Origin of the sequence: Marinitoga sp. 1197 (assembly GCF_001021165.1) — a bacterium.
Classification (GTDB): Bacteria; Thermotogota; Thermotogae; order Petrotogales; family Petrotogaceae; genus Marinitoga.
The window spans coordinates 1-57,671 of sequence record NZ_AZAY01000025.1; the positions used below are offsets into that span (position 1 = coordinate 1).

A 57,671-nucleotide genomic window follows, 5' to 3' on the forward strand; every position below is an offset into this window, starting at 1 on the left:
AAAATACCTCTCTGCTTGATTTAGCAAAGAGGTTTGTCTTCAATCTGAACTCCCTTTAAAAGGGAGTTTTAAATTTTAATGATATTTAAATATTATAGGATTAATATTTCTATAATTTTCCATAGCATTTTCAGAATCGTCAAAATCTGAATAAATAATCTTTTCGTTTTCGATATCATAAATATAATAATAATATTTTGATAATTCAGGATTGGAATTGGAACTATTAAGATATAATATACTTATATTCAAATAATTATCTATTTTATTTACTATTAAAAAACTTGGAGTTTCACTACTTGTTTCATCATAATTTATATTGATAGTTTTATATTGCGATAACTTATTGTTTTCAAAAGAATAGATCTTTATTTTTTTGTCATCCACTGTATATAAATTTTTCCCATCAAAAGAATAAAATCTTGTAAAATTATTATTAGATGCTGTAAAATCAACAGAAATTATATCGTTTTCAGAAAAAGAATCTGTTATTTCAAAATAATATGTTTTTGAACCATCATTTATAATATATTTATTATTATATTTTGCAAAATTCATAATATACGGAGAATTTGATATCTTCACTTTTTTATTTTCTATAATATCAAAGTTCGAATCTAAAAACTGAACATATATTCCGCCATCATCATTATTTCCACCAAAGTAAATTACATAATAATTTTCACCACTTTTTCCGAAATTAGCACTCTGTGCCCCCAACATTAAATTATAATTTTTAATTTTTATCGGTTGTTCAGGGTTTTTTAAGTCGTAAATATATAATGATGCATAAGGAGTCATATTTTCAAATTGTATTCCACCAACAATAAGTTTTTCATCAACATTTCTAATGAATATTATTAAATATGGTAAATTCCCAAGTTTCCCGATTACATTAATTTTTCCAAATTTATCTATTTTTAGTATATTGATTTCAGAAGACATTATACTAAAATTATTATTTGACAAATATATATATTCATTATTATATATATTTTCAGATAATCCTAATGCAAGTAGGCTAAAAGGGTCTATATTTAAATTTTCAAGTTCTTTTTCATCATTTATATAAATTTTATTATCTTTTATTCTATGATCAAAGTTTTTCACAATTCCATTATTTATACTAATAAAATCATTTAAACTTATCATTGATACATTTTCAGAATTTTCACTTTTAACAGGAATACTTTTTGTTGTTTCTTTAGGCATTACTTTATACTGAACATTTCCAGCAAATGGATTTGTATCTTCAAATTTTAATCCTTTCACTTCACCTTTAAAAATATAATCTTTATCACTTTCTTTTTTAGAATATATTTGATATATTGTATTTTCATCACCCTTCCAAGTTATTAAAACTTTACCTGTTTCAGGATAATACTCAGAGACTACATCTTTTAAAATTATATCATTTTCATCAACTTTCTCACTTTTATTTATACTTTTGTCAACTCTCATACATCCAACAAACAAAAATACCACTACCAGAAAAATTATAAAACTTAGTTTCTTCATAATCTACCTCCCCATTTATTTTTTGCATGATTATTTTATCATTAATAAAATAAACTATCAAGTAAAATTTTATTTATAAATATTATAATATTTTTTAAAAACACCAATTTTATGAAAATAATTTGGAATATTCAAAAAGTCAAATTTATTTAGATGAGCTTAATGCCATTTCGAAAAAATAATTGTAAATTCTTCTTTGAGAATGAATTAAATTTTTCTTTCTATTACAGTAATCAAATTGTAACTTTAAATTTTCCACCTTCTCACATTTTGTTCAATATAATTCATGAAAAAATAGGTTTTTTATAGTATACTAAACTTGTATATCCTTATGTTAATTCATTAAATATAGAATAGACCAAGCTCAAGTACAGATTGTAGCGAATAGAAAAGCTATAATCTGCAATTGTTTTGTTTTTAAAATGAAAATTTTTAATCCTCACCGGAGGTGTACACATGTTTGACAATCTTCAAAAAAAGCTTTCGAAAGCGTTTAAGTCGTTAAAAGGGCAGGGTAAATTATCAGAAAAAAATATCAAAGATGCTGTTAGAGCAGTAAAAATGTCTTTATTAGAAGCTGATGTTAATTATAAAGTTGTTAAGGAATTTATAGAAAAGGTTAGAGAAAAGGCGCTTGGAAAAGAAGTTTTAGAAAGTTTAACACCTGATCAGGAATTTATTAGAATAGTTAGAGACGAATTAATAGAATTAATGGGTGGAAATGAAAAAACGAAATTAAATATTTCTAAAAGACCCGGATATATAATGTTGGTAGGTCTTCAGGGAAGCGGTAAAACTACTCATGCAGCAAAATTGGCAAAGTATTTTAAAAAACAAGGAAAAGCTCCTTTGTTAGTTGCGGCAGATACATATAGACCAGCGGCAATTGATCAACTTGTTCAATTAGGGGAACAAATAGGAGTTCCAGTTTTTACAGGTGATAGAAAAAATGCTGTAAATATAGTAAAGGAAGCAATGGATTATGCAGAAAAATTGGTGCATGATATAGTTATTTTAGATACTGCTGGTAGATTACATATAGATGATCAAATGATGAAAGAACTTGAGGAAATAAAAAGAATAGCACAACCAGAAGAAATTCTTATGGTTGTTGATGCAATGATAGGCCAGGATGCAGTAAATTCTGCGAAAGAATTTAATAATAGGCTGGAATTAGATGGGTTCATAGTTACAAAACTTGATGGTGATGCACGTGGTGGTGTAATAATTTCAATTAGACAAATTACTCAAAAACCCATTAAATTTGTAGGTATTGGTGAAAAAGTTGATGATCTTGAGTTATTTTATCCTGAAAGATACGCAAGTAGAATTTTGGGTATGGGAGATGTGTTATCCCTTATTGAAAAAGTTGAGAGTGAAATAGATAAAGAAAAGGCAGAAGAATCTGCTAATAAGTTTTTAGAAGGTAAATTTGATTTTAACGACTTTTTAGAGCAAATACAGCAAATTAGAAAATTAGGACCACTGTCTAAAATACTAGAAATGATACCTGGTGTTCCAAAAGATGGAATAGATGTAAACAAAAGTGAAGCAGAATTGAAAAAAATAGAAGCTATAATTAATTCGATGACAAGAGAGGAAAGGCGAAAGCCGAGAATATTAAATTATTCAAGAAAACAAAGGATTTCAAAAGGTAGTGGAACGACATTGCAGGATATAAATAAATTGATAAAATCATACGAGCAAATGAAAAAAATGATGAAACAGGTAAAGAAAATGAAAAATAAAAAGTCTTTATTCGGAAAAATGCCATTTGGATTTTAATAAGAATATTAAATATAAACTAAAATTCTTAGGAGGTGTATTATTAGTATGGTAAAAATAAGATTAAACAGAATGGGAAGAAGGCATAGACCCTTTTATAGGATTGTGGTTGTTGATTCAAGAGAAAAAAGAAGTGGGAAGTATATAGAATCATTGGGCTTTTATGATCCGCTAAGAGAAAATGACACTTTTCAAGTAAATGTTGAAAAAGCAGTTGAATGGATTTTAAAAGGCGCTCAACCTACTGATACAGCAAGAGATATTTTATCAAAAGCTGGAGTTATGAAAAGAGTTCATGAAATAAAATTTGAAAAGAAAGCGTAATGCCAGGAGGCATGTAAATGAAGAAATTATTAGAAAATATAATTAAAGGAATTGTTAAAAATCCAGAGTTAGTAAATATAGTGGAATATAAAAATGATAATGAAATAGTTTTTGAAATCCATGTAGATCCACATGATGTGGGACAAATTATTGGAAAAGATGGGAGAACTATAAAGTCTATAAATACTCTATTAACAGCAGCTAAGAAAGATGAAAGTACTAAATTTCTTTTAAAGGTAATAAGGTGATAAAATGAAGAGGTTAGACGACCTCTTGAAGGATAAGATAGCTATTGGAAAAATTTCCAATACACACGGTTTGAATGGAGAACTTAAACTTTTTCCTTATACTAGTGAGCAAAGAATTTTTGAAAATTTAAGTGATGTTTTGCTTTATAACTCAAAAACAAAACGTTTCTTATATGCAAAATTGGAATCAATAAGAAAAGCAAATAAGGTCTATATTGTGAAAATTTACGGTGTTGAAAATATATCTTCTGCTCAAAGATATAAAGATTTTATAATCTATATTTCTGAGAAAGATTTGCCAGATCTTGAAGAAACAGAATTTTATTATTTTCAATTGTTAAATAAAAAAGTTTTTTATGATGATGGTGCATATATTGGAAAAATAATTGATATTTTAGAAACCGGTGCAAATGATGTGATAGTCATTGAAAATGAAATAAATAAATTTGAAAAAGAAGAAATTCTTTATCCATTAATAAAAGAGAATGTGGTTAAATTCGATAAAAATGCTGATGATATTATTGTAAAAAGATTGGAATGGTATAATGATGATATCGAAGATAGAGATTGATGTCGTTACAATATTTCCTGAAATGTTTGAAGTCATAACAAAATTTGGGGTATTATCCAGAGCAATTAAAGAAAAAATTATATTGTTTAATGCACATAATTTGAGAGACTATACAAAAGATAAACACCGAGTTACAGATTTATATGCATATGGCGGTGGCCCAGGGATGGTTATGAAGGTAGAACCTTTTTATGGATTTTATGATGAGTATTTGAAAGAGAAAGGGAAAAAGCCATATGTGATATTAACATCACCACAGGGGAAAAAATTCAATTCATCAGATGCAGAAAGGCTTGCAAAAAAAGAAAATTTAGTATTTTTTTGCGGAAGATATGAAGGTATTGATGAACGAGTTATGAAGCTTGTTGATGAAGAGTTTTCTATAGGTGATTTTGTTGTTACAGGTGGAGAATTGCCTGCTATGTTAATGATAGATGCAATATCAAGATTTGTTCCTGGAGTAGTGGGAGATATTAATAGTGTAAAAAATGACTCATTTTATAATCAATTATTGGATCATCCACATTATACCAAGCCAAGAGAATTTAAAGGAATGAAGGTTCCGGATGTTTTATTAAGTGGAAATCATAAAAAGATAGATGAGTATCGTAGGAGAGAAAGTATAATGCGAACAATTTTAAAACGTCCGGATTTATTTATTAAACATGAGTTAGATGAATTTGATAAAAAGGTGATTGTTAATATAATCAGGGAGCTGATTTTAGATGAGAAATAATGTTTATATAGCATTGATACACTACCCAATATTAGGAAGAGAAGGGCAAATTATTTCAACTGCAATAACAAATTTGGATATTCATGATATTGCTCGTTCATCAAGAACATATAATATCAAGAATTATTATATAGTTTCTAATCTTCCAGCCCAGCAGCAAATAGTAAAAAATGTTTTAAAATATTGGACAGAAGGTTTTGGGAAAGAGTATAATCCAAATAGATATGATGCGTTGTCTATTGCAAAATTAAAACCGTATCTGGAAGATGTTATTGAAGATATTGAGAAAAATGAAGGGAAAAAACCGAAGTTAATATTTACTTCTGCGAAAATCAGAGAAAGAACTCTGAGTTTTTCGGAAATTAATAAAATTATTGTTGAAAATGATGAACCACATTTAATTTTATTTGGAACAGGTTGGGGAATGCCAGAAGAAATAAGGGAAATTTGTGATTATGAATTAGAACCTATTAGAGGAAATGCGCAATTTAACCATTTATCAGTTAGAGCTGCGGTTGCGATTGCGTTGGATAGGCTTTTTGGAGAAAATTAATTAATATAAAATATTCTCAAGGAGGGTTTAACATGGATCAATATATTAGAGCCATTGAAAAAGAATATATACGAGAAGATATTCCAGAATTCAGACCTGGTGATACAGTAAAAGTATATGTAAAGGTTGTTGAAGGTGGTAGAGAAAGAGTACAGGCCTATGAAGGTATTGTTATAAAAATAAGAGGTGGCGGATTAGGAAAAACATTTACAGTTAGAAGAATTGGTGCAAATGGTATAGGAGTAGAAAGAATATTCCCATTGCACTCACCATCGATTGAAAAAATACAGGTTGTAAGAAAAGGTAAAGTAAGAAGAGCAAAACTTTACTACTTAAGAAATATTAGAGGTAAGATTAAGATTAAGGAGAGAAGGGACTGAGCTTGAGTCTTAAATCTAAAATAAAAAAAGAAACGTATGAATGGGTTAATGCTCTTGTTTATGCGGTGATTTTTGGAACAATAATAAGATTATTTGTTTTTGAAACAATGATGGTTCCAACACCTTCTATGGTACCAACCATACAGGTGTTGGATCGTTTGTTTATCGAAAAAATAACATATGATTATAGCAAGCCAAAATTAGGCGATATTATAGTCTTTTGGACACCTTTTGTTGACAAAAGTGCTCAAAAGCAACTTGGTGCATTTGATAAATTTATGGATTTATTTGCTCCAAAGAAATTTGATGGTCATGTGAAGTATGTAAAAAGATTAGTTGGTGTTCCTGGAGATACATTAGAATTAGTGCCAGATAGTAAAATATGGGAAAAATTAAAATCAGATAAAGATTTTACACCACCATATTGGTTAAAGAAAATCATAGATTATTATAATGGTGTGGAAAATGTTCCATCAAGTGTAAAAAATTCTGTAGCTCAATTATATGTAAATGGTAAGATACCAGAAGGATTTGAAAATAGATATTATTATATTGATGGGATTTTTGCTTCAAAAGACTATTATAAATTTATGGCATATCCAGAAAAATATAGTAGCGATATATATAGAGCTTATAGCGAAATAAGAAAACCTATGTTTGACCTTGGTGCTTTTAGATATTACAACAAAACACTGGATTATACAAAATATTATGAATCTGTTTTATCTAAGTTGGATTTAAATAAAGTTTTTGTTGAAGAAAAAGGCAGAGTAAAAATTAATCTTCCTGATGGATTTTATTTTTTCATGGGAGATAATACAACTGAAAGTTTTGATAGCAGATATTTTGGAATAGTTCCAGAAGAAAATATAATAGGAAGACCTTTTTTAAGAATATGGCCGTATAATAGATTTGGATCTGTAAAATAACCAAAAACCGCCCAACAAAATTGGGCGGTTTAATATTGGCGGAGACGGTGGGACTCGAACCCACACGGGGCGTCAACCCCATCGGTTTTCAAGACCGACGCCTTAGCCAATTAGGCTACGTCTCCGAGAAGTATTATACCACATTAGGAGGTACTTGTCAATGAAATTTTTATTGAGACTTTTTAAAGAATATGAAATTTCTTTGAACGAAAATTCATATAATAAGATGAAAAAGTTTATTGATTTAATAATAAATTACCCTGTTAATCTTACTGCAATAAAAGATTTCGAGATAGCTTTTAAATCCCTAATTTTAGATAGTATATACCCTTTTGTTAAATTTGCTAAATTAAAAGATAATTATAAATTTTTAGATATTGGAACAGGAGGTGGAATTCCAGGTATTCCATTATCAATAGTGTATCCAAAAATTAATTTTACACTTTTGGATAGTATAGAAAAGAAAATAAAAGGCGTAAAATTTTTTATAAACGAATTGGATTTAGAAAACGCTAATGCTATAAGTGAAAGAGTAGAAATTTTTTCAAAGAATAATTTATCTTCTTTTGATTATATTACAGCTAAAGCAGTTTCAAGAAGTGATGTTTTATTAGAATATGCTGCACCGTTATTAAAAACAGATGGACTTTTATTTTTGTATAAAGGTCCAACATATATATCTGAAGAAAGAAAATATTTAATAAAAGCTGCTGAAAAAATATATTTTGATATTGTAGAGGAACATTATTACAGACTTTTTGAAAAAGATAGAGTATTTATTATATTGAAAAAAACGGGGGAAACTCCGTCTACTTTTCCAAGAAAAATTGGTATGGCGCTAAAAAAACCTTTGGGAGGTATTTGATGATAAGGCTTATTATCGATACATATCATATGGGTTCATGGAATATGGCATGTGACCTTTCTATTGCTAAACATGTAGGAAAGGGAATACAACCAACAACGATAAGATTATATGGTTGGACATTACCAACTTTATCGCTTGGAAGGTTTCAAAAAATAGAGGATATAGATATAGATTATTTGAGAAATAACAATATAGATATTGTCAGAAGGCCAACAGGCGGAAGAGCAGTTTTACATAATAAAGAAATAACATATCTTTTTTCAGCGGCTACCAAACATCCGTTGCTTCCGGATAATGTAGTTGGAAGCTATAAAGTAATTGCTGAAGCTTTGAGGAAAAGTTTAGAAATTTTGAAAATACATTGTGATGTTGAAAAAAATAAAAACAAGCATCTTAATACTCCAGCATGTTATGATGCACCATCTATATATGAAATTACAGTTGATAAAAAAAAGTTTATCGGTAGTGCACAATATAGAAATGAAAATTATATTTTACAACATGGTTCTATACCATTAAGTTTTCCATTGAGAAATTATGTAAATTCATTTAAATTATCTCAGGAAAAGAAAGAAAAATTATATAATCACCTGGAAAAAAAAGTCATTGATATAAAAAGTATTTTAAATAAAGAAATTTCTTTTGAAGAGTTAGCTGAAGCATTAAAATACGGTTTTGGAAAGGAATTTAATGAAGATGTATTTATTGGTGAACTTTCACAATCTGAATATGACCTTACAAAAAAACTTGTAAAAAAATTTGAAATTGATATCGATACACTTTAGGGATGGAGACCATCCCTAATTTTATTTAGTTTTTCTATTTTAATATAAAATGCTTTTTTTGTTAAACAATAATGTTAGTAATAGTAACATTAATGATTTATCATTTTTTCAATATTATAAAATTGTAGGGAGGGAGAGACATGAAAGTTACTGATTTAATTAGAAAAGCTGCTAAAAAATTAGAGACTCCATTTTTAGTATTGGATATAGAACAGGTTAAAAAAAATTATTTAAGATTAAAAGATTCAATGAAAAATGTGGAAATATTTTATGCAGTTAAAGCAAATTCTCATATTGAAATATTAAAAGTTTTAAGGGATTTAGGGTCTTCTTTTGATGTTGCATCAGTTGGAGAAATTAATAAATTATTATCTCTTGGAATATCGCCAAAAAAAATGAGTTTTGGAAATCCAATAAAAAAAGAAAAAGATATAGCTTATGCATGGGAAGTTGGAATTGAATATTTTTCTGTTGATAGTGAAATGGAGGTAGAAAAGGTTGCAAGAAATGCTCCGGGCTCAAAAGTATACGCAAGGATTGCAACAAGTTCTTCTGATAGTGATTGGCCATTGTCCGGAAAGTTTGGAACGGATATAGATCATGTTATTTCTATTTTAAATTGGGCAAATAGACATGGATTAAAGCCCTTTGGAGTAAGTTTTCATGTTGGTTCTCAATCTTATAATAAATATAAATGGCAAGAAGCTATTTTAGAGTCGAGTGTTGTTTTTAATAAACTTTTGAAAAATGGAATTGAATTAAAAATGCTAAATTTAGGTGGAGGAATACCTGTTAAACATACAAAACCAATTCCAACAGTTGAAGAAATTGGAGAGGTTGTTGAAGACTCCATAAGGGAATATTTATGGAAACACAAGAATTTAATGATAGTTTCTGAACCAGGAAGGTCTATGGTGGGAGATGCAGGAATTTTAGTTTCAAGAGTTATATTAAAAAGCAGAAAAGGAAGTAAAAAATGGATATATTTAGATGTTGGTGTGTTTCATGGATTGATGGAAACTATAGAAAATTTTCAGTATGAAATTCAGGTTGAAGGTAAAAATCATGGTAATAAAGATGTTTTTACAATAGCAGGGCCAACATGTGATAGTGTGGACACAATTTATGAGGATACATTATTGCCATCAGATATTGATTATAATGATATTGTTTATTTTATAAATTCAGGTGCATATACAGTTGAATATTCTTCATATTTTAATGGTATAGAACCTCCAAAAGTTTATACACTTGATGAATTAAAGGAAATTTTAAAAGATTGAGGAATTATATAATAAAATTTTATCGAAGTTATAAATATAAAATTTGCAAGTATTGATCTCGTTCAGACGATCATTTACTTATCTGATAAAATTATAATAAAAAACTTTGGAGTCAATTATTAGGTACAAAATATTTCTCAAAATAATATATCGTTCAAGCGGTGAAATTTCTAATCTTCAAAATTTTTCATTCTCGCCGGTCGCTCAGACTCGCATCCATGCTCGGCTTTGCTCAAAATCACATCCATGTGATTTTGACCGGCAACATTCAAAATTTTTTCAGGAAATTTCAAGCTTTCTCTCATATTATTTTTTGAAATATTTTGTTATTAGTTCTAAAAAAATATGATAGTCATAAAAATTATTTATAATTGTTTGTAAATTTTATGTATTATAAATTATATATGATTAATAATAATAACGAATTATAATCTGAGAAAAGGCTTGAAAATTCCCGAGTTAAATATTTGCGTGAGCTGTCAAAAAAACAGGACGTTTTTTTGAGCGAAACCATTGCATGGATGCAATGTTTGAGCGACAGCGGTAAGCAAATATTTAATGAGGATTAAGAATTTTCACCGCCTGGCCGAAGATTGTGATTCGTTATTATTATTTCCTATTTATTCCGATAAAATTATAATTACTTGAAAAAACATTTGAATTTGAAATTGTTTATTCTGTAATATACCTCTGATATAATAACAAAAAGAGGTGATTTTATGGTCAGAAAAGACGCGTATTTATTATTGCGTGAATTTGATAAAAAGCATTATATTCCACAAAAATCTTTTGATTATTTTACTAAAATTTATTCAAATCAGGATATGGCGTTATTAAAAAATCTTGTATGGGGAACTATAAGGAATCTTGTGAAAATAGACTTTTATTTAAAAAAACTGATTAAAAATTATAAAAATATTCCACCTGCTTCTAAATGGATATTGAGATTAGGGGCATATCAAATTCTAAATGGTTTTAAGCCTTATGTTGCTGTAAATGAAACGGTTAAAGTTGCGAAAAATAGAAAGGTTAGAGGATTGGTTAATGCTACGCTTAAAAATCTTATGAGGAAAAAAGATGATTATATTTTGCCTCCATGGATAGAATTTTCAATTCCAAAATGGATATATGACTATATGAACGAACACTTTCCGGAAGATTATGTCAACGCATTCTTGAAAAAAAGTTATTCAATTAATCCACTTACCTTAAGGACAAATACATTAAAAATTTCTCGAGATGATCTTATAAAAAATTTATCAGAATACTCCATTAAACCAACAATTCATTCTCCTTTTGGAGTTATTATTGAAAATCCAAAATTTCCAATTGAAAGTACAAAAGAATATTTAAAGGGTTATTTTTATATTCAGCATGAAAGTTCTCAAATTATTCCATTAATTTTAAACCCTCATCCAGGTGAAGCTGTCCTGGACATGTGTGCGGCTCCTGGAGGAAAGACAACAGAACTGGCACAGTTGATGGATAATAAAGGAAAGATTGTAGCTTTAGATATCGATATTGATAGGCTGGAACTTATTGAAGCAAATATTCAAAGATTGGGAATTAATATAATTAAAACAAAATTAATATCCGGCATTGAATATAATGAAGAAAAATATGATAAAATACTTATTGATGCACCGTGTTCTTCTTTAGGGACGGCTTCAATTCATCCCGAAGTCTTTCATAGAATTACAAATAAAGATTTTATTAAATATTCAGATGTTCAGATAAAATTATTGGAAAATGCTATTAGTAACTTGATTAAAAACAATGGAGAAATTGTATATTCTACATGTACAATTTCGATAGAAGAGAATACGAAAATTATGAAATATATATTCGAAAAGTTTTCGAATATAAGCTTTGAAGAAATTGATTTGAATAAATATAATATAAAAAATTATTATGATGGTTTTGGATATTATTTTTATCCTGATGATACATTAATACCATTTTATGTGGCAAAAATTAAAATAAAAGAAAGGGGTTAAACATGAAAGTTGCGATAATAACCACCGGTGGAACTATTGCTATGGTTCATGACCCTTTATTGGGGGTAATACCTTCTGAAGAAAGAAATAAACATTTAAACGAAATCCCTGAATTAAAAAAGATTGCTGAAACTGAATTAATTGAATTTACCAATATACCAAGTCCGCATATGACACCAAAAATTATGTTTGAACTTTCAAAATTTATAAAAAAAGTTATTTCTCGCAAAGATATTAATGGTGTTGTTATAACTCATGGAACTGATACTCTTGAAGAAACCGCATATTTTTTAGATTTAGTTTTGAATGAAAGGAAACCTGTTGTATTAACAGCTGCTATGAGAAATTGGAATGAACCAAGTACAGATGGACCAGCGAATTTAATTTCTTCTGTGCGAGTCGCATCATCTAAAAAAGCTATGAATAAAGGAGTTCTTGTGTGTTTAAATGACGAAATTCATTCTGCCAGAGAAGTAACAAAAACTTATACAAGTAATGTGGCAACCTTTGACTCTCCAGGGTATGGGCCTCTGGGTATTGTTGACGAAGATGCTGTAATATTTTATAGAGAATCACTTTTAAGAATGCATATTGATGCCAATGATGTGGAGGATAAAGTTGCTTTAATTAAAACGTATACAGGTGATGATGGAGCAATTTTGAAAGTTTTACCTGATCTTGAGTTTAAAGGAGTAGTTATTGAAGGTTTTGGAAGAGGAAATGTTCCTCCAAAAGTTGCTGATAAAATAGAATGGCTGGTTAAGGAAAAAAAGATACCTGTTATTGTTGTTTCAAGATGTTTTAAAGGAAGAGTTTTAGGCGTATATGGGTATCATGGTGGAGGAGCTGATTTGAAAAATAAAGGCGCAATACTCGGAAATGAAGTTTCAGGACAAAAAGCAAGAATAAAATTGACAGTAGCTCTTGGGGTTACGAACGAAATTGAAGAATTAAGAAAATATTTTGAACTTAATGGAGTTGATTAAAATGAAATTAAGCCCTAATTTAAAAGGTGCTTTATTTTCTGCGGTTTATTTTATAATATTTATAAGTATAGCGTTCATTTCAAGAGATGTTTTTGCAATTATAATCTTTACTATAGGTTTTGTTCTGGCTATAAATCTTATAGCCAAGGGATTGAATCGTTTGAAAATTCCAATGAAAATTGCAAATATTATAGCGCTTATTAGTTCTTTATTCTTTTTATATTTATTACTTGTGTTGTTAATACCAACAGTAATTAAAGAAATTAGCAATTTTGTCGTTTTTTTAAATGACTTTTTTCAAAAAGCGCAATGGAAAGTATTGTTGCAAAATCAACCAGAAAATATTGTTGATAATATAGAAAATTTTATGAATTCACTACAACCTAAGTTAATAGAGTTATTATCTAATTTTATTGAATTGATTCCAACATATGGTCAAAGAGCTTTCACTTTTTTGTTTTTCTTAACTATCGGAACTATATATTTTAGTTTTTATTTTGAGTCATTTAAAGAAAAATTACAGTATCTTTATCCGAAATCTTTGAGAAAAACAGCAAATGAGTTTTACAATGAAACGTTTAATCAGATTGAACATTATGTTGTTGCTACGCTATTAGCTTCAGCCTTTGTTGGTGTTTCAGCCTTTTTAGCAATGTCTTTTTTAGGGATTAAATATCAGTTATTACTGAGTTTTTGGGCAGCTGTTACAAATTTTATTCCTGTTATAGGCGTTGTTTTAGAATTTATTCCTATGATTATAGTCGGAGTTTCAAGTGGATTAACAACTATGTTATTATTTTTGCTTATAATGTCTGTTATACATGGTATAGCATTTATTATATTTATTTCAATAATGAAAGATTATGGTCGAATTAATCCAGTTATTACTATTTTTTCATTATTAATATTGGGTTCAATTATAAGCCTAACAGGGGCCTTAATTGCTGTACCGACAGCTATGATAATAAAGGTTTTCTGGCAAATTTATATAAAACCAGAACTTGAAAGGGGTTAAAATGAAAAAAACTTTTGTTTCTTTTTTTCTAGTGTTATCGATTATACTTTTTTCTATTTCTATTGAAGATATTAAAAATCTTTCAAAAATGCCAGATACTTTAAATCAAGCATGGGGTGAGTTCATTAAATATATTGCAGAAAACCCTGATGACCCTGCTATTGGTGTGCTTGGAGAGGTTTTATCTGCAAAAAAGTATTTTTATAAAAATTATAAAAATGCTCCATTTTTTGAAGCACTAATTCAAGAAAATTTTAATAAATTTTGTGGTTCTTTAGGTTTATACAATAACATATTAAATGAAGATGAAACGGGATTAATTCTAAAAATTTTTCCACAAATACCTTTAATTGTTAAAAGAACTTTAGAAACAGGGATTATGGAGTTAAATTCTTATAAGAATTTATATAAATTAGAAGGTCTTGAGAAATATATAACCCCTTTTTCTTATGAGGGTTTTTTACAAATTCTGGTTGATAAATCAATAAAATCCCCAGTTTTTTTAGATAAAGATATGGAAAACTTTATAGTTAAATTTGTTCCAAAGTCTAAAATTCGGGATATTAACAATATATTGAATAATTCAACATATTTTTTAGACGAAAACAATTATATGGGAGCATTTAAACTATTGAGTTTTTTGAAAGAACAGGGGGTAATAAGCGCAAATGAATTGCAAACATATTCATTATTAAAAAAATATTTTGATTTAAAAACAAAAATAGGGGAACTGTCTTCTAATATATATATAATTTCACCAGAAGAATTGTTAGATTTTACATTAAATGTTTTAGATATAGTCGATCAAACGGTAAATTTGAATATAGAAAAAAATACATTATATACATTATTAGAAGGAGTTATCAAAACCATACGTATAAGAATTGAAAGTTCAAATAAGATAATATTTAAAAATATTCCTGATAAATTAGATGATTTAATTGAAAAATCACCGTCTGATATAAGTAAAGAACTCGCAAGTTTGAAAAAAATAATATTAAATTCAACTTTACAAAATACAAAAGATCAAAAGACATCAGATATTTCCACTTCGAGTAAGGCGACATCTGCTGAAAAGAGAGAAAGTAAAGGTTTTATTATTTATCCAGCTATAGTTATTATTTTAATAATATTGCTTGTATTATATATTCCCTATAATGTTGTTTCATATAAAAGTGTTGAATTTTATATGAATTTGAAAATGTATAAAGTTGCATTAAAAGTGGTTGAAAAACTATTGATTAAAAATCCAGATGATTATAAAGCTTATATATTAATGGCCCGAATCTTAGAAGAGTTAAATGAAATAGATAAAGCAATGATTGCTTATAAAACAGCACATAACAAAAGAAAAAATCATGATTTAAAATAGTAATCCAAAATCAGATGGATAAAAAATCCGGTAGTTAAAGATAAAGCAATGAATAAAGTTTTATAATCAACAGAATAATAATTTGAAGTTTTAAGAAAATATAATATTATTCCGGTCAAAATTCCAGTAAATGGGCTATGCCATTTTCCTCTATGTTTAGTAATATGATTGAATAAAATACCGAAAATCCATCCAAGTATAATTCCTATTATAATATATATTGTTTTTATTAAATAAATATTTATTGAAAGAAAGGAAAGAAAATTATAATATTTTTCTATCTTGAATATAGAATAAATTCCTGCTCCAATTAACAATATTCTGAATACTCTGTTTATCAACGACATATTATGGTCGACATCGGGCAAATCTGAACCTAATACAAAGAAAAAAAATGCTGTTAAAATTAATGTATCGTTTTGATAAAAATCAATGTTAAAAAAATTCATAATTGCTGAATATAATAAAAAATAAACTGGATAAAATAAAATTCCTGTTATTATATGTGTTTTAAAATTTGGCATACATTATTCTCCTTTCAGGTGGTGATATTTTGAATATATTAGGTATAGATGCTTCCAATAAAGGTGTTTTGATTGTATTGAAAAAAGATGATTCTATATATTATAAAGAAAATTTCGAAAAAAATTCTGGCAGTTATATTATTTCAATGATAAATTCAGTTTTAAAAGAAAATTATATATGCACAGATGATATAGATTTATTTGGTTGTACAATAGGGCCAGGATCATTTACAGGTATAAGAATCTCAATAGCATCAATACAGGGATTACTCTTCAGGAAAAAGAAAAAGGTTGTTCCTCTTATTTCAACAGATTTGCTGTATAGTAGTTATAATACGAATAACAATTCATCTCAACAGATAGCAATTTTAAAAAGAGCTCGTGTCGATGCTGCGTATGTAAATATATTTGAAAATAATAAAAGTACTTTTGGACCAGAACTTGTTCATGTGGATGATTTAACGGTTCTATTGAAAAAAGATACAATTTTATTAGGTGAAGAGAGTTTATATTTCAAAGAAAAATTAAATCTGGATAACCGGGTAGAAATTGCGAATATATCTCCTGAATCTTTTGTAAATTATATTGAAAAAAACAGAGAATTATCAGTCTTACCAGAAGATCTTAAAGTTTTGTATCTTCAAAAACCACTTGCAGTTGAAAATTTTGAAAAAAAGAATAATGTAAATATAAATAAAGATATTTATAACTAAAAATAATTATAATATCTAATTAAAAATAGCCCTGAGGGCTATTTTTTTTCAAATAATTTCTTTACCTGGGAAATATCTTTAACCTTTGTAGCTGAAATATTTTCTTCTATAATACTTTTGTATACTTCTTCCCTATATATTTTGAAATCTTTTGGACCTTCAAATCCCAATTTTATAACCGATCCTTCGATGGATAAAACCTTTAACTTTAAAATTTTATCTTCTATCATTATAGTAATACCTTCATTATTTTTTCTTGATAAGACTAACATAATCATGCACCCCTTTCATTATCAGGTGCTTGTTTTTTGATAATTTCATTGCTTCTTTCTATTTCTTCTTTTACATTATGTTTTAGATGATATAGTTCGTTATCCAAAATAATTTGAATACCTTTGTTGTTTACTTTAGATATTACTATAGGTGCTTTTAGATTTACGGTAATATTATCAGGGTCTCCATGAGGAATTGTCATTATTGAAAAGATTTTAACATCTTCTGGATTATTTATATTTAAATATTCGACTAAGTCTTTTGATAATTCAAATGAATAATCCGCTCTAACCAATATTGGATCTATTATAGGGAAGGTTATATCAGGATTTTCCAATGAAATTAACCATTGTATAGGAAATGTATCCTTTGAAAAATAAACATAGAACGCCTTTAAATTTTCAAACCCTGGAATTCCATTTTCAAAGGTGATTATTTCGTCATCAGAAATTTCCAATTCACCAAATTTGGTATTGAATTTTTTTGTTTTTTTAGAAATTTTAGAAACTTCTTTTATCTGCCTTTCAAGAATTTGCTGACTTATTATAATTTCATCTCGTATAATATGTTTCAAAGATAATTCCTCATTGTCTAAAATATATTGTATCCCTTTATTTGTTTTTTTAGAAATAATTAAAGGTGCTTTTAGATTTACAGTAGCGTTTTCCGGATTTTCATGAGGTATTGTCATTATTGCAAAAACTGCGGCATCATTTATATTTTCTATATCTAATTTTTTAGCTATTTCAATAGGAAGTTGAACCTGATAGTCTATTTTTATTAATTTAGGTTCAATAATAGGAAAAGATACAAGTTCATCTTCTAAAGATAATAACCACATTATAGGATATGTTTCTGGAAAGGTAAATATAACAAATTTTCTCAAATTTTCAAATCCGGGAATACCATCTTCAAAATAAATAATTTCATTATCTTCTACCTCGATTTCACCAATTCGAGTATTATATGTTTTTAATGCCACTTTTGATCTCCTCCCTATCTAATAAAGTCCACAAGGGACTGCGGTAATATTTGTGCAGTTGTTTTTAATGCTGCCTGCAAAGTTGTTTGTTCCAGAGATAAATCACTTAATGCTTTTGGTAAATCTGTTCCTATTAATTCATTTATAATATCTGTATTGTTGTCTACAACCTTTTCAAATCTATTTTTCATAGATTCCAGCATATTATCAACACTTCCTACTCTGGCAAGATTGGCATTTACTTTATTCAGTATATTATCAAGTGATCCAAGATCACGTTCTATATCACCGTTATTTCCTTTTTCTACAGAATTTATAAGTCTATCCAATATACCGAATACAGTTTCACCCGAATCTGTTTTAAAAACATCATAAACTGTTACGCCATATTCTATGTCTATATGTTCAATAGGAAGTTTGGCTCTTATATTCGCCTCCTGAGGAGTATTAATGACTACACTTTCATTTTCTTTTCTAACAGGAGGAACATTAGTTTTTGCACCACCAAAGATATATTTTCCTCCAATTTGTGTATTGGCGAGTTTATAAAGATGTTCTTTTAATTGTTTTAATTCAAGGGCAATATGATTTCTATCTTCAACAGTTTGAGTGTCATTGGCAGCCTGAACGGTTAATTCTTTTATACGATGGTTGACATTTTGCATTTCTTGTAATGCTGTATCGTAATAAACAAGTACTGAGCGTGTATTTTTTATATCATCTATGTATTCATTTAGTAATCTATTTCGACTCATTAAATAACTTGATTTTCCAGCTTTTGCCGGATCATCGGAAGGTCTATTTACAGTTTTACCTGTACTTATTTGCTCACTTAATTCTTCTCTTCTTATATAAGAATTCCTTATATTTTTTAAAGCATTATTTGCTATCATGCTTTGAGTAATTCTCATAAAATCACCTCATCAATCCGTTAATTATTCTGTCCAGCATTCCGTCAACAACATTAATTACTTTAGCTGCAGCATTAAAAGCTTGTTGATATTTTATCATATTTGTCATTTCTTCATCCAGAGAAACACCTTTTACGCTCTCACGTTGATTTAAAAATTCTGTTCTTAAACTATCGCTATTTATTTCCATTCTTTTAGCTTTTTCTCCTGATAATCCAACATCTGTTATCATATCTGAAATATAATCATCAAAATCATGTCTTCCATCTGAAAAAATCTTTGCGCTTTTTAATAAATATCCATCTTCCCAGAGAGTTGATGAATGCTCACCTGATGGAATAACGGTATCAATATCACCATCATTATCTGAATCTATTCTTTTACCTAAATCCATAGCCAGCATATCAGGATTATTCAATAAATAATCTTTAACCTTTAGTTTTTTAGCCATATCCATACCATTGCCCAAAATGAATTTAGACGTGTATTTTAATTTATCTTCAAGCGTATTAGTACTGAAATCTGGGTTTAATAAGGTGAAATTTTCTGAATAATCCTGTGAATTTTCATGTTTCCATAATCCGAGCAATTCAAATAATCTTTCAGGGCCCTTAATTTCGGCATTTTTTAAATCATAATTAAGTGTTTTATCCGCTTTTAAAACAAATCTTCCACCCGGTGTATAAAATGCCAGAACACCTGTATTTGTATTGTTTATTTTTTCGGTTAAACTCTGTAAAGAGTCTCTATGAAAATCTATTTGAATCTTTTTACCCTGAATAGAAATAAAAGAACCAAAATCAAGAAAATCCATTCTCCATTTTAAATTTTTATCAGATTTTAGAGTTAATTTAGCACTTTGAGTATCTGTTGCCCATCCCTGAGATACTAATTTATTTGCTGCAGAATTTTCGTCATAATAGAAATTTTCTAACTTTATTGAATTTGAACCTATTTTTATTTCTATATTATCAATGTTGTTCCAGCTAAATGTATTACCATCAGCACCAGGTAATATTTCGAATTCTTCTCCATTTTGTATAATCTGAAATTCATTATTTGTTCCTATAGTGCTGTTGTTTAAAGAGCTTTTTTGTATAGTAGTTGAGAATTGTGGAGTAGAATCTTTATAATTTATTGTTATATTTACATTATCTGTTGGTTGATAAGAGGATAAATCAAAACTTTTTGTTTTATATGCATATAAGCCAAATGAATTTTTAAGAGAATTTTGAGATGCATCCAGTACAGATAAATCAACTGAATTGGAATTCATTTCATGTAGCATTCCATTTGGATCGTCTATAATCACATTTTTCATATCTGTATAAGCTTTATCTGTTGGTACTATATATAATTCGTTATTTCTAACAAAAGCTCTTACCAGTTTTAATCCACCATCAGTATTACCATCACCATCAGAATCTGTGTTTATCCTTTGAGCTATATCGTTTAATGAAGTTACGCCTGTTAAATCAAGAGTTTCAGAATAATTTCCCGGTCCTTTAAATGTCATTATTCCCTGAGTATTTGATGTTGGGATATCTGTCCATTTTAAAGCTTCAATATCTTTCGTCGGAAGTCCCAGTTGTTTGAAAACATTTCTATTAAAATCTATTATTAACCTATTATCGAGAGAGGCTCCTCCTTCATTTGAAAAAGTTAATAATCCACCATTTTGAGTGCTATATTTGTAATTAAAATCGGCTCTGAATTTATTTCCGGTATTTAAACTATCAAGGGTTTCTCCACTATTTATTGTAGCTGTATAATCAGTATTATCTTCAAACCCATTTTCTATATTTATTAACTCACCAGAGCCAATATCGAAATTAACCTTTATGTTGTTTATTGTATTTTGATTAAATTTAATATAGCTATCAACATAATTTTTAGGCTCTCCGCTTAACAGAATATTTCCTGCTATTCTTCTTAATTTATCTGTACTAAGATTTCCTGATTGTATTTCTTCAAAAAAATTCATACCTTTTATTGTTCCAGTTAAATCATAACCTTCTTCATGTATTAGATTTAATGTATCATAAAAAGTTGTTGCTAATTCATTTAATCTATTTAATTGACTGTTTATAACGTTATCTCTTAATTCGAATGTAGCTCCTAATGTTCCGCTTTTTACATCTATTTTCCCATTATCCACAAAAATATAATTTTTATTGTTAACTTCTTTAATTTTTAATTCTTTATATATACTTCCATTCAATATTTCATGATTTTTTAGAAAAATATTTATTTGTCCATCCTTTTTCTCTTTAAAGGTAAAGTTTAGCTTTTCTGATAAATCATCAAGCAATTTATCTCTTTTATCAAGTAAATCATTAGCTTCTATATTTTGTGCTTTTAATTCTTTTATTTGACTATTTAAATTGGATAATTCTTTGAGTTTTGAATTTATTTCTTTTGTTATAGTATTAATATCATTATTTAAATTTTGTTGAATATTTTCTATATCTGAGTATAAACTATTCATTTTATTTGATAATTCCTGAGCTTTATATATAAGTTCTCTTTTATTTTCCGGAACTGTTGGTTCGGATAATATTTTATGAATTGATCCCCAGAATTCATCAAATGATTTTCTAAATCCATCTTCTGAAGGTTCATTATAAAGAGATTGTATATAATTTAAATTTGAATTCATTGTTTTCCAATATCCATAATCACTATTGTATTTTCTATATTGAATATCAAGAAATTTATCCCGTATTCTTTCTATTGATTCTATTTTAGAGCCTGTTCCAAGTTCAAATCCACCATAATTAATGGTGGTATTTGTAGAAATATTAACCTGTCTTCTTGAGTAGTCAGGATTGTTCACGTTGGCAATATTTTGTGATACAACATTCATAGCTCTTTTATTTGAGAAAATTCCCGACATTCCTGTGTGTAAAGTATTAAATAATGACATAAAACCACCTCAACCCTGCCAATTAGCCCCGCTATTTGGTATTAAATTTCTATATCCTCCATTTTTATTATAAACGGGTATATTATTAGGTTCTTTATATAATTTTATTAATATATCGTTGTATTCCAGTTTGGTCTTTAATAATTCTTTTAACGTTTCATTTGTGCTGGAAATATCAAGAAGAATTTCAGCCATTTTCTTTAGTTCATCTGATACTTCTCTGTCTGTTTTAGAAAAAAAATCAATAAATGCATTTAAAGTGTTTTTTAAATTGTACATTTTTGATGTTTCTTCAAATATTCTAATTCTTTGTTTTTCTAATTTTGATAATTCCAGAGCCTTTTCGCTTATTTTAGATAAATGGTAATTCAATGATTTAACATCTTCATTATTTAAAATCCCATTTTTTAATTTTTCCATAAAATAAAAAAGATCCACGAGGATATTCAACTCCTCGTGGATTATTTGTTTTATATTAATATCTGGCATATTAGTACCCTCCAAGCATTTTTTCAGCTATTTTATCAGCGTCTATTTTATATAATCCCTTCTCAATGGCCTGGCGCAACTCATCCACGAGGTTTTCCCTTATTTCAGGGATATCATTCCTGGCCATTTCTATATATTTTTTTGAAGAGCCGTCAACTGATACCTTCACAGGAGAATTATCCTGTTTTATTATTCTACTTTCATTGGAGGTTTTCCCTATTTTATTTTCTCTCTTTATCGTTTCGTTTTTTACATATTGCTGATATACGCTGTTCAATTTATTTATATCCATAATTACACCTCCGAAATAATCCTGATCATAATATATATCGTCGAAAAAATGCCAGATATTAATATTAAATTCTTACTTGAATATTCAATTTATTATGTAATTCCTCTATTGTTTTTTTAGCAATTACATTTACTTCATCGTCTGTTAGAGTTCTATCTTTAGCTCTGTATGTAACAGTTATTGTTAAACTTAATTTTCCTTCATCTATATTTTTCCCCTTATATATATCAAAAATTTTAATTTCCTCAACTAATTTTTTTCCAGTTTTTAATATGATGTTTTTTATGTCTAAAAAAGTAATTTTATCGTCAATTAATATTGAGTAATCTCTTCGCATAGATGGATATTCAGTTAATACAACCTTATTTTTTTTCATATGTTTAAATTTATATAATTTTTCTATATCTATTTCTGAAATATAAACAGGTTGATTTATATCATATATATCTTTAGCTATATCGTTGTCAATTTTTCCAATAAACCCAATATATTCTCCCTTAATATAAATATTTGCACTTTGTGAATAAGACAAACCTTCTATATTCTCTCTTTTAAATTCAGCTTCAATTCCAAAATATTCGAATAAATTATCCAGAGAACCTTTAAATGTATAAAAAGAAATATATCTTTTATCGGTATAATCATAAGGATTTTCTTCTCCGATAGCAATAAAAGCCAGTTTTTCAACTTCTTTTACACCAGTTTCGCTACTTTCATCTTTTAAGAAGTTTTTTCCTATTTCAAATAATTTAATATTTCTATTTTGGTTTCTGAAATTGTAAGATGCGGATTCTAAAATACCATATACGAGTAAAGATCGCATAGTTCCTAATTCTGAGGATATTGGATTTTTTAAAAATACTTCTCCTTTTTTTAACCACATTCTTGAGTTGTCCATAAATGCGAATGTGAAAGCTTCATTAAAACCATTTAATCTCATTATTTCTGATAATTTTTCTCTAAAGTGTATATAATTTGAAACTCCACCAACTAAATTATTAATTGGTAGTTGCGATGGAATATTGTGGTATCCATAAATTCTTCCTATTTCTTCAACAAGGTCTATTTCTTCTGTAATATCAGGTCTTTTTGTTGGAATAGTTACATTAAAACCTTTATTATCTTTTTCTGAATCAAATCCCAATCTATTTAAAATATTGTTTATATCTTCATCAGCAATAGAAATCCCTAATCTTTCTTCAAGATAGGTTTTTCTTATGTATACTTTCTTTTTATTTATTTTTTCAGGATATATATCTGTCATAACTGATTTTACTTCCCCATTAGCTAATTTTTGAATTAGATAAGCTAATCGTCCCATCACAAATTCTGTATCATTTGGATCTACGCCTCTTTCAAATCTATACGAAGAATCAGAAGATATTTTATGATACCTTGCGCTTTTTCTTATATTTACAGGATCAAAATAAGCAACTTCCAATAAAATTCTTTTTGTATTTTCATTAATACCTGAATCTTGACCTCCCATTATTCCACCTAATGCCAATATTTTTTCACCATCTGTAATCAAAGTTTCTGTTCCATTCATTTCGTATTCTTTTTCATCAAGTAATATAATTTTTTCACCTTTATTTGCTTTTCTAACAATGATTTTTTCACCTATTAAATCTAAATCAAATGCGTGTACGGGATGTCCTGTTTCAAGCAAAACATAATTGGTTATATCAACTATATTGTTAATACTTCTAATACCAGCTGTTGCTAATTTTTTTACCAGCCATGAGGGTGATGGTTTTACTTCGACATTTTCAATAATTAATGCAGCATACCTTTTACATCCATTATATTCGATATATACAGGAAAACCATTTCCTTTTTCCAAATTTAAAATTTCTGGATATCCAAAATTTTTTGCTACATTTATAGCTGTGAATTCGTTAGCAACACCAAAATAGGACAACAAATCTGGTCTATTTGGAAAAACTTCTATATCTATTATATCATCTTTTAATTTCAAATAATTTATAAAATCTGTTCCCGGTTCTATGTTTTCAGGTATTTTATAAACATATTCAGATTTTTCTTCTAAACCTAGTTCTTCTAAAGAACACATCATTCCTTCAGACATTATACCTCTCATTTTCCTTGATTTAATCTTAAAATTTCCTGCCAGTATAGCCCCATCTATAGCTACAGGTACTAAATCATTTACCTTTACTGATTTATCAGCTGTTAATATTTGCAATAATTTATCTCCAACATCTACTTTACAAATTATTATTCTATCAGCATTTGGATGATTTTCAATTTCTAAAACTTTTCCAACTATTACCCCTTTAATGCCGTCACCTAATGTTTCAACACCTTCAACATTTGTAGAATGTAACTTAATTTTATTTACCAGTTCATTGGTATCAACCGTTAAATCTATATATTCAGAAAGCCAATTTCTTGATATTTTCACTGCAAATTCCTCCTTATAATCCTAAAAATCTCATATCATTTCTATAAAATTCTCTCATATCAGAAATTCCGTGTTTTAGCATTGCAATTCTTTCTACTCCCGTTCCAAAAGCAAATCCCTGCCATTGTTCAGGATCATAACCTACATTTTTTAATACATTTGGATGAACAAGCCCTGCTCCCAAAATTTCTATCCAGCCTGTACCTTTACATACATTACACCCTTTTCCGCCACAGAACATACAATCCACATCTACTTCATATCCGGGTTCTACGAAAGGGAAATAACTTGGTCTTAATAATACTTTTCTCGAACCACCAAAATACATAGTTAAAAATCTCTCTAATGTAGCTTTTAAATGCCCTACCGTTACATTTTTATCAATATATAAGCCTTCTACCTGATTAAATGCCGGAGAATGTGTAGCATCAGGCTCATCTTTTCTATAAACTCTTCCAGGAGAAATTATTGCTAATGGCGGTTTTTGAGATAACATAGTTCTAACCTGAACAGGAGAAGTATGTGTTCTTAAAATTATGTTGTCTTCTATATAAAAGGTATCTTGCATGTCTCTTGCAGGGTGCCATTCAGGTGTATTTAATGCATCAAAATTATGCCATGTTGTTTCTATTTCAGGGCCTTCTACAATTTTATATCCCATTGCAGAGAAAATATCATAAATTTCCCTTATTGTTTGCTTTAGTATATGTTCATGTCCAATTTTTCTTTTAGCACCTGGTAATGTAATATCTACCCAATTTTTCATTTCTTCTTCTTCTTTTATTTTATTTTTTAAATCTAAAAATGCATTATTTAATAATTCTTCAGCCTCTGTTTTTATACTATTTACAAAAGCACCGAATTCTTTTCTTTTCTCCTTTTCTATTTTAGATATTTGTTTCATTAAGTTTGAAATTTCTCCTTTTTTACCTAAAAATTTGGATTTTAATACCTGAAATTCCTGAATATTAGAAACTTCATTCAACCTTTCTTTTAATTCTTTTAAAATTTTATCTTTCATTTCGTTCAATTTCGGTAGCCTCCCTGGTTATAAAAATTGATATATAGTTGAAAATGAAATTAATTAAGAAAACTAAAAATAAAATTATAAAATATATATTATTTGAAATAATCATATTATCAAAAAAAAGATTAATTATTCCAAATATAATATACACAAATAAATTTAAATATATATTTTCAAATATAGAAACTATGAATATAGCACTTAAAGCATATATTAAACTGGATAAAAATATATTATAATTAGAAAAAAAGAAAAAAATTGGTATCAAATATAGTATAATTGCAGATAAGAAAATTAAAAATCTTATAGAAATTTCTTTATAATAATGCAAAAAAAATAATTTTAAATTATTTTTGTCAAAAAGTGAAAACATCCACCCGCTAAAAAATATTACAGAGTAAAATACACTTCTTAATATTTTTATATAATAATCATATATATCTGGAAATTCTAAATTCTTTTTTTCTATAAAATAGGGCTTTACTATTTTATTAAGTTTTATCGAGATATCATATAAAAATGATTTTATATCTTTTAGAATTAAATCAAAATACTCATTATCCTTTGGCAAATATACTTTTAAAATATCATCTTCCAAAACTAAAACAGCTTTAGCTTGCTGTGGAAAAGTTTTTGAGAATATCAAATTCTTATTTTCAATAGGGAAAGAGCCATAATAAAAATATGGCTCATTTTGAAAAATATAATTAAATATTATTTGCGATAGTGAAAGAAAAATAATAAACGATAAAAGTAAAGAGATAAATATACTTATTTTTATTTTCATTATTCCCTCACATTCAACTCTCTTTTTTTAAAGATTATAGGAATATATTTTCCTTCAATTTCTTCTATACTATTAAATGTTTCTAAATTATCAAGTCTTTTAATATAAATGCCATCTTCAAAATTTATAGGATTTCCATTTTCATCAATAACTTTATCACAAATTGCCTCCAATAAATCTTTTGAATTAGTAATAATTAAAATATTTTCGTCAGACAATTTATTTTCTATGTATCTGGATATTTCCGATATAGTATCGATTTTTAAATCTTTTTTGTCAACAGAAATAATTGTTATTTTTCTACTGTCTTGCTTATTTTTTAATAATTGAAGTATATCTTTTTCTTTCCATAAATCCAGAGAAATAATATGAAAAATTCTTCTACTAAAATATGAAAGTTCTTCAGCATTCATCCCTTCCAGAATATACTCATCAGTATATTTTTTAGGTTTAATAATTATTTTTATTAAATTATTAATTGTGTTAGTAACTCTCTCTGTATAAATACCTATTTTTTCTCCGCTAAGTAATTCTATATCTGGAAACTCAATTTTGGAATTTTTAATTTTAAGCATAATATCAGACATAATACGCCATCTCCGTTAAATTTTTTAATTATTTATGTTTTAATTCTAGATATTTTTTCCAATCTTCGTTAAATCTTTTTATTCCTTTGTCTGTTAAAGGGTGAAAAAATAATTTTTCTAATACATTAAAAGGAATAGTAGCAACATCACATCCCATTTTTGCTACTTCAACAACATGATATGGATGTCTGATACTTGCAGCAATGATTTGTGTATCAAAATCATAATTATAATAGATTTGAATAATTTCTTCTATTAAATCAAGTCCCTGATTTCCAACATCATCAATTCTACCAATAAACGGACTAACATATGTAGCCCCTGCTTTTGCAGCTAATAAAGCTTGAAGTGGGCTGAAAACAAGAGTTACATTTGTTTTTATACCTTCAGAAGATAAAGTTTTAACAGCTTTTATACCGTCCTGTGTCATTGGTATTTTTACAACAACATATTCGCTTAGTGAGGCTAAATGTCTGGCTTCTTTTACCATATTTTCATAATCCATTGACGTCACTTCGGCACTAACAGGTCCTTTTACAACATTACAAATTTCTTTTACCCTTGTTTCAAAATCTATATTACCTTCTTTCGAAACTAAGGTTGGGTTTGTAGTAACTCCATCAATAATACCCCAATTCATTGCAACCTTTATTTGTTCAATGTTTGCGGTATCCAAAAAAAATTTCATTATATCGCCTCCATATATAAATCTTGTTTATTAATATTATATCATAAAAAAACAAATGAGGCAATTTAATTGCCTCATTTTGCTTTTGATAAATTTATTTTAACATTTCTTATCCACAAATTTGCTGTTAAAGTTTTATAAGAATCACTGCCAAAAGTCCAGAAGATTATTCTAATGTATTTTACATCTTTATTATCAGTTATATCTTTAATATTAAAAGAAATATGAAAATCGCTATTATTAGTTAAAGGCATAGGATTTATCCAAATATGCTCTTTAAATGGATGTTGAGATGAACTCCAAACAAAAGAAAATTTATCAATATTTTTTTTATCTTTATTTAAAAATGAAAAAATAATTCCTGCAGCGCTGTAAGTTTTTTCTGGTAAAACCTTACTTTTTGTTACCAAGCCCGCTATTTCAGCAGAAAAATCTACGAAAGAATTAATACCATATGGTAATTCGAAATCTTTATATAATGTGTTTTCTGAATATCCAGTTTTATGGATTTTATACCAGATTGTGTTGTTTAGTGTATCTAAGCCCATATAATTTGTGTCTTCTTGTCTCCCTCCAATTTTCCAATATTTAAAATCTTTAGGCATAAAATATTCAAACAAGTGGGATTTTTCAAATAAATTAAGAGTAGTTTTTGTTTTAATAAAATTTCCATCAACAATTATTTCATCCGAAGATTTTATGTTCATATTACCTTCTTTTTGATACATTGAATTTATTGATTCTTTTATTCCATCTTTTATAATTATGATTCTTTTGTCTGAAATTTCTTGAATCTCTTTTTCCGGTGAAAAATATTTAAGTTCGTATCCAGTTTGGTTGGAGTTTGATGAGCCTTTATATACCATGTTTCCTATGACATAATATGTTTCAGAAAAAATAAAACCAGATAGCAGTAATATAAGAAATAATACAAAATCCTTTTTCATATGCACCCCTCCTTGGAAAGTTCTCATTATCTTATCGTCTATTATATAAAAATATTTAATTTTAAAAAAAATTTTGTGATATAATATAATGAAAAAAATTTTATGTGGGTGATATTGTGAAAAAATCTCTTGTATTTAGCACATATTCTGAAGAAATACGCGTGGCAGTGCTTGAAGATAATAAATTAATGGAAATATTTTTCGAAGATTTAGAAGCTGGAAAATTATCCGGAAAGATTTTTTTGGGTAGAATTGAAAATATAGTTCCTGCTTTAGAGTCTTTTTTTGTTAATATAGGAACTAAAAAAAATGGTTTTTTAAGATTTAAGGATACAACAATTGATCCGAATTCTCTGCGAAGAGGTTCATTCATCATTGTGCAGGTAAAAAAAGATGGGAATTCCAGAAAAGGTCCTCAATTAACTATGAGAATAGATATACCAGGAAGATATATTGTATATATGCCATTTGGTGAAAATAGTATAGGTATTTCAAAAAAAATATATTCATCAAATGAGAAAGATAGACTGAGAGAAATTGGAGAAATATTAATTGAAACAGAAAGAGAAGGAATAATATTTAGAACAAATTGTGAAAATGTAGATTTTGAAACTATAAAAAATGAATTCATTAATTTAAAAAAGATATGGAAAAATATACTCAATGATGTGAAGAAGTATAATAAACCCATGTTATTATATGAAGATGAAGACTTTATTCAGTATATATTGAGAGAAAAACTTGATAACCATACATACGAAATAATAACAGATGATATTGAATTATTTAAAGAATTTAATAATTTAAAAAATGAATATTTTAATTTGAAAGTTAGAAAAGTCGATATAGATGCATTTGCATGGGCAGATATTTATAATCAATTGGATGATCTTTTTTCTCGAAAAATTGAACTTCCAAGCGGTGGTGTTATCACTATTGATAAAACTGAGGCTCTTACAGTGTTTGATGTTGATTCAGCAAGTAATGTTTTAGAAAAAAATGTTGAAAATACTTCATTTAAGACGAATTTAGAAGCTGCAAAAGAAATTGCGAGACAACTTAGACTTAGAAATATAGCAGGTATAATACTTATTGATTTTATAGATATGAAAGATAATAATCATAAAGAAGAAATAATAAATATATTTAGAGAAGAAACATTAAAAGATAAAGCGAGAATTTCTATTTCTGGATTTACCAGATTAGGACTATTAGAGCTTTCCAGAAAGAGAACCACTCCTTCTATAGATGCTTTGTTATTTACTCAATGTCCGGTTTGTCAGGGAACAGGGAAAATTGCGTCTCCAAGAATCGTTTTTAGAAAAGCTCTAAAGGAGTTAGAGGAATCGTTATATGACTTGAAAAAGAAACATAATATAAAAGAAGTTTATATAAGTGTATATCATAATCTTTCCGGATATTTTACAAAAGAAAAGAAAAAAGAAATAGAAAAAAAATTTAATATAATTTTAGATATTGATTTTAATTGGAATGATCCTAATTCGTATAACATCAGATACAGAAAATAGTGGAGGAAATTTTATGAGAATTCAATTTCAGATAAAAGAAAAAATGATTCCCATATTCGAAATAGAAAAAAATCATGATATATTAATTGTAGGTGGAATTGAAATATTTATAAAAAGTATTCTGAATATTCCCCATATATCTTTAGTCGTGAATGGAATTGGAACTAAAATAGCTATTCATTTAAAAAAAATAGGTTTATATCCAGTAATTTTTGACTTTTTGGGGAATGATGAATTTTTAGAATTAATAAACAGATATTTTGAACAAAATGAAATAAATCTTTTTTTTTCAAGGCAACCTTATGGAACTAAACGAGTTTTAAAAATTTTAGATAAAGGTGAAGAATTGGTATATAAAGATTTTAGAAATATAGAAAAATTGGATTACAATTCTTCTATAAATATACTTGCTGATATATATAAAGAAGTAAAGAGTGTTTATTTAATATTGCAAAATTGGGATACAAATATAGTCAGAAATATTAAATTAATGGGTAAATTTTTATTTCTTGATTTTGAAGAAAGCTTGATTGTTCCAGAAAAAAAAGAAATATTTGGAGACTTTATTTTTACAAATGAAAATATAAAACTTACAGATAATATACATTATTTATATAAAGTAACATTTAAAAAAGATGGAAAAATAAAATTTGAATTTTCAGAAGAATCATGGGAAATTATACCTTTTTCACAAAAAAAAGAATTTTTGTTTGAAGCAAAATGTGCATTTAAAAGTATTGTTATCAGTTCTCTTTTTGATGGTAAATCATTAAAAGATGTTTTGCTTTTAGGAAATATTGCTTATTCATATGCCTTAGAAAATAAGGGGAAAATGATTTCAAAAATACAATTATTTGAAGAATATTATAAATTAAAATAAGAGGGAAATCCCTCTTATTTTAAATAAATTTTAAATAAAAAATTTGATTACTTCATTAGCTACTACTTCTTTTTCAACATCATCTACAACAACATGACCGCTTTCTTCAAGAATTATTGTCTTTACAATATCAGAATTTATATTGTTTTTTATTATATCTTTAACCTTTAATGGAACAGTATTGTCTTTTTTTGAGACAATTATTAAAGTGTCACTTTTTACTTTATTCATCCTCTTTTTAGCTAACTTTTGTAATTTATACAAATCAGCACCTTTCGAAGGAAAATTATAAGTCCAATATTCTTTAGTTAATTTTTTCAGACAATCATCGTTATATACCTCTCTTTTTTTTCTTTTGATTTTCTTTGTGAATAATTTTATTATTGGAGTTAGCTTTAATCTCCAATCTGTAGCTTCTATTGCTGGGGCTGCCAATACTATTTTTTCTGGAGTAAATTGTGAAGCCAATAATAGGGTTAATACTCCTCCCATGGATAATCCCAAAACATACACTTTCTTATATGTTGTTTTTAATTCAATATATGAATCAACTACTTGCCTTAACCAATCTCTCCATGTACTATTGAGGAAATCAGTTGAATTTGTCCCATGTCCTGGTAATCTTGGAATATATACAGTATAACCGGCTTTATTTAATCTTTTTCCAATATATTGCATATTGTGAGGTGAACCGGTAAAACCGTGTATTATTAATACCGCAATATCGCTACCTTTTAAAAATATAGAATTAAAGTCAGAACATAAAATTTCAGTATCTTTAGATATATTATCCAGAAACATAAAACACCCCCATTCACAATACTTTGTATTTATTATATCATTTTTCTAAAGTTTTTAAAATAATAAACGATATATAATCTGAAAAAATTGATTGCTTTTGAAGAGATTTAAAATTAAAGTATATAAAAAAACAGTCGAAATAAATAATGATGGGAAGTAAATAATATTTCACACGGAGGTGAAATTATGAGGATTTATCACAACATGGAAGCTTTAAACGCATGGAGAACCCTTAACACTGTTAAAGGAGAGATGGGAAAATCTTTAGAAAAACTTTCTTCAGGTTTAAGAATTAACAGAGCAGCAGATGATGCGGCAGGTTTGGCTATCTCTGAAAAAATGAGGAATCAGGTTAAAGGTTTAGACACCGCAGTTAGAAATGCTCAAGATGCAATTTCGATGATTCAAACAGCAGAAGGTGGAATGGATGAAATACATTCTATATTAAAGCGTATGAGAGAGCTTGCTGTTCAAGCATCAACAGATACAAACACAGATGCTGACAGGGTGCAATTACAAAACGAATTTACAGAATTAAGAGATGAAATCAACAGAATAGCAAAGACAACACAATTTAACACAAAGAATTTATTGGATGGTTCATTAAAAGAAACAAGAAAAGCTGATGCTAAAATCGTTTCTCCTGGTTCCGCACATTTTTATGTTGATGCATTTACTTCTTCTATTCAAACAAGTGGTAATATCATTATAGAAGTTGGGCAATTTAGTAATGCAGCAACCTCACAATTAGAAGTAAAAGTAACATTAATAACAGCTGGTGGAACTACTGTATCAACTACAACAGTTGGCAATGGTAGTATAGCTATAGGTGGTGTATCTATAAAATGGGATACAGATCAAATAGCAACTATCGATGATTTTGGTGGAACATTGGCAAAAGGAACGAAAGTGGATGGTGGTGCTGTAGCGGTATTTGGGCAAGTAACTGCTGGAACTAATGGAGTTGATCCTTTAAATTACCATATTGGAGCTAATGAAGGTCAAGTTATTAGTCTTGGTTTTGAAAGTATGAAAGCTGATGATATTGGCATTACAACGGGAATTAAAATAGATTCACAAAGTGATGCTGAATTTGCTGTAAGTGCTATTGATGCCGCTGTATATAAAGTATCAGCATTTAGGTCAAAGTTAGGTGCTGCACAAAACAGGCTTGAACATACAATTAAAAACTTAGGTGTAGCTTCTGAGAACTTAACCGCAGCCGAATCGAGAATTAGAGACGCAGATATGGCGAAGGTTATGGCGGAATATACAAGACAACAAATACTTATGCAATCTGGTACTGCAATGTTATCTCAGGCAAATCAGTTACCTCAACAGGTTTTACAATTATTAAGATAATTTTAAAAAAGGGGCATAATGCCCCTTAATTTTTTTTAAGAGTATTTTTAAAATTAAAGTATATAAAAAAACAGTCGAAATAAATAATGATGGGAAGTAAGTAATATTTCACACGGAGGTGGAATTATGAGGATTTATCACAACATGGAAGCTTTAAACGCATGGAGAACCCTTAACACTGTTAAAGGAGAGATGGGAAAATCTTTAGAAAAACTTTCTTCAGGTTTAAGAATTAACAGAGCAGCAGATGATGCGGCAGGTTTGGCTATCTCTGAAAAAATGAGGAATCAGGTTAAAGGTTTAGACACAGCAGTTAGAAATGCTCAAGATGCAATTTCGATGATTCAAACAGCAGAAGGTGGAATGGATGAAATACATTCTATATTAAAGCGTATGAGAGAGCTTGCTGTTCAAGCATCAACAGATACAAACACAGATGCTGACAGGGTGCAATTACAAAACGAATTTACAGAATTAAGAGACGAAATCAACAGAATAGCAAAGACAACGCAATTTAACACAAAGAATTTATTGGATGGCTCATTAAAAGAAACAAGAGATGCAGAAGCTAAATTGGTATCTCCAGGTTCCGCGCATTTTGCAGTTGGGAAAACTGGTACTACTTTAGCCAATGGTAATATCATTATAGAGGTTGGACAATTTACTGGATCCGCTGCAAGTACTTTAGAAGTAAAAGCAACTCTAATAACAGCTGGTGGCTCTTCTTCGTGGACTACAAATGTTAATGCTGGATCAATTTCGGTTACAGTTGGTAGTGCTGCAGTAAGTATTACTTGGGATACTAACCAGATTGCTTCAATTGATGATTTTGGTGGAACATTGGCAAAAGGAACGAAAGTGGATGGTGGTGCTGTAGCGGTATTTGGGCAAGTAACTGCTGGAGCTAATGGAGTTAATCCTTTAAATTATCATATTGGAGCTAATGAAGGTCAAGTTATTAATATTGGTTTTGAAAGTATGAAAGCTGACGATATTGGCATTACAACGGGAATTAAAATAGATTCACAAAGTGATGCTGAATTTGCTGTAAGTGCTATTGATGCTGCTGTATATAAAGTATCAGCATTTAGGTCAAAGTTAGGTGCTGCACAAAACAGACTTGAACATACAATTAAGAATTTAGGTGTAGCTTCTGAGAACTTAACTGCTGCAGAATCAAGAATTAGAGATGCAGATATGGCAAAGGTTATGGCAGAATATACAAGACAACAAATACTTATGCAATCTGGTACTGCAATGTTATCTCAGGCAAATCAGTTACCTCAACAGGTTTTACAATTATTAAGATAATAAAATAATAAAAAGAGGGCATAGCCCTCTTTTTATTATTTGACCATGTATAATAAAAAAGATTCTTCTACAAAAATAAAGTATTATTAAGAAATTGATTTTATATTTATTAATAAACTTTTGCCTTTTTTATCCAGCCAATAACAATTGGACTTGCAATATAAAGTGAGGAATAAGTTCCAACAACAACACCAACAGCTAAACCGAAAGCAAACGGAGCTATGGCTTTTCCACCCCAAATTAAAATTGGCAATACTACAAGAAATGTTGTAAATGATGTATTAATTGATCTAACTATAACTTCATTGATACTTGTATTAACAATTTCTTCTATACTTTTTTTGCCTCTTAATTTTTTCATATTTTCTCTTATTTTATCATATACAACTATAGTATCATTTAATGAATATCCAGCAAGAGTCAAAAATGCTGCAATAGCTGCTACATTTATTTCAATATTAAATATAGAGTAAAATCCCATTGTAATTATTATGTCATGAGCTAAAGCTAAGATAGCACCAACACCAAATGAAAATTTAAATCTTAATGTGATATAAGCTAATAATAAAACTAATGAAATAATAACAGCATACCATGCATATGATTTTATTTCTTCTGCAGCATAACCTGAAACATCGTTAAATTCTAAAAAGTCTATTTTTATATTTTTTTCAGAAAAATTTTCTTTCATTGAATTAATTAAATTTTCTTTTAAAGCAGTTGATCCTGATAACGATTCTTTTAAAACAACAGAATATTGAAATAATTTAGAATTTTCAACATTCAAATTTTTAAGTTTTGCAATTTTTGCCGTTGCATAATCGGATTTTATAGAACTCAATATATTTCTAATTTCATTTATGTTTACTTCTTTATCTGAAGAAATTACAAATTCTGTTCCACCTGCAAAATCAACACCAAGATTAAAACCTTTTGTAAAAACAAAAATTAAACTTGTAATTATCAACAATAATGAAAGTAATATAAAAAATTTTCTTTTACCTACAAAATCGATCATTTTTTTCCCTCCTCAACAGCCACTTTTTGATATTTTTTAACATTGACTAGATGACTTGTGGACTCAAGAATAGCCCTTGATACAACTAAATTCGTAAACATACTTCCTAAAACACCTATAATCAATGTTATTGCAAAACCTCTTACTGTACCTGTTGCGAAGTAATACAATACAACACCCGCTAATACGGTTGTCAGATTTGCATCAAAAAGTGTCCAGAATGCTTTATCAAAACCAAATCTAACGGCTGTTAAAGGAGGCCTACCATGTCTTAATTCTTCTTTTATCCTTTCATAAATAATAACATTACCATCAACCGTTGTACCAAAAGTTAAAATAATACCAGCTAAACCAGGTAAAGTTAAAATTGCATGTGTTCCCGCCAATACTCCAAGGAGTAAAGTTGAATTAAATAATAATGCAATATCTGCTACTACACCCATCCAACCATAGAAAATAATCATATAAACCATAACAACAACTAATCCTAACAAACCAGCTTTTACAATAGTTTCAACAACATCTCTTCCTAACGTTGGACCTGTTGTTCTTTCCTGGAATTTGACTAAATCAACAGGCAAATTACCAGCTTTAATTAATGCTGCAACATTTCGAGCTTCTTCGATAGTTTGAATTCCTTCTATTACTGCTGAATTGCTAGTAATCTTTTGATTAATAACAGGAGCTATAATAACTTTATTATCTAATATTATTGCCAATCTCTTTCCAACTAAATTACCAGTTATCAATTCAAATCTTTTACTACCCTGAGAGTTGAACTTTAGATTTACTAAAAATCCTTTTTTCCTTGTGTTTATATCAGCATTAGCATCTATTACTTCAGCTCCTGTAAATTCAAAAGGTTCTTTACCGAAAGTAAAATATTTTTTTATTTTATACCATGTTGTTTCATCATATAAATCTCTGACATAATCATATAAAGGCTCATCTTTACCATTTATAACCACATATTTATTTCTTTTAACTTCTGGTTTTATATCGGATGTTTGAACTTCGATCACTTCAGCAAAATAAAGTTTTCCTCTACTACCGATTAACTTTTCTGCAGTTTCAATATCAGTAATTCCAGGAATTTCAACACGAACTCTGATTTTATTTCCGCTAACAACTTTTGATACAACAGCTTCAGTGTATCCTGCAGCATCTAACCTTTTTCTCAATACAAGAATAACATTATCTATAATTTCATTTGGATCTGTACCTTCATCGAGTTTCATATTATATTCCAACATACTACCGCCTTTAATATCCAGCCCGAGTTTAATATTAGAAAAGTACTTAAAAATTCCAGTATTTTCACTTGCTGTTTTCGATGGCCAAAAAAATAACAATAATGCGGTTAGTATAACTACTACAGAAATAATTACTCTAACTTTGTGTGCTTTCACAAAACCAACCCCCTTGAATATTACTTTTTATTTTCTTCTTTGTTGGATTTAGATAAAATAGCAACTATTGAACTTTTAGTAATATCTAACTCTGTTTTATCAGCAGTTCTAATTCTTACAAAATCATTATTAATATTCACTATTTTTCCTATAATTCCTGATTGGGTTAGGATTTTATCATCCTTTTTTAATTTTGAGAGCATATCTCTATGCTTTTTTTCCTGCCTTTTTTGTGGCATTATTATTAAAAAATACATTAAACCAAAAATTAATACAAACGGAAATAATATTCCAAAAATACCACCTGAAGCTGTTGTGGCAGCGCTCCCTGTAGTAGTTTGAGGAGCAGCCGCTTCAGGTGGACCAAAAAATAAAAAATTTGTTATACTATAAAAATTCATAATAACTTCACCTCCGAATAAAATTTTTCTTAGAATATTATAACACAGATTCGTGATTTATGGAAATTTTTATGATATAATAAAGAGGGAAATTTAATATTTTTGTGGAAAAAAATATTGAATAACGATCAAGGGGGTATGAATATGGAACTTTTAAAAGAACTTGAAAACATTATAAACAATTTAACTGAGAAGTACAACAGACTCAAAGAAGAAAAAGAGGCTTTAAAAAAAGAAAATGAAGAATTATACGCTGAATATGAAAATCTTTCAAGAGAAAGAGATGCATTAAAAAACCAACTTGAAGAATTAAAGAAAAACGAAGAAGATATGGAAAAATATATCAAGGATATCAATTATAAATTAAAAGAAATCCTTGGCGAAGACAATTCTTCTGAAGGAAATTTATTTGAAACTCAAGAAGAATCTATTAGTAATGAATCTGTTACTGAAACATATTCGCAAGAAGAATCTAAATGGTGATTTTCAGGTGGTGAAGTTTTATGGGAGACAAAGGACAAAAACATATATATTTTGATTTAATGGGAAAAAAATACGATTTTATTACAGATGAACCTGAAGAAATTGTAAATGAAATTTTAGAAAACATAAAAAAGAATGTTGAAGATATATATTCTAAAATGAACAATCCTGATCTTGTTCATATCCTGTTGTTTTTATTATTAAATGAAAATCTGGAAAAATTAGAATTAAAAAACGGATTAAAAGATTTAATAGATAAAGTCTCTTTTGTCTCCCGTAATAAAGTGTAGTTTGGTGGTGTGTAAATTATGAAAATAGGTTTTTTCGATTCAGGTATAGGTGGATTAACCGTATTGAAAAAGGTGGTCAAGACCTTTAAAGGCCACCAGTATTTTTATTTTGGTGATACCATGAATGTACCTTATGGTTCGAAACCAATAAAAAAAATTATATCAATTTTGAAAAGTCTATTCCGATTTTACGATGAGCTCGGAATAGACATTGTTGCTGCTGCATGTAATACCTCTGATTCAATAATTTTAAGAAATTATATAGATATGTCTGTTTATAAATTCAAATATATCAGTATATTGGAAAATGCTGTTCAACAGGTAAATGCAAACGAAAGGGTTTTGCTATTGGCTACCGAAAATACCGTTAAAACAGGAACTTATAGAGAGCTTTTAGCTTCTAAAAGAGTGAAATTAAGTGAAATAGCCTGTCCTTTATTTGTACCGTTGATTGAAGAAGGAATATGGCACGGACCAATAGCAGAATCAATTGTAAACTTTTATTTGAGAAAACAAAAAAAATATGACAAAATTATTCTGGGTTGCACTCATTATCCGATTTTGGAAAAACATATAAAAAAAGCGGTAAAAGGTGAGATAGTAGACCCTGCTAACGGAATTGTGGATTCATTAAAAAATTATATACCAATTAATGAATCATCTCCAGAAATTACTTTTTTTGTTTCAGGTAATTTACCCAAATTCATATATAATTCAGAAAGAATTTTACATAAGAATTATAAAGTTAAATATTTATCTCTTGCTTTTGATGAAAGTGAAGTGGTTTTATGGTGAAGAAAAGAAAAATTTTACTAATTACGGGATTATCTGGAGCTGGAAAAACAACAATATTAAAGATTTTAGAAGATATTAACTTTTATACTATAGATAATATTCCACCGCATTTAATTAAAGAATTTCTAATTATGATTTTAAAAAGTTCAGATATAGAAAATATTGCTTTTGTTAGTGATATTAGATGGAAAGATCCGAAGAGATTAAAAGATGAAATAATAAAGATTAGAAAGACATTTAAAAAAGGAGATAATGATTTTAAAGTTATATTTTTAGATTCTTCTGTAGAAACTATAAAGATTAGATTTATGAAATCAAGACGTTCCCATCCTTTACAAAACGAAAATAATTCTTTGGAAAAAGCTATAGATAAAGAAGTTGAATTAATGACACCTATAAAGGAAATTTCAGATATTATTATAGATACTACAAATCTCGAACCTTTAAAATTCAGAGAAAAAATTTTTGAAATTTTAGAAGAAAATAAAGAAAATAACACAAAAATAAAAATAATTAGTTTTGGGTTTAAATATTCTGTTCCAAACGATTTAGATTATTTGTTTGATGTAAGGTTTTTACCCAATCCTTATTATATAAAAGAATTATTTATTCAAACTGGAAAAGATAAAGATATTATAAACTATTTAGAGCATTTTGGAGAATCAAAGGATACCGTAAAATCCATCTTTGAGTTGATATTAAAAATTCAAAAATGGTATTCATCAACAGGTAGAGTTTCTATTAACATTGGAATAGGGTGTACAGGTGGTCGTCATAGATCTGTTTATGTAGCAGAAAAGATTTATGCTTTGCTAAAAGATAATAATCTAAATGTATCTATTTTTCATAGAGATATTGACAGGTGATAGAAATGTCAGTTTTTTCAGAAAATGTTAAATTAGAATTGGTCAATACAAAAATTGATTACCCTGAAGTAGAATTATTTGGTTTTATAAAAGGAAAGGGAAATTTTGTTATAAATGGAGATCAACGTTTTTTAAAATTATCTGTTTCATCAATGAATACTCTGAAAAGAGTATATAAGATTTCTAAAGAATTATTTGAGGAATGGATAACAACTTATATAAAAATTGAAAAAAGATTAAAATTAGGGAGAATGGGAGAACTTTATTTTAATTTAATGCATGCAAAAATAGTTTTTGAAGAAAAAAATATAGATATTTTTTCTGATGATATTCCGAAATATATTTATAATGACCCATATTTATTTGGTATTTTTATGCGAGGTTTGTTTTTGAGTTGTGGGTCGGTTTCAATTACCAAAAATTACCATTTTGAAATTTTTTCTGATTTTACTGATTTTTTTGCGCAAAAAATAATAAAAAATTTACATAATCTTATAGGAATTAAAGCCAATTATATAACAAAAAATAATAAAATAAAAATATACATAAAATCATCTAGAGATATTCTAAATGTGCTTGAATTAATAGGAGCACATGATTCTGTGGAAAAAATATCGAATATTATAAAAGTTCGCGAATTGAAAAGTAATGTGTCGCGGACGTTTAATTTTATTTCTGCAAATGCAACTAAAACTGCAGAAAGTGCTTCGAAACAAATTGAAAGTATTAATATTCTTTTAGAAAATGGATTGTTTGATGAGTTGCCAGATGAATTAAAACAAATAGCATTGTATAGATTGGAAAATGAAAGTGATAGTTTAAGCGAAATGGCTGAATCATTGAATATATCAAAATCTTCGTTATATTATAAAATAAAAAAATTGGAAAAATTAGCTAATAATATAAAAAGAGGTGGATATTTATGAAATGTCCATATTGCGGACACGATGAAACGAGAGTATTGGATTCAAGAACAATTGCTGAAGGTACTGTGACTCGAAGAAGACGGGAATGTTTGAAATGTGGTAGTAGATTTACAACATATGAAAGATATGAAATGCATAAAATTTTTGTTATTAAAAAAAATGGACAAAGAGAAATATTCGACAGGCAAAAAGTATTAAATGGAGTAATTAAAGCCTGCCATAAAAGAGCTATAAGTTATGAGCAAATTGAAAATCTGGTTGCAGAAATTGAAGAGATTGTGAGAAAAATGGGAACTTCAGAAATAGAAAGCAGAAAAATAGGTGATATAATTATGAATAAATTAAAAGAGCTTGATCATGTTGCCTATGTTAGATTTGCTTCAGTATATAAAGAATTCGGAGATTTAAACCATTTTATAAAAATAATAAATGATTTAAAGAAAAAAGAAAATTAAGGAGGTTTAAAATATGGTACCAGGTGAAAAGATACAACTTACAAAAGAAGGTTATGAAAATTTAATAAAAGAAAAAGAAGCGTTAAAGAAAAAATTAATGACTGAAATTGCTGAAAGAATAAAAGAGGCAAGAGAATTAGGTGATTTATCTGAAAATAGTGAATATGAAGAAGCAAAAAATGAACAGGGAAAGATTGATTCAAGAATAAAAGAAATTGATTATATATTGGAAAATGCAGAGGTTATTGATGAATCTGAAAGCAATAATGAGGAAGTTAATTTAGGGAATACAGTTATTGTTAAAGATTTAAAAAAGAATATAGAAGAAACCTATAAGATAGTTAATTCACAGGAAGCTGACATATTTTCCAATCCTAAAAAGATTAGTTCAGAATCTCCATTAGGAAAAGCTTTATTAAAGAAAAGAATTGGTGATAAAATAAAGTTTAAAACACCATCAAATAAAGAAAGAGAACTTGAAATATTAGCTATATTAAAATATGGAGGTGCTTGATTTGAGCGATTTAAGAGAGCAAAGATTAAAGTTGATAGAAGAAATTAGAAAAGAAGGAAGGAATCCATATCCTTACAAATTTGAAAAGGATATGAAAGTTGAAGAAATAAAAGAAAAATACAACAATATTTCTGATGGGGAATTATTAGAAAATGAAATATTTAAGTTTGCTGGTAGAGTGATGTCAATTAGAAAGCATGGAAAATCTGCCTTTATAGTAATAAAAGATGATACAGGAAGAATACAAGCATATATAAGAAAGGATAAAGTTGCTGACGGAAAATTCGACGAATTCAAAAAATATATGGATATTGGAGATTGGATTGGAATAGAAGGATTTCCTTTTAAGACGCATACAGGAGAATTAACTTTATTAATATTGGATTTTGAAATTTTGTCAAAAGCATTGAGACCATTACCTGAAAAATGGCATGGACTAAAAGATAAAGAAGTTAAATACAGACAGAGATATGTTGATATGATAGCCAATGATGAGAGTTTAAAAACATTTGTAACAAGATTTAAAGCTATTAGATATATCAGGGAATTTTTATCTTCAAAGGGATTTATAGAGGTAGAAACACCAACATTGCATCCTATTTTAGGTGGTGCAAATGCAAGACCATTTGTAACACATTTAAATGTTTATGATGTTGATATGTATTTGAGGATAGCTCCCGAACTATATTTAAAAAGGCTTGTTGTTGGTGGAATGGAAAAAATATTTGAAATTGGTAAGAATTTTAGAAATGAAGGTGTTTCTTATAAACATAATCCTGAATTTACGATGATGGAATTATACCAAGCATATGCTGATTATAATGATATGATGAAAATTACAGAAGAAGTTTTATCATATGTTGTAGAAAAAATACATGGTACAACAAAAATTAATTATCAAGGAGTAGAAATTGATTTCAAACCACCTTTTAAAAGAGTAAAGATGAGAGATTTTATAAAAGAACATCTTGGGGTTGATATTTTAGAGGATTCAGATGAAAGAATGATAGAAGTTTTAAAAGAAAATGGGGTTGATATTCAGGTAGAAGATAAAGGGCATTATATAGATGAATTGTGGTCGTTAGTTGAAAACAAAATAGTTCAACCAACATTTGTCTTGGAACATCCTGTTGAAATATCACCATTGGCTAAACGCCATAGAGAAGATCCAAGAGTTACAGAACGATTTGAATTAATCATATATGGCAGAGAATTAGCAAATGCATTTAGTGAATTAAATGACCCTGTAGATCAATTACAGAGATTCAAAAAGCAAGTGGAATTAAAAGAAAAAGGTGATGATGAAGCTCAGATGATGGATCTTGATTTTGTTAGAGCTTTAGAATATGGGTTGCCACCAACAGGTGGTCTCGGAATTGGTATAGATAGATTTGTTATGTTCCTTACTAATGCAGAAACAATAAGGGATGTTATAGCTTATCCAATAGTAAAGCCAATGAAATTTGAAGATGAAGAGAAATTAATTGAAAATGATGAATAAAATTAACCTTATTTAAATATTAAATTCATCTTTATGTATATAATATATAAGGTACATTAAATATAATAAATAATAAAATATATAGGAGGCTGATTAAAATGGCTAGAGTTTGTGAAGTGTGTGGAAAAAGACCAACAGCAGGCAATAGCGTTGCTCATTCTAAAGTAACAACAAGAAGATGGTGGAAACCAAATATTCAAAAAGTTAAGGTTGTTTTAGAAGATGGAACAATAAAAAGAATGAATGTTTGTACGAGCTGTTTAAAAGCTGGAAAAGTAAAGAGAGCAATATAATAATAAAGTCTCGCAAATTGCGAGACTTTATTATTATATCCCTAAAATTGATTTTGTTAGAAATATTTTACCAGTGTTTAACCAGCTTACTATTAGTAAGCTGGTTTTGTGTTATAATAGCATTGAAAGCGGTTAGAAAAATCATATAAATTGAATTATAAAAGAATTGGAATGTGTAAAATATTAACAAATATTACTAAAGAAAATTTTAATATTTATTTTTTATATGGAGTATGCATTTAATGAGGTGATTATTTTGAAAATATTAGGTCCTGTTGTAACCTCTAAAACAATTGGACAATCTTATATTCAAATAAGAGATTTGGTTCCACTGGCAAAAAAATATAATTATTCATCTATTGCAATATTAGAAAACCATCCAAAATCGTGGATAGATTTCATACATACATGCAATTTGTATAAGATAAAGCCTATAATATTTTTTGAATATAAAAACAATGTTGCATTACTTAAAAATACAGAAGATCTTAAAAAAGCTATAAGAATATATAATGGAATGAAAGATAATTTATATTTTTTTTCCAGTAAAAAAATTTTAAGAAAAATAGTATATCCAACGAAAAGATTTTCAGAATTAATAAATAATCTTAATGGTGATTATATAAGGAAAAATTACAGTATTGAAAATTATATTGATAAGAAATTATATAATTATATTTTAAGTATAGATACTAATTATGATATTTCCAAATTTTTTGTTGACATTCCTAATATGGGTGGATTTAAAAAGTTATATGAAAGTATTCTACCAATAATAAAAAAAATACCGGAAAGTTATATGGATAGATTGAAATATGAATTAGAAATTATCAGAAAACTAAATGTTTCAGATTATATATTAACTGTAAAAAAGATAATTGATATTGCTAAAGAATCTAAAATATTAATAGGACCCGGAAGAGGTTCAGCCGTAGGTTCTTTAATTGTTTATATGCTTGGTATAACATTAATAGATCCGGTAAAATACAATCTTTATTTTGAAAGATTTTTAAACGAATCAAGACAGGAATTACCCGATATTGATGTTGATATTGAGTCAGAAAAAAGAGACGTTCTTATTGAAAATTTGGCGAAAGAATTTAAAGTTGCTCAGGTTAGAACTTATGTAAGAATGAAAAGTAAAAGTGTTTTTAAAAAAGTCAAAAGTATTTTGGGAATAGATTATTCAAATAAATTTACAAAAAAAATAAGAGATAAAGAAAATATGAAATTATATAATAAACCGGAAATAAAAGATTTTTATACATTATCTTTTTATCTTGAAGGAATTGAAACAGCTGAATCCGTACATGCTGCGGGTGTAATTTTGTCAGATAAAAACATCGAAGATATCATACCACTTGATTTTTCAAGAAACATTCCTGCAACATTATGGGAGATGGACGAACTAAAGTTAATTGGTATAGAAAAATTTGACCTATTATCTTTAGATACGCTATCTTTATTAAAAAAATTCAACTTTCATTATTCTAAAGATAAATTTTTCAATTTATCCAATAAAAACGTATATAGTATGATATCAAGAGGTTTAACAGAAGGAATTTTTCAACTTGAATCGAATCTGGCAAAAAAATTAACCAGAAAATTAAGACCTAAAAATTTTAATGAATTATATATATTATTGGCATTAAATAGACCAGGTCCTCTGAATTCAGGAATGTTTGATGAGTATTTAGAAGGAAGTTCGAAAGAGTATTTAAAAAAGATGCTACCGGAAACAAAAGGGGTTATTATATTTCAAGAACAGGTAATGTATCTGGCACAAAAATTAGGCGGATTGGCAGCACATGAATCTGATAATTTTAGAAAAGCTATTGCCAAAAAGGATATTAAAAAAGTTACAGCATTAAAAGAAAAATTTATTTCGAATGCAGCAAAAAAAATTGGAGAAAAGGAAGCAAAAGAATTATATAAAAAAATAGAAATTTTTGCTCAATATGCTTTTAATAAATCTCATAGTGTAGCATATTCGCATTTGAGTTATTGGATTGCTGAAATAAAAAGTTTATATCCCGAAAGGTTTTATCTTGAATATATAAAGTATAAAGGATTTTCTTTTGATTTGTATAATGAAATAAAACTTATGAACATTAATTTATTACTACCTGATATAAATTTTCCATCAGGAAAAATTAAAAAAAGTGTTGTTATACTTCCTTTGAGAACTATAAAAGGTGTTGGTGAGTTTGTGGAGAAAAAAATTTTTGATGATGTTAATAAGAATGGAAACTATATATCCTTTGAAGACTTTATAAAAAGAACTAAAAATATAGGAATTACACGAAATATTATAGAACAGATGATTAAAGGAGGAGCGTTTAATAATATTGATAAAAATAGAAGAAAATTATTAAGGAAAATTTCTGAAATAGAAATGTATGCTAGCGATTCATCACAAAAAATTCTTTCCAGTGTTTTTGGGGAAAATTTACGAAAAAAAGATAAAAATATAGTAACTTCCAGAAATGATATAATTGCATTCGAAAAAGATGCGTTCGGTTTTGCAATTTCCACTTGATTTTATAAAAAAAATGTGATATAATCGCATTGAAATAAATTATTTAAGATGTTCGAGGGCTTCGCCCTCGAACTCTCTTTTATTAATAAGGAGGTGTATTATTATGAAAATTGACCTGATAAAAGAAAAAGCTAATGAAATTGCTAAAAGGATGAATCTTGAAATATTTGATGTTTCAATGAAAAAAATCAGAAGAAAATTAAAATTAGAAATAATTATTGATAAGTTAGATGGATATATTGGAATTGACGAATGTGAAAAGTTTTCAAGAGAAATAGAGATATATCTTGATGAAAAAGACATAATAGATAGTTCTTATGATTTAATAGTTAGTTCTCCTGGATTGGATAGGCCATTAAGAAATTTAAGAGATTTTATACGATTTAGAGGAAAATTAGCTAAAATAATCTTAAAAGAACGAATACAAAATCGTTCTGTTGTTAAAGGATATATCGAAAATATAGAGGATAATACTATATTTATAAGAGAAAAAGATGGTGGAAAACTTTTAAATATTCCTTATACAAAAATACTTAGATCAAATTTAGAAATAGATTTATAAAGTGGAGGTGATTATATGAATGTGGTTTTAATAGAAGCATTAGAAGAATTGGAAAGAGAAAAAGATATAAAAAAAGAGGTTCTTTTAGAAATTATCGAAAAAGCAATAGAAAAAGCTTATAAAAATAATTATGAGATGGAAAATGTTGAAGTAATTGTGGACAAAAATCATGGAGAAATCTCAATATATCAACTTCTTAAAGTTGTTGAAAATGTTGAAAAAGAAGGTGAAGAAATTACTTTAGATGAAGCAAAAAAAATAAGTTCAAAAGTACAATTGGGGGATGTTGTTAAAAAGAAAATAAACCCGAAGAAAGAATTTAAAAGAATAGCTGCACAAACAGCTAAACAGGTTATAAAGCAAAGTATTAGAGAAATAGAAAAAGAAAATTTATATCATAAATATGCTCCACTTGAGGGTAAAATAACCACAGCAGAAGTATTATTGGTAACAAACGATTATGCGGATATAAGGATTGGAAAATTGGAAACAAAATTACCAAAAAAAGAATGGATACCTAATGAAACCCTATATTCTGGAGATATCATAAAAGTTTACATTAAAAGCATTCAAAAAACAACTAAAGGGCCTAAAATTCTTGTGACAAGAAATGCACCAGAATTTGTGGAAGAATTATTCAAAATGAATATACCTGAAATTGAAGATGGTATAGTAAAAATAAAAAAAATATACAGAGAACCCGGAATAAGGAGTAAAATAGCAGTTTATTCAGAAGACCCAAAAATTGATCCAGTAGGTGCATGTATTGGTGAAAATGGTGTAAGAATAAGCCAAATATTAGATGATTTGAAAAATTTGGAAAAAATAGATGTTATTAGATGGTCAGATAATGTCGAAGAATTGATAAAAAATGCTCTAGCGCCTGCACAGGTTTTGAAAATTAAATTGGACAAAAAAAATAAAACAGCTTTGGTTCATGTCCCTGAAAATCAATTATCTCTGGCAATAGGTAAGGGTGGTCAGAATGCTCGTGCTGCAGCGAAGATTACCGGGTGGAAAATTGATATACACACTGTTTGAATTAAATAAAAGGGAACACAATTTTAATAATATTTAAATCAAAAAGTTTTTTTTTTGCTGTAAAATTGAATCGAACTAAAATATGAGGAGGCGGATTTTACACTATGTCCCAACAAATATTAAAAAAGGTTCTCAGAGATAAAAAACAAAGGATGACTGCACAAAGAGAGCTTATTTTAAAAATATTTATGGAATCAAAAGGAAGATTATTGAGTTTAGATGATGTATATATGAATATCAGAAAGAAAAAAAGTCATAAAACAAGTAAAATGACAGTAAAGAGGGGTATAGATCTTTTAGAAGAAATAGGTATTATTAGAAAGTTGGATTTTGAAGATGGAACACCAAGATATGAATTGATTGAAGATTTTGATGACGCTCCCAGAGTGTTGTTTATATGTGAAAATTGTGGGAAGGCCTTAAAGTTGGATTTGGATAAAGAAAAAATAAGAAGTATTTTACCATATGAAAATATTGAAATTAAAGATTTCGACTTGAAGATATATGGGATGTGTACTGAATGCAAATAATACTGCACTTAAGTGCAGTATTATTTTTATCAGATTGAGTTGACATTTTTATAATTAATTAAAGATAAAATCTTTATATTATAATAATTATAAATAGCAGGTAATTACTTACCTGCTATTTTAAATATTTATATATTTCACTTTTTAATAAGCCTATACCTTCGCCAGTTTTTGAAGATACAGGGAAATATAAATATTCTCCATATTTTGATAATTCAGTTTGTATTATTTTGAGTTTTTTATTTCTTTCTGATTTCTTTAACTTATCGAGTTTTGTAAGAACTATAATAAAAGGTATTTCTAGTTGTCTCAACCATTGTATCATTTCAATATCTTTCTTTTGTGGTTCATGCCTATGATCGATTAGCAAAAAGACCATCTGTAATGAAAATCTGTTAGTAAAGTAATCTTCCAATAATTGAGCCCATTTTTTCTTTTCCTCTTTTGAAACGCTTGCGAATCCATATCCAGGTAAGTCTACAAGATAACCTTTGTTATTTACACTATAAAAATTTATAGATCGAGTTTTTCCAGGATTAGAACTTGTTTTTGCGATTTTTATACCGAATATTTTATTAAGCAAACTTGATTTTCCAACATTAGATCTTCCGGCAAATGCTATTTCTGAATTAAGAACAGGAGGATAATCTCCTTTTATATATGCGGTTTTTACTAATTCTATTTTATTAGACATTTTTATCACCCCAGTAAAGCTATTTTTAATACTTCTTCAATATTATTAACTTTATTGACTTTTATTCTTTTTAGAATTTCTTCTGGAATTTTTTCTAAATCTTTTTCATTATCTTTAGGGATTATTACTTCTTTAATTCCGCTTCTATATGCGGACAATAACTTTTCTTTAATTCCACCTACAGGTAATACTTTGCCCATTAAAGTAATTTCGCCAGTCATAGCAATTTCATTGTTGACAGGTTTTTTTAATATTGAGGAGATTATTGATGTTGTTAAAGTAATCCCGGCAGATGGACCATCTTTTGGTACAGCCCCTTCTGGAACATGTATATGAAAATTACAATTTTCAAATTTGTCTTTTAACTTTTCATCAAATTTTTCTATTAATACTTTTGATAGCGTTAATGCTATTTGCGCAGATTCTTTCATAACTTCTCCTAATTTACCTGTAATTATGATTTTTCCTTTACCAGAGGTTATAAGCGTTTCAACCTGCAAAATTTCTCCACCATATGCTGTCCAGGCCATTCCTGTAGCCACGCCTATTTCGGGTTTTTTTAATTTGTCTGATCTGAAATATGGTGGAGTACCTAAAAAATCAGCTATATCTTTAACTTTAATAGTAACTTTATTTTCACCTTCAGCTAATTTTAAAGCAGTTTTTCGCATTAATTTTGCCAGAACACGTTCTAGAGATCTCACGCCAGCTTCTCTTGTGTATTCAGAAATTATCTTTTGTAAAGCAGATTTATTCAATTTTATTTGAGAATGTTTTATTCCATGTTCTTCAATTAAACGTGGAATTATATAATCTTTGGCTATATAATACTTTTCAGCATCAGTGTATCCTGAAATATGTATAATTTCCATTCTATCCCTTAAAGCTGAAGGGATTGTATGCAACACATTAGCAGTAGTAATGAAAATCACTTCAGAGAGATCAAATGGTATTTCTAAATAATGATCTATAAAACTATTATTTTGTTCTGGATCAAGAACTTCTAAGAGAGCAGAGGCAGGATCTCCTTGATAAGAAATTCCCATTTTATCAATTTCATCCAGTACAATAACCGGGTTTTTCACATTTAGTCTTTTTATTAATTGAATTATTCTACCTGGCATAGCTCCCACATATGTTCTTCTATGTCCGCGTATTTCAGCTTCATCTCTTATGCCACCAAGTGAAATTCTTCCGAATTTTCTTCCTAAGGCTTCAGCGACAGATTTTCCAAGAGATGTTTTACCAACTCCCGGAGCACCTACGAAACATAGAATAGGTGCTTTTGGTTTATCTGTTAATTTTCTTACAGCCAGAAATTCTAAAATTCTTTCCTTTGGGTCTTTTAACCCATAATGATTTTTATTTAACAATTTTTCAGCTTCTTTTATATCCAGTCTATCTTCAGTTTTATTATTCCAGGGCAAATTAATAATCCAATCTAAATACGTTCTAACGACATTAGATTCTGGAGAATATGGCGACATTTTTTCAAGTCTTCCTAGTTCGTACTCCGCTTTTTCTTTTACATAATCTGGTAAATTGAAATTTTCAATCTTATTTTTGATCTCTTTAAATTCTTCATCAGATTCTCCAGAGAGTTCCTCTTGAATAGCCTTTAATTTTTCCCGTAAATAAAATTCCTTTTGACCTTTTTCAATTTTTTCCCTTACTTTTGATTCTAAAACTTCTTCTATTTCCAATAATTCAATTTCTCTTGCAAGAAATTCCAATTCTAATTCTAAACGTTTTTTGGGGTGTAACTCTTCCAATAATTCTTGTTTTTCTTCTAGTTCAAGAGGTAAAACAGATGCTATTAAATCACTTATAATTTCAGGATCATTAGTATCTTCTAACACCATTATTGCTTCTTGAGGGAATTTTTTTGTTAAACTAATATATTTTTCAAATAAATTTTTTGCTTTTCTCACTAGTGCCTCTAAGGTTTTTGTGATTTTATATTTCTTTTCAAGAGGAGTAATTTCAAATTTAAATAGTTCTTCTGTTTCAATAACTTTTTTGAATTTAGCTCTTTTCAATCCTTCAACTAAAATTTTATACTCACCTTCTGGTGATTTTACTATTTGAACAATTTTTCCAACAGTTCCGATTTTATATAAATCTTCAATTTTGGGATTTTCCTGTTCTATATGTTTTTGTGAAACAAAAAAAATCATGTTGTTGTATTTCTCAAGAGATTCTTCAAGAGCTTTTATAGATTTTTTTCTTCCGATTAACATTGGTAATATGGAATTTGGAAAAATTACTAATTTAGCTCTTGTTGCAATTACTGGTAATTCTTTTGGAATACTTTCCTGAAAAGATTTATCTATGAATCTATCTATAGCACTTTTTTTATTATCCATACAATCAACCTCCATTTTTATTGTAAATTTAACATTCATATTAATAAATTAAGACAGAAATATGGTAAAATATAAAATTGAGTAAGGTTTAGCAATATACAGTCCGTTATATATTTTAGCACATTAATTATAATTTATTAGGTATTTAAGGTAAAGATAAAGAAAAAATAAATAGAAGCGTTTATTAAAAAAGTTTATAAAAAAATTGTATATCAAAAAGGTGGGAATGATGTGACTCAAATGATACAATTATTTGGTTTAAAATTATTATCGGGTAAAAAGGAAGAAATGTGGAATTTTATAAAAAGAAAAATAAATTCAGATGAAAAAGTTTGGGTTGTAACTTTAAACGCATTAATGTTTTTAGAATATTTTAAAAATGATGAATATAAATATGAATTACAGAATGCAACAATATCAATACCAGATGGTATTGGTGTTGTAAAGTATCTCGAAAAATGGGGGTATACAACTGAAAGATGTCCAGGAATAGATACAATGTTAAAAATTTGCGAATGGCAGGAGCATAAAATATTTTTATTGGGGTCTCAACCTGGTATTGCAAACAAGGCAAAAAAACACTTAGAAAATAAATATCCAGATATTTCTATTGTTGGAACGCATCATGGCTATTTTGATAATACAGAAGAAGTAATTAATAGAATTAATAATAGTGGTGCTGAAATCCTTTTTGTAGGAATGGGTGTTCCAAAACAGGAAGAATTTATTTACAAAAATATTCATAGGTTAAATGTAAAATTAGCTATGGGTGTTGGAGGGAGTATAGATGTTATATCCGGTAAGATACCAAGAGCACCGAAATTATTTCAGTTTTTTGGATTAGAATGGCTATATAGAATGTTAAGAGAACCAAAAAGATTTAGAAAATTTCCTGATTTGATGAATTTTTATTTTAAAATTTATAGATCTAAAGAAATGCCTATAAATTTAGAAGTTATCAATTTATAGCAACCAATTAAAGGTTGCTTTTTATTTTTTAAATTTTTATGATAAAATTGTTATTAATGAAGATAAAGGAGTGGTTAAATGGGAATTCATCATGTTGTTGAAATTCTTGTTGATTACGTTTCAAATATATCATATATTTTAGCTATGATTGTAATAGTATTTGGAATGATAAAAGGTTTTTCTATATTTTTAAAGGATGTACTTTTTGGAAAAGAATCCGAAGTGAGTATATGGGAAAGTCGGTTAGAACTTGGACATTCTTTTTCTCTAGGGTTAAGTTTTCTGATAGGGGCAAGTATCCTTAGAACAACAGTATCTCCAACATGGAATGATACCGGACATCTGGCAACTATAATTGCAATTAGAACCACATTGAATTATTTTTTAACGAGAGAAATTAGAGAACATAAAAAGGATGTTAAAAATGATTCAAAATAGTATTATATGGATGAAGGAATTTTTGAAAGAGCCTAATAAAAAAATAATCGATAATATTAAAAATAATAAAGAGCCTATAATTGATCATAAACAATTAAAAGAGTTTTATAGTATTTTGAAAGAAAAGGATATAAAAGTTATTACTTTTTTTGATGAAGAATATCCTGAAAAGTTAAGGCGAATATATAACTCGCCATTAGTCTTATATATAAAAGGTAATGTAAAATTATTGAAAGAAAAATCTATTGGAATAGTAGGCTCAAGAAAATGCACAGCATATGGAAAAAATATAGCTTTTTCCTTTTCTGAGATATTATCAAAAAAATACGTCATAATTAGTGGTATGGCTTATGGAATAGATTCATTTGCTCATAAAGGAGCTATAAAAAATAAAACGATAGCGGTTTTGGGTAGTGGTGTGGATATTCCATATCCTGCTTTTAATAGAACCTTATATAATGAAATATTGGAAAATAATGGATGTATTATCTCAGAATATGCTCCAGGCACGCCTGCTCAACCGTTTAGATTTCCTGAAAGAAACAGAATAATTGTTGGATTGAGTAGTAGCATAATTGTAATAGAAGCAGCTAAAAAAAGTGGTTCTTTAATAACAGCTAGATTAGCAATAGAAAATGGTATAGATGTTTATGCGATTCCAGGGGATATTACAAAAAAATCTTCTGAAGGAACGAATAATTTAATTTATAATGGTGCAATACCGATTATTTCGGAAAACCATTTAAAAGAAATTTTTAATCTTGAAAATACTAATAATATTGATATTAAAAATCCATTAGATTCTAAAATAATTGAGGCTATAACTAATAATTTTAATACATTTGAAAAAATTATATATTATACATCTGAGGAATCATCTATTATACTACAAAGGCTAACAATTCTGACCATAGAGGGGATAATAATAGAAAATAATGGAATTTATTATTACAAAGGGGGATGAATATGAGAAAAAGCGTTTTTTTTCTGTTAATCATGTTTTTATTTATACTAAATTCCTGTTCTTCACAACCCGAAACGGAACCTTATGAATATTTTTCTTCTACGGATAATGACTTTGATGAGATTGTAGTGGAAGGAAAAGGAATTAATTATGAAGAAGCGGAAACTAACGCGCGTATTCAGGCTTTACAAAATATAGTAGGAATGAAATTATATAATCAAACAACTGTAAAAAATTTCAAATTAGTTGATAAAACAATACTTTCAAAAACCTATGGATTTATAAAAAATTCTGAAATATTACAGAAAACAAATGAAAATGGAATTTATAAAATAAAAGCAAAGTATAAAGTTTCAAAAAAATTAACAGATGATGATTATTTCTATATATTACAACAGATGAAAAAACCCAAAATAGGTGTTTTTATTCCAATAACAAGGAGTAACGATTTTTATATAAAAATTGCGGAAACAACTATTGAAGGAAAATTAAGCAAATATGGTTTTAATTTATTTGATTTGAGGAAAATACAAAAATTATCGGATAAAATAAATTTAGCTAATGAAGGACTTGACATTTTAATTGAAGGCAATATATATGCTGAATATTCTGGAGAATATTATGGTTTGAGTACAGCAAGAAGTAAAATAGAGCTTAAAGCCTATTGGACATCAACAGGCAAATTGGTTGCAAGTGTGTCTGCTGAATCTGGAGGTTCTGATGTAACGGAAATAGGTGCTATAAAGACAGCTGTAAGAAAAAGTTCTGAAATTGTTGGTGAAAAGCTTTCTAAAGAAATAATAAAAACATGGATGGATTATCTCGCAAACGGTCTTCCTGTTCAGATTGTTATATTAGATATTTCAAATGAAAAATATCAAAAAATTTATAATTTAATAACGAATAATTTTAAAGTATATTCTTATAATTATTCTAATAATACAGCTATTTTTGAAATAGAATCAAAAATTTTTACAGATAAACTATATAATTTGTATTTTAAGGATTATGATTTGATTACACAAAATATGTTATATTTAGTTATAAGATAACTTTTTTAATTTTTAATTAGTAATAAAACGTTATAATCGTTTATAAACTCCCTTGAAAATAAAAAAAGATATAGAAAAATATAAAATTATGTGTTATAATTTTACTGTAACAGTTTTTTTATAAAAATAGTAAAGGGAGGGTAAAAAGATGAAAAAAGCTGCAGTATTAACATTATTGGTATTATTTGCATTTACTTCCATATTTGCAGTATCAAACAAGATAGTTGTATGGTGTTCAGAAAAACAGGTTGATTTTATGAAAGCATTTGGTGAAAAATTTACGAGAGATACAGGAATATTGGTTGAAGTGCAACAAGTTAACTTTGGTGACATTAAATCAAAATTTTTAACAGCTGCACAAGCAGGAGAAGGTCCAGATATCATTGTTGGTGCTCATGACTGGGTTGGAGAATTAGTTGAAAACGGTTTAATCGATTCAATTCCATTTTCTGCTATAGAAACAGATAAATTCGCACAATCAGGTTTAAATGCTTTCACAGTAAATGGGAAACTATATGGCGTTCCTTATGCAATTGAAGCTGTTGCTTTATTATACAATAAAGATTATGTTGAGGAAGCTCCAAAAACTATCGAAGATTTAAAAGCCATTGCCGCAGAATATACAACTGATGAAACTTTAGGATTTGTATATGATGCTGGAAATTTCTATTTCTCATATAGCTTTATCGCTGGAAATGGTGGATATGTATTTAAATGGACAAAAGAAAATGGTTATGACGTAAATAATATTGGTTTAGCAAATGATGGGGCAATTAAAGGTGCTGAATTAATTAAATCTTTCTTTGATGAAGGATTAATTCCACAAGGAGCTAACTACGGAACGATGGATTCAATGTTCAAAGATGGTTTAGCTGCTATGATTATTAATGGGCCATGGGCTGTAAAAGACTATATAAATGCAGGAATAGACTTTGGAGTATTACCTTTAACAGAATTAAAATTATCTGATGGTCATTTTGGAAAACCATTTGTTGGCGTTCAAGGTTTAATGATAAATGCAAGAAGTGAAAATAAAGCTTTGGCAAAAGAATTTGTAATTAATTACTTAGCTACAAAAGAGGGAATTTATGAATTCTATTTAGCAGATCCAAGATTACCAGCAAGAACAGATGTTGCTAAAATTATCGAAGAAAAAGGCGGACCTGTTCCAAAAGAAATCGTTGATGCATTTGTAAAAAGTGCAGCAGGTGGAGAACCTATGCCAAATGTTCCAGAAATGGGGTCGGTTTGGGGACCAATGGGAGATGCATTATCTCAAATTATAAATGGTCAATTAGAACCAGCTCAAGCTTTAAAAGAAGCTGTTGAAAAAATTAAAACATCAATTTCTAAATAAGATAATAAACAAATGACGGCTAAGCCGTCATTTGTTTATTATTTAAGTTTCAGAATATTAAAATAAATCAAAGGCACAAAATTATTTGTTTATTTTTAAACCATCAAATGCTGGAATAATATTATGTTTAGAATATATATTTTCTAATTCTGAGTGAACAGGATTATGTAAATGAGAAAAATGAGTAACTATAAAATCAGTTTTTTCATTAATGATATTTTCTTTTTCGAATACATTTTTTGTTTCTAATATTTCTTCATAACCCATATGAAATTCATATTTTTTGTTAAATCCCATAGTAGCATCTAAAATTACAATATCTAGATATCCGATTTTATTTTTTATAAAATTCACACTTTCTTTCAGAAATTTCCCTGTATCTACACCATACAAAATTTTTATTCCGTTTTTTTCTACAATATAATTCAAAGGGGTTTCATCATAACCTGAAGTATGATATGCTTTTAATGTATATATAATATAACCATTTAAATGTAGAGTTTTAAATGGCTCAACTGACATTAGACTTATTTTTGGAAGATCAGTATTATTTTTTATGATTGTACCTAAATTATCAGGAACAATTAAGTCTATATGTGGTAAATCATCAAAAGAACCGGAAAATATAGGATTGCGATATTCAAAGTTTTTAAAAAATAGATGATCAGAATGGCCATGAGTTATTAAAATATGCTTAATTTTAGCCAAATCTTTGCCAAATCTATTAGTTGATGCGACTATGTCCGGTCCAAAATCAATTAATATTTCTTCGTCAATTAAAATACTTGATCTTAATCTGATACTTTTTTGACCTTCTTTTCTGGCGTTTTTGCAATTTTCACATGAACAAAAAGGATTTGGAAAACCTTCTGATGCAGCCGTTCCTAAAAATAAAACTTCCATAGCCTTTCCCCCTTGAAGATTAGTTTTCTTTAATTATACCATATTTGCTCCATAAATACACACCTAGCGGTGGGCAATTTTTGGATATATTAAAAGATGTATTGTCATTTATAGCAATATTGTGGTAAAATATACAATGTAAATAATAACTTTAATTTTGTGGAGGTAAAATATGAAATTAGCTATAATTAGTGATACACACGGTTCAATATTTTATTTTGAAAAAGCTTTAAAATATATAAAAGAAGCTGATAGATTGATACATCTTGGGGACTTTTTATATCATGGCCCGAGAAATTCGTTGCCAGAGGGTTATGAGCCAATGGAACTTGCGAATAGATTAACAACATTTTCTAAACGAACATTTGTAACCGGGAATTGTGATTCGCCAATAGATTTAAAATTGTTAAATATACCGGAATCAATACCCTATGTAATTGAAAGTTATGGTCCATTTAATTTTTTCTTCACTCATGGCTGGGATCCTGATTTAGAAGATTC

Annotated in this window: 60 protein-coding genes and 1 tRNA gene (1 of these 61 running past the window's edge); 39 read left to right on the forward strand and 22 right to left on the reverse strand. The window is 27.9% G+C overall.

The window, feature by feature from the left end:
• Nucleotides 1-75: 75 nt before the first annotated feature.
• The gene (locus X275_RS07510) at nucleotides 76-1,518 is read right to left on the reverse strand and encodes a hypothetical protein (protein ID WP_047268251.1); all 1,443 of its coding nucleotides are present in this window, start codon (nucleotides 1,516-1,518) and stop codon (nucleotides 76-78) included.
• Between the two features lie 456 nt (nucleotides 1,519-1,974).
• On the opposite strand from X275_RS07510, the gene ffh reads away from it, so the two are divergent.
• Genes ffh through lepB form a run of 8 tightly spaced genes read left to right on the forward strand, consistent with a single transcriptional unit; the run spans nucleotide 1,975 to nucleotide 7,044 of the window.
• Nucleotides 1,975-3,303, forward strand: a complete 1,329-nt coding sequence (ffh, locus tag X275_RS07515; RefSeq protein ID WP_047268252.1) for a signal recognition particle protein — start codon at nucleotides 1,975-1,977, stop codon at nucleotides 3,301-3,303.
• Nucleotides 3,304-3,351: 48 nt separating this feature from the next.
• Nucleotides 3,352-3,627 carry a 30S ribosomal protein S16 gene (rpsP, locus tag X275_RS07520; protein WP_047266117.1) on the forward strand — a complete coding sequence of 92 codons (276 nt, stop codon included), beginning with the start codon at nucleotides 3,352-3,354 and terminating at the stop codon, nucleotides 3,625-3,627.
• A gap of 17 nt (nucleotides 3,628-3,644) precedes the next feature.
• Nucleotides 3,645-3,875, forward strand: coding sequence for a KH domain-containing protein (locus tag X275_RS07525; protein WP_047266118.1), 231 nt, complete (start codon nucleotides 3,645-3,647; stop codon nucleotides 3,873-3,875).
• Nucleotides 3,876-3,879: 4 nt separating this feature from the next.
• Nucleotides 3,880-4,446: a ribosome maturation factor RimM gene (rimM, locus tag X275_RS07530; protein WP_047268253.1), complete on the forward strand. Its 567-nt coding sequence runs from the start codon at nucleotides 3,880-3,882 to the stop codon at nucleotides 4,444-4,446.
• The gene (trmD, locus tag X275_RS07535; protein WP_047268337.1) at nucleotides 4,436-5,182 is read left to right on the forward strand and encodes a tRNA (guanosine(37)-N1)-methyltransferase TrmD; all 747 of its coding nucleotides are present in this window, start codon (nucleotides 4,436-4,438) and stop codon (nucleotides 5,180-5,182) included. The genes rimM and trmD overlap by 11 nt, the downstream gene beginning before the upstream one ends.
• Nucleotides 5,172-5,735, forward strand: coding sequence for an RNA methyltransferase (locus tag X275_RS07540; RefSeq protein ID WP_047266120.1), 564 nt, complete (start codon nucleotides 5,172-5,174; stop codon nucleotides 5,733-5,735). Before trmD ends, X275_RS07540 begins: the two co-directional genes overlap by 11 nt.
• A 32-nt stretch (nucleotides 5,736-5,767) precedes the next feature.
• Nucleotides 5,768-6,115, forward strand: coding sequence for a 50S ribosomal protein L19 (rplS, locus tag X275_RS07545; protein WP_047268254.1), 348 nt, complete (start codon nucleotides 5,768-5,770; stop codon nucleotides 6,113-6,115).
• Nucleotides 6,112-7,044: a signal peptidase I gene (lepB, locus tag X275_RS07550; RefSeq protein ID WP_156168719.1), complete on the forward strand. Its 933-nt coding sequence runs from the start codon at nucleotides 6,112-6,114 to the stop codon at nucleotides 7,042-7,044. Before rplS ends, lepB begins: the two co-directional genes overlap by 4 nt.
• Nucleotides 7,045-7,080: 36 nt before the next feature.
• Here lepB and X275_RS07555 read toward each other — a convergent pair.
• A tRNA-Ser gene (locus X275_RS07555) sits at nucleotides 7,081-7,169 on the reverse strand.
• Nucleotides 7,170-7,204: 35 nt separating this feature from the next.
• On the opposite strand from X275_RS07555, the gene rsmG reads away from it, so the two are divergent.
• The 7 genes from rsmG (at nucleotide 7,205) to X275_RS07590 (ending at nucleotide 15,350) form a co-directional block, all read left to right on the forward strand.
• On the forward strand, nucleotides 7,205-7,909 hold the full coding sequence (gene rsmG / locus X275_RS07560; RefSeq protein WP_047268256.1) for a 16S rRNA (guanine(527)-N(7))-methyltransferase RsmG: 705 nt from the start codon (nucleotides 7,205-7,207) through the stop codon (nucleotides 7,907-7,909).
• Nucleotides 7,909-8,697 carry a lipoate--protein ligase family protein gene (locus tag X275_RS07565; RefSeq protein ID WP_047268257.1) on the forward strand — a complete coding sequence of 263 codons (789 nt, stop codon included), beginning with the start codon at nucleotides 7,909-7,911 and terminating at the stop codon, nucleotides 8,695-8,697. Before rsmG ends, X275_RS07565 begins: the two co-directional genes overlap by 1 nt.
• A 140-nt stretch (nucleotides 8,698-8,837) precedes the next feature.
• Nucleotides 8,838-9,980, forward strand: a complete 1,143-nt coding sequence (locus X275_RS07570; RefSeq protein ID WP_047268258.1) for a type III PLP-dependent enzyme — start codon at nucleotides 8,838-8,840, stop codon at nucleotides 9,978-9,980.
• Nucleotides 9,981-10,699: 719 nt separating this feature from the next.
• Entirely contained in the window at nucleotides 10,700-11,977 is a 1,278-nt protein-coding gene (locus X275_RS07575) for a transcription antitermination factor NusB (RefSeq protein WP_047268259.1), read from the forward strand.
• Between the two features lie 2 nt (nucleotides 11,978-11,979).
• On the forward strand, nucleotides 11,980-12,963 hold the full coding sequence (locus X275_RS07580; protein ID WP_047266127.1) for an asparaginase: 984 nt from the start codon (nucleotides 11,980-11,982) through the stop codon (nucleotides 12,961-12,963).
• A 1-nt stretch (nucleotide 12,964) separates the two neighbouring features.
• The gene (locus tag X275_RS07585; RefSeq protein ID WP_047268260.1) at nucleotides 12,965-13,978 is read left to right on the forward strand and encodes an AI-2E family transporter; all 1,014 of its coding nucleotides are present in this window, start codon (nucleotides 12,965-12,967) and stop codon (nucleotides 13,976-13,978) included.
• Nucleotide 13,979: 1 nt separating this feature from the next.
• A complete protein-coding gene (locus tag X275_RS07590) occupies nucleotides 13,980-15,350 on the forward strand; it encodes a tetratricopeptide repeat protein (protein WP_047268261.1) in 1,371 nt (456 codons plus the stop codon).
• On the opposite strand, the gene X275_RS07595 is transcribed toward X275_RS07590, so the two are convergent.
• Nucleotides 15,335-15,874, reverse strand: coding sequence for a metal-dependent hydrolase (locus X275_RS07595; protein WP_047266130.1), 540 nt, complete (start codon nucleotides 15,872-15,874; stop codon nucleotides 15,335-15,337). The two genes, X275_RS07590 and X275_RS07595, sit on opposite strands and share 16 nt — an antisense overlap.
• 29 nt (nucleotides 15,875-15,903) lie before the next feature.
• On the opposite strand from X275_RS07595, the gene tsaB reads away from it, so the two are divergent.
• A complete protein-coding gene (gene tsaB / locus X275_RS07600) occupies nucleotides 15,904-16,587 on the forward strand; it encodes a tRNA (adenosine(37)-N6)-threonylcarbamoyltransferase complex dimerization subunit type 1 TsaB (protein ID WP_047268262.1) in 684 nt (227 codons plus the stop codon).
• A gap of 38 nt (nucleotides 16,588-16,625) precedes the next feature.
• Here the strand turns inward: tsaB and X275_RS07605 are convergent, their stop codons facing one another.
• From X275_RS07605 to X275_RS07665, 12 genes are all read right to left on the reverse strand, one after another.
• A complete protein-coding gene (locus tag X275_RS07605) occupies nucleotides 16,626-16,859 on the reverse strand; it encodes a carbon storage regulator (RefSeq protein WP_047266132.1) in 234 nt (77 codons plus the stop codon).
• A gap of 2 nt (nucleotides 16,860-16,861) precedes the next feature.
• A complete protein-coding gene (gene fliW / locus X275_RS11700) occupies nucleotides 16,862-17,842 on the reverse strand; it encodes a flagellar assembly protein FliW (RefSeq protein WP_197072620.1) in 981 nt (326 codons plus the stop codon).
• A gap of 14 nt (nucleotides 17,843-17,856) precedes the next feature.
• Nucleotides 17,857-18,753: a flagellar hook-associated protein FlgL gene (gene flgL / locus X275_RS07620; RefSeq protein WP_047268263.1), complete on the reverse strand. Its 897-nt coding sequence runs from the start codon at nucleotides 18,751-18,753 to the stop codon at nucleotides 17,857-17,859.
• 4 nt (nucleotides 18,754-18,757) lie between these two features.
• Nucleotides 18,758-21,679, reverse strand: coding sequence for a flagellar hook-associated protein FlgK (gene flgK, locus X275_RS07625; protein ID WP_047268264.1), 2,922 nt, complete (start codon nucleotides 21,677-21,679; stop codon nucleotides 18,758-18,760).
• Nucleotides 21,680-21,688: 9 nt separating this feature from the next.
• Nucleotides 21,689-22,168: a flagellar export chaperone FlgN gene (gene flgN, locus X275_RS07630; protein WP_047268265.1), complete on the reverse strand. Its 480-nt coding sequence runs from the start codon at nucleotides 22,166-22,168 to the stop codon at nucleotides 21,689-21,691.
• 1 nt (nucleotide 22,169) lies between these two features.
• Nucleotides 22,170-22,460 carry a flagellar biosynthesis anti-sigma factor FlgM gene (flgM, locus tag X275_RS07635; protein WP_052913232.1) on the reverse strand — a complete coding sequence of 97 codons (291 nt, stop codon included), beginning with the start codon at nucleotides 22,458-22,460 and terminating at the stop codon, nucleotides 22,170-22,172.
• Between the two features lie 64 nt (nucleotides 22,461-22,524).
• Nucleotides 22,525-24,885, reverse strand: a complete 2,361-nt coding sequence (gene pheT, locus X275_RS07640; protein ID WP_047268266.1) for a phenylalanine--tRNA ligase subunit beta — start codon at nucleotides 24,883-24,885, stop codon at nucleotides 22,525-22,527.
• A gap of 13 nt (nucleotides 24,886-24,898) precedes the next feature.
• On the reverse strand, nucleotides 24,899-25,906 hold the full coding sequence (pheS, locus tag X275_RS07645) for a phenylalanine--tRNA ligase subunit alpha (RefSeq protein ID WP_047268340.1): 1,008 nt from the start codon (nucleotides 25,904-25,906) through the stop codon (nucleotides 24,899-24,901).
• Nucleotides 25,896-26,699, reverse strand: a complete 804-nt coding sequence (locus X275_RS07650) for a hypothetical protein (protein WP_047268267.1) — start codon at nucleotides 26,697-26,699, stop codon at nucleotides 25,896-25,898. The genes pheS and X275_RS07650 overlap by 11 nt, the downstream gene beginning before the upstream one ends.
• Nucleotides 26,699-27,286: a hypothetical protein gene (locus X275_RS07655; protein ID WP_047268268.1), complete on the reverse strand. Its 588-nt coding sequence runs from the start codon at nucleotides 27,284-27,286 to the stop codon at nucleotides 26,699-26,701. Before X275_RS07655 ends, X275_RS07650 begins: the two co-directional genes overlap by 1 nt.
• Nucleotides 27,287-27,314: 28 nt before the next feature.
• Complete coding sequence (gene fsa, locus X275_RS07660) at nucleotides 27,315-27,974, reverse strand: fructose-6-phosphate aldolase (RefSeq protein ID WP_047268269.1); 660 nt, start codon at nucleotides 27,972-27,974, stop codon at nucleotides 27,315-27,317.
• A 74-nt stretch (nucleotides 27,975-28,048) separates the two neighbouring features.
• The gene (locus tag X275_RS07665; RefSeq protein WP_047268270.1) at nucleotides 28,049-28,921 is read right to left on the reverse strand and encodes a hypothetical protein; all 873 of its coding nucleotides are present in this window, start codon (nucleotides 28,919-28,921) and stop codon (nucleotides 28,049-28,051) included.
• Nucleotides 28,922-29,037: 116 nt separating this feature from the next.
• Here X275_RS07665 and X275_RS07670 point away from each other — a divergent pair, with 116 nt between their 5' ends.
• Entirely contained in the window at nucleotides 29,038-30,450 is a 1,413-nt protein-coding gene (locus X275_RS07670) for an Rne/Rng family ribonuclease (RefSeq protein WP_052913726.1), read from the forward strand.
• Between the two features lie 13 nt (nucleotides 30,451-30,463).
• Nucleotides 30,464-31,330 carry a hypothetical protein gene (locus X275_RS07675; RefSeq protein WP_047266141.1) on the forward strand — a complete coding sequence of 289 codons (867 nt, stop codon included), beginning with the start codon at nucleotides 30,464-30,466 and terminating at the stop codon, nucleotides 31,328-31,330.
• A gap of 30 nt (nucleotides 31,331-31,360) precedes the next feature.
• Here X275_RS07675 and X275_RS07680 read toward each other — a convergent pair whose 3' ends face one another.
• Nucleotides 31,361-32,131 (reverse strand): alpha/beta hydrolase, encoded by a 771-nt coding sequence (locus X275_RS07680; RefSeq protein ID WP_047268271.1) that lies wholly within the window; start codon nucleotides 32,129-32,131, stop codon nucleotides 31,361-31,363.
• 186 nt (nucleotides 32,132-32,317) lie between these two features.
• Between X275_RS07680 and X275_RS07685 the strand changes: the two genes are divergently transcribed.
• Both X275_RS07685 and X275_RS07690 read left to right on the forward strand, forming a co-directional pair.
• Nucleotides 32,318-33,493, forward strand: coding sequence for a flagellin N-terminal helical domain-containing protein (locus X275_RS07685; protein WP_047268272.1), 1,176 nt, complete (start codon nucleotides 32,318-32,320; stop codon nucleotides 33,491-33,493).
• Between the two features lie 126 nt (nucleotides 33,494-33,619).
• Nucleotides 33,620-34,804: a flagellin N-terminal helical domain-containing protein gene (locus X275_RS07690; protein WP_047268273.1), complete on the forward strand. Its 1,185-nt coding sequence runs from the start codon at nucleotides 33,620-33,622 to the stop codon at nucleotides 34,802-34,804.
• A gap of 109 nt (nucleotides 34,805-34,913) precedes the next feature.
• Here the strand turns inward: X275_RS07690 and secF are convergent, their stop codons facing one another.
• Genes secF through yajC form a run of 3 tightly spaced genes read right to left on the reverse strand, consistent with a single transcriptional unit; the run spans nucleotide 34,914 to nucleotide 37,632 of the window.
• Nucleotides 34,914-35,822, reverse strand: coding sequence for a protein translocase subunit SecF (gene secF, locus X275_RS07695; RefSeq protein WP_047268274.1), 909 nt, complete (start codon nucleotides 35,820-35,822; stop codon nucleotides 34,914-34,916).
• Nucleotides 35,819-37,231, reverse strand: a complete 1,413-nt coding sequence (gene secD / locus X275_RS07700) for a protein translocase subunit SecD (protein ID WP_047268275.1) — start codon at nucleotides 37,229-37,231, stop codon at nucleotides 35,819-35,821. Before secD ends, secF begins: the two co-directional genes overlap by 4 nt.
• A 20-nt stretch (nucleotides 37,232-37,251) precedes the next feature.
• A complete protein-coding gene (yajC, locus tag X275_RS07705; protein WP_047266146.1) occupies nucleotides 37,252-37,632 on the reverse strand; it encodes a preprotein translocase subunit YajC in 381 nt (126 codons plus the stop codon).
• Nucleotides 37,633-37,776: 144 nt separating this feature from the next.
• Here yajC and X275_RS07710 point away from each other — a divergent pair, with 144 nt between their 5' ends.
• The 13 genes from X275_RS07710 to X275_RS11130 all read left to right on the forward strand — a co-directional run bounded on the left by X275_RS07710 (nucleotide 37,777) and on the right by X275_RS11130 (nucleotide 48,427).
• Nucleotides 37,777-38,115 (forward strand): hypothetical protein, encoded by a 339-nt coding sequence (locus X275_RS07710; RefSeq protein ID WP_047268276.1) that lies wholly within the window; start codon nucleotides 37,777-37,779, stop codon nucleotides 38,113-38,115.
• Nucleotides 38,116-38,135: 20 nt separating this feature from the next.
• Nucleotides 38,136-38,405: a hypothetical protein gene (locus X275_RS07715; protein WP_047268277.1), complete on the forward strand. Its 270-nt coding sequence runs from the start codon at nucleotides 38,136-38,138 to the stop codon at nucleotides 38,403-38,405.
• Between the two features lie 18 nt (nucleotides 38,406-38,423).
• The gene (gene murI / locus X275_RS07720) at nucleotides 38,424-39,200 is read left to right on the forward strand and encodes a glutamate racemase (RefSeq protein WP_047268278.1); all 777 of its coding nucleotides are present in this window, start codon (nucleotides 38,424-38,426) and stop codon (nucleotides 39,198-39,200) included.
• Nucleotides 39,197-40,066 carry an RNase adapter RapZ gene (gene rapZ / locus X275_RS07725; protein WP_052913728.1) on the forward strand — a complete coding sequence of 290 codons (870 nt, stop codon included), beginning with the start codon at nucleotides 39,197-39,199 and terminating at the stop codon, nucleotides 40,064-40,066. The genes murI and rapZ overlap by 4 nt, the downstream gene beginning before the upstream one ends.
• Before the next feature lie 5 nt (nucleotides 40,067-40,071).
• Nucleotides 40,072-40,992 carry a DNA-binding protein WhiA gene (whiA, locus tag X275_RS07730; protein WP_156168723.1) on the forward strand — a complete coding sequence of 307 codons (921 nt, stop codon included), beginning with the start codon at nucleotides 40,072-40,074 and terminating at the stop codon, nucleotides 40,990-40,992.
• Entirely contained in the window at nucleotides 40,989-41,447 is a 459-nt protein-coding gene (gene nrdR / locus X275_RS07735; RefSeq protein ID WP_047268281.1) for a transcriptional regulator NrdR, read from the forward strand. The genes whiA and nrdR overlap by 4 nt, the downstream gene beginning before the upstream one ends.
• Before the next feature lie 13 nt (nucleotides 41,448-41,460).
• Complete coding sequence (gene greA / locus X275_RS07740; protein ID WP_047266153.1) at nucleotides 41,461-41,961, forward strand: transcription elongation factor GreA; 501 nt, start codon at nucleotides 41,461-41,463, stop codon at nucleotides 41,959-41,961.
• Nucleotides 41,948-43,462: a lysine--tRNA ligase gene (lysS, locus tag X275_RS07745; protein WP_047268282.1), complete on the forward strand. Its 1,515-nt coding sequence runs from the start codon at nucleotides 41,948-41,950 to the stop codon at nucleotides 43,460-43,462. The genes greA and lysS overlap by 14 nt, the downstream gene beginning before the upstream one ends.
• 98 nt (nucleotides 43,463-43,560) lie before the next feature.
• Nucleotides 43,561-43,755 carry a 50S ribosomal protein L28 gene (gene rpmB, locus X275_RS07750; RefSeq protein WP_047266155.1) on the forward strand — a complete coding sequence of 65 codons (195 nt, stop codon included), beginning with the start codon at nucleotides 43,561-43,563 and terminating at the stop codon, nucleotides 43,753-43,755.
• A gap of 256 nt (nucleotides 43,756-44,011) precedes the next feature.
• Nucleotides 44,012-46,294 carry a DNA polymerase III subunit alpha gene (gene dnaE, locus X275_RS07755; RefSeq protein ID WP_052913730.1) on the forward strand — a complete coding sequence of 761 codons (2,283 nt, stop codon included), beginning with the start codon at nucleotides 44,012-44,014 and terminating at the stop codon, nucleotides 46,292-46,294.
• Between the two features lie 103 nt (nucleotides 46,295-46,397).
• Nucleotides 46,398-46,856 (forward strand): ribosome maturation factor RimP, encoded by a 459-nt coding sequence (gene rimP, locus X275_RS07760; protein ID WP_047268283.1) that lies wholly within the window; start codon nucleotides 46,398-46,400, stop codon nucleotides 46,854-46,856.
• A gap of 15 nt (nucleotides 46,857-46,871) precedes the next feature.
• On the forward strand, nucleotides 46,872-47,897 hold the full coding sequence (gene nusA, locus X275_RS07765; RefSeq protein ID WP_047268284.1) for a transcription termination factor NusA: 1,026 nt from the start codon (nucleotides 46,872-46,874) through the stop codon (nucleotides 47,895-47,897).
• A gap of 104 nt (nucleotides 47,898-48,001) precedes the next feature.
• Nucleotides 48,002-48,427, forward strand: a complete 426-nt coding sequence (locus X275_RS11130; protein ID WP_052913733.1) for a Fur family transcriptional regulator — start codon at nucleotides 48,002-48,004, stop codon at nucleotides 48,425-48,427.
• Between the two features lie 115 nt (nucleotides 48,428-48,542).
• Here X275_RS11130 and yihA read toward each other — a convergent pair whose 3' ends face one another.
• Together yihA and lon are read right to left on the reverse strand one after the other, a co-directional pair.
• Entirely contained in the window at nucleotides 48,543-49,121 is a 579-nt protein-coding gene (yihA, locus tag X275_RS07775) for a ribosome biogenesis GTP-binding protein YihA/YsxC (protein WP_047268285.1), read from the reverse strand.
• 5 nt (nucleotides 49,122-49,126) lie between these two features.
• Nucleotides 49,127-51,487 carry an endopeptidase La gene (lon, locus tag X275_RS07780; RefSeq protein WP_047268286.1) on the reverse strand — a complete coding sequence of 787 codons (2,361 nt, stop codon included), beginning with the start codon at nucleotides 51,485-51,487 and terminating at the stop codon, nucleotides 49,127-49,129.
• A 240-nt stretch (nucleotides 51,488-51,727) separates the two neighbouring features.
• Between lon and X275_RS07785 the strand changes: the two genes are divergently transcribed.
• The 5 genes from X275_RS07785 to malE all read left to right on the forward strand — a co-directional run bounded on the left by X275_RS07785 (nucleotide 51,728) and on the right by malE (nucleotide 56,267).
• On the forward strand, nucleotides 51,728-52,456 hold the full coding sequence (locus X275_RS07785) for a WecB/TagA/CpsF family glycosyltransferase (RefSeq protein WP_052913740.1): 729 nt from the start codon (nucleotides 51,728-51,730) through the stop codon (nucleotides 52,454-52,456).
• 78 nt (nucleotides 52,457-52,534) lie between these two features.
• Nucleotides 52,535-52,894 (forward strand): DUF1622 domain-containing protein, encoded by a 360-nt coding sequence (locus tag X275_RS07790; RefSeq protein WP_047268287.1) that lies wholly within the window; start codon nucleotides 52,535-52,537, stop codon nucleotides 52,892-52,894.
• Entirely contained in the window at nucleotides 52,881-53,858 is a 978-nt protein-coding gene (dprA, locus tag X275_RS07795; RefSeq protein ID WP_047268288.1) for a DNA-processing protein DprA, read from the forward strand. Before X275_RS07790 ends, dprA begins: the two co-directional genes overlap by 14 nt.
• Before the next feature lie 2 nt (nucleotides 53,859-53,860).
• The gene (locus tag X275_RS07800; protein WP_047268289.1) at nucleotides 53,861-54,910 is read left to right on the forward strand and encodes a hypothetical protein; all 1,050 of its coding nucleotides are present in this window, start codon (nucleotides 53,861-53,863) and stop codon (nucleotides 54,908-54,910) included.
• 148 nt (nucleotides 54,911-55,058) lie between these two features.
• Nucleotides 55,059-56,267 carry a maltose/maltodextrin ABC transporter substrate-binding protein MalE gene (gene malE / locus X275_RS07805; RefSeq protein ID WP_047268290.1) on the forward strand — a complete coding sequence of 403 codons (1,209 nt, stop codon included), beginning with the start codon at nucleotides 55,059-55,061 and terminating at the stop codon, nucleotides 56,265-56,267.
• Between the two features lie 81 nt (nucleotides 56,268-56,348).
• On the opposite strand, the gene X275_RS07810 is transcribed toward malE, so the two are convergent.
• Complete coding sequence (locus X275_RS07810) at nucleotides 56,349-57,170, reverse strand: MBL fold metallo-hydrolase (protein WP_047268291.1); 822 nt, start codon at nucleotides 57,168-57,170, stop codon at nucleotides 56,349-56,351.
• A 172-nt stretch (nucleotides 57,171-57,342) separates the two neighbouring features.
• On the opposite strand from X275_RS07810, the gene yfcE reads away from it, so the two are divergent.
• A protein-coding gene (yfcE, locus tag X275_RS07815) for a phosphodiesterase (RefSeq protein ID WP_047268292.1) crosses the window boundary here: on the forward strand, nucleotides 57,343-57,671 show its 5' portion. The gene runs 223 nt beyond the window's last position; 329 of the gene's 552 nt are visible here — the first part of the coding sequence; the start codon lies at nucleotides 57,343-57,345; its stop codon lies beyond the right edge, outside the window.

Excerpts from the sequence above, each read along its gene's own strand:
- X275_RS07510 (WP_047268251.1), bottom strand. The coding sequence starts at position 1,518 with ATGAAGAAACTAAGTTTTATAATTTTTCTGGTAGTGGTATTTTTGTTT.
- ffh (WP_047268252.1), top strand. The coding sequence starts at position 1,975 with ATGTTTGACAATCTTCAAAAAAAGCTTTCGAAAGCGTTTAAGTCGTTA.
- rpsP (WP_047266117.1), top strand. The coding sequence starts at position 3,352 with ATGGTAAAAATAAGATTAAACAGAATGGGAAGAAGGCATAGACCCTTT.
- X275_RS07525 (WP_047266118.1), top strand. The coding sequence starts at position 3,645 with ATGAAGAAATTATTAGAAAATATAATTAAAGGAATTGTTAAAAATCCA.
- rimM (WP_047268253.1), top strand. The coding sequence starts at position 3,880 with ATGAAGAGGTTAGACGACCTCTTGAAGGATAAGATAGCTATTGGAAAA.
- X275_RS07540 (WP_047266120.1), top strand. The coding sequence starts at position 5,172 with ATGAGAAATAATGTTTATATAGCATTGATACACTACCCAATATTAGGA.
- rplS (WP_047268254.1), top strand. The coding sequence starts at position 5,768 with ATGGATCAATATATTAGAGCCATTGAAAAAGAATATATACGAGAAGAT.
- rsmG (WP_047268256.1), top strand. The coding sequence starts at position 7,205 with ATGAAATTTTTATTGAGACTTTTTAAAGAATATGAAATTTCTTTGAAC.
- X275_RS07565 (WP_047268257.1), top strand. The coding sequence starts at position 7,909 with ATGATAAGGCTTATTATCGATACATATCATATGGGTTCATGGAATATG.
- X275_RS07570 (WP_047268258.1), top strand. The coding sequence starts at position 8,838 with ATGAAAGTTACTGATTTAATTAGAAAAGCTGCTAAAAAATTAGAGACT.
- X275_RS07575 (WP_047268259.1), top strand. The coding sequence starts at position 10,700 with ATGGTCAGAAAAGACGCGTATTTATTATTGCGTGAATTTGATAAAAAG.
- X275_RS07580 (WP_047266127.1), top strand. The coding sequence starts at position 11,980 with ATGAAAGTTGCGATAATAACCACCGGTGGAACTATTGCTATGGTTCAT.
- X275_RS07585 (WP_047268260.1), top strand. The coding sequence starts at position 12,965 with ATGAAATTAAGCCCTAATTTAAAAGGTGCTTTATTTTCTGCGGTTTAT.
- X275_RS07590 (WP_047268261.1), top strand. The coding sequence starts at position 13,980 with ATGAAAAAAACTTTTGTTTCTTTTTTTCTAGTGTTATCGATTATACTT.
- X275_RS07595 (WP_047266130.1), bottom strand. The coding sequence starts at position 15,874 with ATGCCAAATTTTAAAACACATATAATAACAGGAATTTTATTTTATCCA.
- X275_RS07605 (WP_047266132.1), bottom strand. The coding sequence starts at position 16,859 with ATGTTAGTCTTATCAAGAAAAAATAATGAAGGTATTACTATAATGATA.
- flgL (WP_047268263.1), bottom strand. The coding sequence starts at position 18,753 with ATGAGAATTACTCAAAGCATGATAGCAAATAATGCTTTAAAAAATATA.
- flgK (WP_047268264.1), bottom strand. The coding sequence starts at position 21,679 with ATGTCATTATTTAATACTTTACACACAGGAATGTCGGGAATTTTCTCA.
- flgN (WP_047268265.1), bottom strand. The coding sequence starts at position 22,168 with ATGCCAGATATTAATATAAAACAAATAATCCACGAGGAGTTGAATATC.
- flgM (WP_052913232.1), bottom strand. The coding sequence starts at position 22,460 with ATGGATATAAATAAATTGAACAGCGTATATCAGCAATATGTAAAAAAC.
- pheS (WP_047268340.1), bottom strand. The coding sequence starts at position 25,906 with ATGAAAGATAAAATTTTAAAAGAATTAAAAGAAAGGTTGAATGAAGTT.
- X275_RS07650 (WP_047268267.1), bottom strand. The coding sequence starts at position 26,699 with ATGAAAATAAAAATAAGTATATTTATCTCTTTACTTTTATCGTTTATT.
- X275_RS07655 (WP_047268268.1), bottom strand. The coding sequence starts at position 27,286 with ATGTCTGATATTATGCTTAAAATTAAAAATTCCAAAATTGAGTTTCCA.
- fsa (WP_047268269.1), bottom strand. The coding sequence starts at position 27,974 with ATGAAATTTTTTTTGGATACCGCAAACATTGAACAAATAAAGGTTGCA.
- X275_RS07665 (WP_047268270.1), bottom strand. The coding sequence starts at position 28,921 with ATGAAAAAGGATTTTGTATTATTTCTTATATTACTGCTATCTGGTTTT.
- X275_RS07675 (WP_047266141.1), top strand. The coding sequence starts at position 30,464 with ATGAGAATTCAATTTCAGATAAAAGAAAAAATGATTCCCATATTCGAA.
- X275_RS07680 (WP_047268271.1), bottom strand. The coding sequence starts at position 32,131 with ATGTTTCTGGATAATATATCTAAAGATACTGAAATTTTATGTTCTGAC.
- X275_RS07685 (WP_047268272.1), top strand. The coding sequence starts at position 32,318 with ATGAGGATTTATCACAACATGGAAGCTTTAAACGCATGGAGAACCCTT.
- X275_RS07690 (WP_047268273.1), top strand. The coding sequence starts at position 33,620 with ATGAGGATTTATCACAACATGGAAGCTTTAAACGCATGGAGAACCCTT.
- secF (WP_047268274.1), bottom strand. The coding sequence starts at position 35,822 with ATGATCGATTTTGTAGGTAAAAGAAAATTTTTTATATTACTTTCATTA.
- yajC (WP_047266146.1), bottom strand. The coding sequence starts at position 37,632 with ATGAATTTTTATAGTATAACAAATTTTTTATTTTTTGGTCCACCTGAA.
- X275_RS07710 (WP_047268276.1), top strand. The coding sequence starts at position 37,777 with ATGGAACTTTTAAAAGAACTTGAAAACATTATAAACAATTTAACTGAG.
- X275_RS07715 (WP_047268277.1), top strand. The coding sequence starts at position 38,136 with ATGGGAGACAAAGGACAAAAACATATATATTTTGATTTAATGGGAAAA.
- murI (WP_047268278.1), top strand. The coding sequence starts at position 38,424 with ATGAAAATAGGTTTTTTCGATTCAGGTATAGGTGGATTAACCGTATTG.
- whiA (WP_156168723.1), top strand. The coding sequence starts at position 40,072 with ATGTCAGTTTTTTCAGAAAATGTTAAATTAGAATTGGTCAATACAAAA.
- nrdR (WP_047268281.1), top strand. The coding sequence starts at position 40,989 with ATGAAATGTCCATATTGCGGACACGATGAAACGAGAGTATTGGATTCA.
- greA (WP_047266153.1), top strand. The coding sequence starts at position 41,461 with ATGGTACCAGGTGAAAAGATACAACTTACAAAAGAAGGTTATGAAAAT.
- lysS (WP_047268282.1), top strand. The coding sequence starts at position 41,948 with ATGGAGGTGCTTGATTTGAGCGATTTAAGAGAGCAAAGATTAAAGTTG.
- rpmB (WP_047266155.1), top strand. The coding sequence starts at position 43,561 with ATGGCTAGAGTTTGTGAAGTGTGTGGAAAAAGACCAACAGCAGGCAAT.
- rimP (WP_047268283.1), top strand. The coding sequence starts at position 46,398 with ATGAAAATTGACCTGATAAAAGAAAAAGCTAATGAAATTGCTAAAAGG.
- nusA (WP_047268284.1), top strand. The coding sequence starts at position 46,872 with ATGAATGTGGTTTTAATAGAAGCATTAGAAGAATTGGAAAGAGAAAAA.
- X275_RS11130 (WP_052913733.1), top strand. The coding sequence starts at position 48,002 with ATGTCCCAACAAATATTAAAAAAGGTTCTCAGAGATAAAAAACAAAGG.
- yihA (WP_047268285.1), bottom strand. The coding sequence starts at position 49,121 with ATGTCTAATAAAATAGAATTAGTAAAAACCGCATATATAAAAGGAGAT.
- lon (WP_047268286.1), bottom strand. The coding sequence starts at position 51,487 with ATGGATAATAAAAAAAGTGCTATAGATAGATTCATAGATAAATCTTTT.
- X275_RS07785 (WP_052913740.1), top strand. The coding sequence starts at position 51,728 with ATGATACAATTATTTGGTTTAAAATTATTATCGGGTAAAAAGGAAGAA.
- X275_RS07790 (WP_047268287.1), top strand. The coding sequence starts at position 52,535 with ATGGGAATTCATCATGTTGTTGAAATTCTTGTTGATTACGTTTCAAAT.
- dprA (WP_047268288.1), top strand. The coding sequence starts at position 52,881 with ATGATTCAAAATAGTATTATATGGATGAAGGAATTTTTGAAAGAGCCT.
- X275_RS07800 (WP_047268289.1), top strand. The coding sequence starts at position 53,861 with ATGAGAAAAAGCGTTTTTTTTCTGTTAATCATGTTTTTATTTATACTA.
- malE (WP_047268290.1), top strand. The coding sequence starts at position 55,059 with ATGAAAAAAGCTGCAGTATTAACATTATTGGTATTATTTGCATTTACT.
- X275_RS07810 (WP_047268291.1), bottom strand. The coding sequence starts at position 57,170 with ATGGAAGTTTTATTTTTAGGAACGGCTGCATCAGAAGGTTTTCCAAAT.